The 57,671-nt window shown below is 71.4% G+C and carries 48 protein-coding genes and 2 pseudogenes (2 of these 50 running past the window's edge); 30 read left to right on the forward strand and 20 right to left on the reverse strand.

Annotated elements, in window-relative coordinates; genetic code table 11:
* The 12 genes from tkt to QQG74_RS22715 all read left to right on the forward strand — a co-directional run.
* Positions 1–1,326, forward strand: the 3' portion of a protein-coding gene (tkt, locus tag QQG74_RS22660) for a transketolase (RefSeq protein WP_341716764.1). 813 nt of this gene lie to the left of the window's left edge; 1,326 of the gene's 2,139 nt are visible here — the last part of the coding sequence; its start codon lies off the left edge, out of view; the stop codon is at positions 1,324–1,326.
* Between the two features lie 14 nt (positions 1,327–1,340).
* Positions 1,341–2,519 (forward strand): transaldolase, encoded by a 1,179-nt coding sequence (gene tal, locus QQG74_RS22665; RefSeq protein ID WP_341716765.1) that lies wholly within the window; start codon positions 1,341–1,343, stop codon positions 2,517–2,519.
* Between the two features lie 45 nt (positions 2,520–2,564).
* Positions 2,565–4,208 carry a glucose-6-phosphate isomerase gene (locus QQG74_RS22670; protein ID WP_341716766.1) on the forward strand — a complete coding sequence of 548 codons (1,644 nt, stop codon included), beginning with the start codon at positions 2,565–2,567 and terminating at the stop codon, positions 4,206–4,208.
* Positions 4,209–4,245: 37 nt separating this feature from the next.
* Complete coding sequence (gene zwf, locus QQG74_RS22675) at positions 4,246–5,760, forward strand: glucose-6-phosphate dehydrogenase (protein ID WP_341716767.1); 1,515 nt, start codon at positions 4,246–4,248, stop codon at positions 5,758–5,760.
* A gap of 31 nt (positions 5,761–5,791) precedes the next feature.
* The gene (locus tag QQG74_RS22680) at positions 5,792–6,799 is read left to right on the forward strand and encodes a glucose-6-phosphate dehydrogenase assembly protein OpcA (protein WP_341716768.1); all 1,008 of its coding nucleotides are present in this window, start codon (positions 5,792–5,794) and stop codon (positions 6,797–6,799) included.
* 48 nt (positions 6,800–6,847) lie between these two features.
* A complete protein-coding gene (gene pgl / locus QQG74_RS22685) occupies positions 6,848–7,612 on the forward strand; it encodes a 6-phosphogluconolactonase (RefSeq protein ID WP_341716769.1) in 765 nt (254 codons plus the stop codon).
* Positions 7,613–7,892: 280 nt separating this feature from the next.
* Positions 7,893–9,122 (forward strand): ATP-grasp domain-containing protein, encoded by a 1,230-nt coding sequence (locus QQG74_RS22690; protein WP_341716770.1) that lies wholly within the window; start codon positions 7,893–7,895, stop codon positions 9,120–9,122.
* Positions 9,123–9,194: 72 nt separating this feature from the next.
* The gene (locus QQG74_RS22695) at positions 9,195–10,226 is read left to right on the forward strand and encodes a Gfo/Idh/MocA family oxidoreductase (protein ID WP_341716771.1); all 1,032 of its coding nucleotides are present in this window, start codon (positions 9,195–9,197) and stop codon (positions 10,224–10,226) included.
* Entirely contained in the window at positions 10,214–11,440 is a 1,227-nt protein-coding gene (locus tag QQG74_RS22700) for an ATP-grasp domain-containing protein (protein ID WP_341716772.1), read from the forward strand. The genes QQG74_RS22695 and QQG74_RS22700 overlap by 13 nt, the downstream gene beginning before the upstream one ends.
* 31 nt (positions 11,441–11,471) lie before the next feature.
* A complete protein-coding gene (locus QQG74_RS22705; protein ID WP_341716773.1) occupies positions 11,472–12,731 on the forward strand; it encodes a hypothetical protein in 1,260 nt (419 codons plus the stop codon).
* Complete coding sequence (locus QQG74_RS22710) at positions 12,728–14,071, forward strand: MFS transporter (RefSeq protein WP_341716774.1); 1,344 nt, start codon at positions 12,728–12,730, stop codon at positions 14,069–14,071. The genes QQG74_RS22705 and QQG74_RS22710 overlap by 4 nt, the downstream gene beginning before the upstream one ends.
* Positions 14,072–14,075: 4 nt before the next feature.
* A complete protein-coding gene (locus QQG74_RS22715) occupies positions 14,076–14,699 on the forward strand; it encodes a phosphoribosylanthranilate isomerase (protein WP_341716775.1) in 624 nt (207 codons plus the stop codon).
* On the opposite strand, the gene QQG74_RS22720 is transcribed toward QQG74_RS22715, so the two are convergent.
* Positions 14,623–16,113: a PLP-dependent aminotransferase family protein gene (locus tag QQG74_RS22720; protein ID WP_341721323.1), complete on the reverse strand. Its 1,491-nt coding sequence runs from the start codon at positions 16,111–16,113 to the stop codon at positions 14,623–14,625. The genes QQG74_RS22715 and QQG74_RS22720 overlap by 77 nt on opposite strands.
* Positions 16,114–16,606: 493 nt before the next feature.
* Between QQG74_RS22720 and QQG74_RS22725 the strand changes: the two genes are divergently transcribed.
* From QQG74_RS22725 to QQG74_RS22775, 11 genes are read left to right on the forward strand one after another with little or no spacing between them, the layout of a single operon-like run.
* Positions 16,607–17,962, forward strand: coding sequence for a nucleotide sugar dehydrogenase (locus QQG74_RS22725; protein ID WP_341716776.1), 1,356 nt, complete (start codon positions 16,607–16,609; stop codon positions 17,960–17,962).
* 58 nt (positions 17,963–18,020) lie between these two features.
* Complete coding sequence (locus tag QQG74_RS22730) at positions 18,021–18,815, forward strand: indole-3-glycerol phosphate synthase TrpC (RefSeq protein WP_341716777.1); 795 nt, start codon at positions 18,021–18,023, stop codon at positions 18,813–18,815.
* Positions 18,812–19,996, forward strand: coding sequence for a tryptophan synthase subunit beta (gene trpB, locus QQG74_RS22735; RefSeq protein ID WP_341716778.1), 1,185 nt, complete (start codon positions 18,812–18,814; stop codon positions 19,994–19,996). Before QQG74_RS22730 ends, trpB begins: the two co-directional genes overlap by 4 nt.
* Positions 19,993–20,784, forward strand: coding sequence for a tryptophan synthase subunit alpha (trpA, locus tag QQG74_RS22740; protein ID WP_341716779.1), 792 nt, complete (start codon positions 19,993–19,995; stop codon positions 20,782–20,784). The genes trpB and trpA overlap by 4 nt, the downstream gene beginning before the upstream one ends.
* Entirely contained in the window at positions 20,781–21,938 is a 1,158-nt protein-coding gene (locus tag QQG74_RS22745) for a DegT/DnrJ/EryC1/StrS family aminotransferase (protein WP_341716780.1), read from the forward strand. The genes trpA and QQG74_RS22745 overlap by 4 nt, the downstream gene beginning before the upstream one ends.
* Positions 21,939–21,940: 2 nt before the next feature.
* Entirely contained in the window at positions 21,941–23,059 is a 1,119-nt protein-coding gene (locus tag QQG74_RS22750) for a DegT/DnrJ/EryC1/StrS family aminotransferase (RefSeq protein WP_341721324.1), read from the forward strand.
* Positions 23,056–23,919, forward strand: a complete 864-nt coding sequence (locus QQG74_RS22755; protein ID WP_341716781.1) for a sugar phosphate isomerase/epimerase family protein — start codon at positions 23,056–23,058, stop codon at positions 23,917–23,919. Before QQG74_RS22750 ends, QQG74_RS22755 begins: the two co-directional genes overlap by 4 nt.
* Entirely contained in the window at positions 23,916–25,217 is a 1,302-nt protein-coding gene (locus QQG74_RS22760) for a M20/M25/M40 family metallo-hydrolase (RefSeq protein WP_341716782.1), read from the forward strand. The genes QQG74_RS22755 and QQG74_RS22760 overlap by 4 nt, the downstream gene beginning before the upstream one ends.
* A 5-nt stretch (positions 25,218–25,222) precedes the next feature.
* Positions 25,223–26,329 (forward strand): Ldh family oxidoreductase, encoded by a 1,107-nt coding sequence (locus QQG74_RS22765; protein WP_341716783.1) that lies wholly within the window; start codon positions 25,223–25,225, stop codon positions 26,327–26,329.
* Positions 26,326–27,648 carry a Gfo/Idh/MocA family oxidoreductase gene (locus tag QQG74_RS22770; protein ID WP_341716784.1) on the forward strand — a complete coding sequence of 441 codons (1,323 nt, stop codon included), beginning with the start codon at positions 26,326–26,328 and terminating at the stop codon, positions 27,646–27,648. Before QQG74_RS22765 ends, QQG74_RS22770 begins: the two co-directional genes overlap by 4 nt.
* Positions 27,645–28,319 carry a phenylalanine--tRNA ligase beta subunit-related protein gene (locus QQG74_RS22775; protein ID WP_341716785.1) on the forward strand — a complete coding sequence of 225 codons (675 nt, stop codon included), beginning with the start codon at positions 27,645–27,647 and terminating at the stop codon, positions 28,317–28,319. Before QQG74_RS22770 ends, QQG74_RS22775 begins: the two co-directional genes overlap by 4 nt.
* Positions 28,320–28,392: 73 nt before the next feature.
* On the opposite strand, the gene QQG74_RS22780 is transcribed toward QQG74_RS22775, so the two are convergent.
* The 8 genes from QQG74_RS22780 to rapZ all read right to left on the reverse strand — a co-directional run bounded on the left by QQG74_RS22780 (position 28,393) and on the right by rapZ (position 35,473).
* On the reverse strand, positions 28,393–28,737 hold the full coding sequence (locus QQG74_RS22780) for an RNA polymerase-binding protein RbpA (protein ID WP_341716786.1): 345 nt from the start codon (positions 28,735–28,737) through the stop codon (positions 28,393–28,395).
* Positions 28,738–28,874: 137 nt separating this feature from the next.
* Complete coding sequence (gene secG / locus QQG74_RS22785) at positions 28,875–29,135, reverse strand: preprotein translocase subunit SecG (protein WP_341716787.1); 261 nt, start codon at positions 29,133–29,135, stop codon at positions 28,875–28,877.
* Positions 29,136–29,230: 95 nt separating this feature from the next.
* The gene (tpiA, locus tag QQG74_RS22790) at positions 29,231–30,022 is read right to left on the reverse strand and encodes a triose-phosphate isomerase (protein ID WP_341716788.1); all 792 of its coding nucleotides are present in this window, start codon (positions 30,020–30,022) and stop codon (positions 29,231–29,233) included.
* Positions 30,022–31,281, reverse strand: coding sequence for a phosphoglycerate kinase (locus QQG74_RS22795; protein ID WP_341716789.1), 1,260 nt, complete (start codon positions 31,279–31,281; stop codon positions 30,022–30,024). Before QQG74_RS22795 ends, tpiA begins: the two co-directional genes overlap by 1 nt.
* Positions 31,278–32,282, reverse strand: coding sequence for a type I glyceraldehyde-3-phosphate dehydrogenase (gene gap, locus QQG74_RS22800; protein ID WP_341716790.1), 1,005 nt, complete (start codon positions 32,280–32,282; stop codon positions 31,278–31,280). The genes QQG74_RS22795 and gap overlap by 4 nt, the downstream gene beginning before the upstream one ends.
* A gap of 264 nt (positions 32,283–32,546) precedes the next feature.
* Positions 32,547–33,527 (reverse strand): DNA-binding protein WhiA, encoded by a 981-nt coding sequence (gene whiA, locus QQG74_RS22805; RefSeq protein ID WP_341716791.1) that lies wholly within the window; start codon positions 33,525–33,527, stop codon positions 32,547–32,549.
* A gap of 54 nt (positions 33,528–33,581) precedes the next feature.
* On the reverse strand, positions 33,582–34,559 hold the full coding sequence (gene yvcK / locus QQG74_RS22810) for a uridine diphosphate-N-acetylglucosamine-binding protein YvcK (RefSeq protein ID WP_341716792.1): 978 nt from the start codon (positions 34,557–34,559) through the stop codon (positions 33,582–33,584).
* On the reverse strand, positions 34,556–35,473 hold the full coding sequence (gene rapZ / locus QQG74_RS22815) for an RNase adapter RapZ (protein WP_341716793.1): 918 nt from the start codon (positions 35,471–35,473) through the stop codon (positions 34,556–34,558). Before rapZ ends, yvcK begins: the two co-directional genes overlap by 4 nt.
* A 188-nt stretch (positions 35,474–35,661) precedes the next feature.
* On the opposite strand from rapZ, the gene QQG74_RS22820 reads away from it, so the two are divergent.
* A complete protein-coding gene (locus QQG74_RS22820) occupies positions 35,662–36,312 on the forward strand; it encodes a hypothetical protein (protein ID WP_341716794.1) in 651 nt (216 codons plus the stop codon).
* Between the two features lie 48 nt (positions 36,313–36,360).
* Here the strand turns inward: QQG74_RS22820 and QQG74_RS22825 are convergent.
* The 3 genes and pseudogenes from QQG74_RS22825 to QQG74_RS22835 all read right to left on the reverse strand — a co-directional run.
* Positions 36,361–36,810, reverse strand: a pseudogene (locus tag QQG74_RS22825) (PhzF family phenazine biosynthesis protein); the annotation flags it as partial.
* A 125-nt stretch (positions 36,811–36,935) separates the two neighbouring features.
* Positions 36,936–38,147, reverse strand: coding sequence for a GAF domain-containing SpoIIE family protein phosphatase (locus QQG74_RS22830; RefSeq protein WP_341716795.1), 1,212 nt, complete (start codon positions 38,145–38,147; stop codon positions 36,936–36,938).
* A 59-nt stretch (positions 38,148–38,206) separates the two neighbouring features.
* Entirely contained in the window at positions 38,207–39,085 is an 879-nt protein-coding gene (locus QQG74_RS22835) for an alpha/beta hydrolase (RefSeq protein ID WP_341716796.1), read from the reverse strand.
* Positions 39,086–39,188: 103 nt separating this feature from the next.
* Between QQG74_RS22835 and QQG74_RS22840 the strand changes: the two genes are divergently transcribed.
* Positions 39,189–41,153, forward strand: coding sequence for a BTAD domain-containing putative transcriptional regulator (locus QQG74_RS22840; protein ID WP_341716797.1), 1,965 nt, complete (start codon positions 39,189–39,191; stop codon positions 41,151–41,153).
* 67 nt (positions 41,154–41,220) lie between these two features.
* Here QQG74_RS22840 and QQG74_RS22845 read toward each other — a convergent pair whose 3' ends face one another.
* Positions 41,221–41,757, reverse strand: a complete 537-nt coding sequence (locus tag QQG74_RS22845; protein ID WP_341721325.1) for a TetR/AcrR family transcriptional regulator — start codon at positions 41,755–41,757, stop codon at positions 41,221–41,223.
* A 184-nt stretch (positions 41,758–41,941) separates the two neighbouring features.
* Here QQG74_RS22845 and QQG74_RS22850 point away from each other — a divergent pair, with 184 nt between their 5' ends.
* Positions 41,942–42,835 (forward strand): virginiamycin B lyase, encoded by an 894-nt coding sequence (locus QQG74_RS22850; RefSeq protein ID WP_341716798.1) that lies wholly within the window; start codon positions 41,942–41,944, stop codon positions 42,833–42,835.
* 47 nt (positions 42,836–42,882) lie between these two features.
* On the opposite strand, the gene QQG74_RS22855 is transcribed toward QQG74_RS22850, so the two are convergent.
* Complete coding sequence (locus QQG74_RS22855) at positions 42,883–43,065, reverse strand: DUF397 domain-containing protein (protein WP_341716799.1); 183 nt, start codon at positions 43,063–43,065, stop codon at positions 42,883–42,885.
* A 25-nt stretch (positions 43,066–43,090) separates the two neighbouring features.
* Positions 43,091–43,945, reverse strand: a complete 855-nt coding sequence (locus tag QQG74_RS22860; protein WP_341716800.1) for a helix-turn-helix transcriptional regulator — start codon at positions 43,943–43,945, stop codon at positions 43,091–43,093.
* 145 nt (positions 43,946–44,090) lie between these two features.
* On the opposite strand from QQG74_RS22860, the gene QQG74_RS22865 reads away from it, so the two are divergent.
* On the forward strand, positions 44,091–44,621 hold the full coding sequence (locus tag QQG74_RS22865) for a hypothetical protein (protein WP_341716801.1): 531 nt from the start codon (positions 44,091–44,093) through the stop codon (positions 44,619–44,621).
* A gap of 85 nt (positions 44,622–44,706) precedes the next feature.
* A pseudogene (gene recQ / locus QQG74_RS22870) lies at positions 44,707–46,673 on the forward strand (DNA helicase RecQ).
* A gap of 26 nt (positions 46,674–46,699) precedes the next feature.
* Here recQ and uvrC read toward each other — a convergent pair.
* Both uvrC and QQG74_RS22880 read right to left on the reverse strand, forming a co-directional pair.
* Positions 46,700–48,679, reverse strand: a complete 1,980-nt coding sequence (uvrC, locus tag QQG74_RS22875; RefSeq protein WP_341716802.1) for an excinuclease ABC subunit UvrC — start codon at positions 48,677–48,679, stop codon at positions 46,700–46,702.
* Positions 48,672–48,938 carry a hypothetical protein gene (locus QQG74_RS22880; RefSeq protein ID WP_341716803.1) on the reverse strand — a complete coding sequence of 89 codons (267 nt, stop codon included), beginning with the start codon at positions 48,936–48,938 and terminating at the stop codon, positions 48,672–48,674. The genes uvrC and QQG74_RS22880 overlap by 8 nt, the downstream gene beginning before the upstream one ends.
* Positions 48,939–49,039: 101 nt before the next feature.
* On the opposite strand from QQG74_RS22880, the gene QQG74_RS22885 reads away from it, so the two are divergent.
* A complete protein-coding gene (locus QQG74_RS22885; RefSeq protein ID WP_341716804.1) occupies positions 49,040–52,300 on the forward strand; it encodes a penicillin acylase family protein in 3,261 nt (1,086 codons plus the stop codon).
* A gap of 54 nt (positions 52,301–52,354) precedes the next feature.
* On the opposite strand, the gene QQG74_RS22890 is transcribed toward QQG74_RS22885, so the two are convergent.
* From QQG74_RS22890 to rsgA, 3 genes are all read right to left on the reverse strand, one after another.
* Positions 52,355–52,834, reverse strand: coding sequence for a Rieske (2Fe-2S) protein (locus QQG74_RS22890; RefSeq protein ID WP_341716805.1), 480 nt, complete (start codon positions 52,832–52,834; stop codon positions 52,355–52,357).
* Between the two features lie 117 nt (positions 52,835–52,951).
* The gene (gene uvrA / locus QQG74_RS22895; protein WP_341716806.1) at positions 52,952–55,951 is read right to left on the reverse strand and encodes an excinuclease ABC subunit UvrA; all 3,000 of its coding nucleotides are present in this window, start codon (positions 55,949–55,951) and stop codon (positions 52,952–52,954) included.
* 408 nt (positions 55,952–56,359) lie between these two features.
* Positions 56,360–57,370, reverse strand: a complete 1,011-nt coding sequence (rsgA, locus tag QQG74_RS22900; protein ID WP_341716807.1) for a ribosome small subunit-dependent GTPase A — start codon at positions 57,368–57,370, stop codon at positions 56,360–56,362.
* Positions 57,371–57,539: 169 nt separating this feature from the next.
* Between rsgA and QQG74_RS22905 the strand changes: the two genes are divergently transcribed.
* Positions 57,540–57,671 carry the start of a maleylpyruvate isomerase family mycothiol-dependent enzyme gene (locus QQG74_RS22905; protein WP_341716808.1) on the forward strand. The gene runs 585 nt beyond the window's last position, so 132 of the gene's 717 nt are visible here — the first part of the coding sequence; the start codon lies at positions 57,540–57,542; its stop codon lies off the right edge, out of view.

Consider the following 57,671-nt stretch of genomic DNA (forward strand, 5'->3'; position numbering starts at 1 on the left):
ATCATCGGCTGGCCGGCACCGAACAAGCAGAACACCGGCAAGATCCACGGGTCGGCGCTCGGTGCCGACGAGGTGGCCGCCACCAAGCAGGTTCTCGGCTTCGACACGGCCGAGTCCTTCCAGGTCACCGAGGAGGTGCTCGGCCACACCCGGGAGGCGCTGCGCCGGGGTGAGGCCGCCCGGCAGGAGTGGCAGACCGCCTTCGACGCCTGGTCCGAGGCGAACCCGCAGCGCCGCGCGCTCTACGACCGGCTGGCCAACCGGGTGCTGCCCGACGGCTGGACCGAGGCGCTGCCGGAGTTCCCGGCCGACGCCAAGGGCGTGGCCACCCGGGCCGCCTCCGGCAAGGTGCTGGCCGCGCTCGCCCCGGTGCTGCCCGAGCTCTGGGGCGGCTCGGCGGACCTGGCCGAGAGCAACAACACCACGATGAAGGGCGAGCCCTCCTTCGTGCCCAGCCAGTACGCCACCAAGGAGTTCCCCGGTCACGAGTACGGCCGCACGCTGCACTTCGGCATCCGGGAACACGCCATGGGCGCGATCCTCAACGGCATCGCGCTGCACGGCGGCACCCGCCCCTACGGCGGCACCTTCCTGGTCTTCAGCGACTACATGCGGCCCTCGGTGCGGCTGGCCGCGCTGATGAAGCTGCCGGTGGTCTACGTCTGGACGCACGACTCCATCGGGCTCGGCGAGGACGGCCCGACCCACCAGCCGGTGGAGCAGCTCACCGCGCTGCGGGCCATCCCCGGCCTGGACGTGGTCCGCCCCGCCGACGCCAACGAGACGGCCTGGGCCTGGCGGCAGGCGCTGGAGCACACCGACCGGCCGACCGCGCTGGCGCTGAGCCGGCAGGCGCTGCCCACCCTGGACCGGTCCCAGCTGGCCGGGGCCGACGGGGTCGCCAAGGGCGGCTACGTGCTCGCCGAGGCGTCAAACGGCAAGCCCCAGGTGATCATCGTCGGCACCGGCTCCGAGGTGCAGCTCTGCCTGACCGCCCGGGAGCGGTTGGAGGCCGAGGGCACGCCCACCCGGGTGGTCTCGATGCCGTGCCAGGAGTGGTTCTTCGAGCAGGACGAGGCGTACCGGGAGTCGGTGCTGCCGCGCGGGGTAAAGGCCCGGGTGAGCGTGGAGGCGGGCATCGCGATGTCCTGGCGCGCGATCGTCGGCGACTGCGGCGAGAGCGTCAGCATCGAGCACTACGGCGCGAGTGCCCCGCACTCCGTGCTCTTCGAGCAGTTCGGCTTCACCCCCGACCGGATCGTCGCCGCCGCGCACGCGGCACTGACCCGGGTCGGGGACATCACCGGTTTCACGACCGGCAACTGAGGGGAGCGGCGCACATGACTGACCGGCTGGGCGAGCTGACCGCTGCGGGAGTGGCGGTCTGGCTCGACGATCTGTCCCGGGTACGACTCAGCTCCGGCGGGCTGGACCAGCTGCGCCGGGAGCAGCACGTGGTCGGCGTGACCACCAACCCGACGATCTTCGCGAAGGCGTTGAGCGACGCCGACGAGTACGACTGGCAGCTGCGGGACCTGGCCACCCGGGGCATCGAGGTCGAAGAGGCCGTCCGCATGCTCACCACGTACGACGTGCGGTGGGCCTGTGACGTGATGCGGCCGGCGTACGACGCCAGCGGTGGCATCGACGGCCGGGTCTCCATCGAGGTGGACCCGCGGCTGGCCCACGAGGCACCGCGCACCGTGGCGGAGGCCAAGGCGCTCTGGTGGCTTGTCGACCGACCGAACCTGTTCATCAAGATTCCGGCGACCGAGGCCGGCCTGCCGGCGATCACCGCCGCGCTGGCCGAGGGGATCAGCGTCAACGTGACCCTGATCTTCGGCCTGGACCGCTACTCGCAGGTGATGGAGGCGTTCCTCGCCGGTCTGGAGCAGGCCAAGGCCAACGGCCACGACCTGTCCACCATCGGCTCGGTGGCCTCGTTCTTCGTCTCCCGGGTCGACAGCGAGGTCGACAAGCGGCTGGAGAAGATCGGCTCGGAGCAGGCAAAGGCGCTGCGTGGCAAGGCCGCGGTGGCCAACGCGCGGCTGGCGTTCGAGCGCTACAGCGAGGTCTTCTCCTCGGCGCGGTGGCGGGCGCTTGCCGACGCCGGGGCGCACCCGCAACGGCCGCTCTGGGCGTCCACCTCGACCAAGAACCCGGACTACCGGGACGTCATCTACGTCGAGGAGCTGATCGCCCCCGGCACCGTCAACACCATGCCGGAGTCGGTGATCCACGCGTACGCCGAGCACGGTGAGACCCACCCGGACACCGTCACCGGCGCGTACGACGACGCCCGGCAGGTCTTCGCCGATCTCGAATCGGTGGGCGTGGACCTGGCCGACGTGATCGACACGCTGGAACGTGAGGGCGTGGAGAAGTTCGAGGCGAGCTGGAACGAGTTGCTCGACGGGGTCCGCAAGTCACTGGCCGCCGCCGGGCAGGGCACCGACAGTCCGAGCGACGCCGCCCGTAGCAACGCCGACGCCGCCGCGCGGGCCGGAGGCAATGCGTGACGGTGCGCCCCGGCCTCGCCCACGCCGCCGCTTCCGGGCGGCGGCGTGGGTGAGCTGCTGGACGCACCCGCCGAGGCCGCTGGTGGCCTCGCGGTGTACGGCGCGGGGGCGGTCGACGCCGCCGCGCCGGCCTCCACCCGGCAGGCGCTTGTCGACGGCGGTGTGCCGGGCCGGTTGGCCGCCGGGGACCCGGCGTGCTGGGGTCGGTCGGCGACGGCCGGCCTCGGCTGGCTGGCCGCGCACCGCCACGGTCGCGAACTGCTCCCCCAGCTCGCCGAGCTGACCGCCGAGCTGGCCGATCTGGACCACGTGGTACTGGCCGGCACGGCCGGTGCGTCGCTCGCGGCCGAGGCCGTCGCGCGGACCACCGGCCGGCCGTTGACCGTGCTCGACACGACCGACCCCGGTCGGGTCCGCGCCACGCTCGCCGACCGGCTGACCCGCACCGTGGTGGTGCTGGCCGGCGACGCCGGCGTGGAGATCGACAGTTTCCGGCGCGCCTACTGGCAGGCGTTCCTGGACGCGGGGCTGACCGAGGCCGAGGCGGGCCGGCACTTCGTCGTGGTCACCGAGCCGGGTTCGCCGCTGGCGGCGGTCGCCGCCGAACTGGACGCGATCACCGTGCCGGCCGAGGAGCAGGTGACCGACGGCTACCGCGCGCTTACCGCGTACGGGCTGGTGCCCTGCGCGCTGGCCGGCGCCGCCGTGGCCGACCTGCTCGACCAGGCCGAGGAGTTCGCGGCGTCGCTGGGCCGGTCGGCGGAGAACCCGGCGCTGGCGCTCGGTGCCGCGCTGGCCGCCGCCGCGACGACCGGGCGGGACAAGGTCGCGCTGGTCGCCGACGGCAGCGGGATCGAAGGGCTCGGCGAGTGGGTGGCGCAGTTGCTCGCCGGCACCGCCCGGGACGGGCTCGGCATCCTGCCGGTGGTGGTCGAGTCGCCGACGGCGGCCGGGGTGACCGGCACCGACGTGCTCACCGTCAGCTACGGCGGTGCGCTCACCGCCGGTGCCGTGCCCGCCGCCGGCCGGGCAGCCGACCTCGCGGTCAACGGCCCGCTCGGCGCCCACCTGCTGGCCTGGCAGTACGCCACCGCGGTCGCCGCCACCGTGCTCGGCGTCGACCCGTTCGACCGGCCGGACGCCGGCTCCGGCGAACACGTCCCGGCGGTCCTGACCGACGAGGACATTCCGGCGATGCTGGCCCAGCCGCTGGCACCGTCGACCGTGGCGGCCGCGATCGAGGTGTACGCCCCGCCGGGCGCTCCGGCCGGGCTGGCCGACGCCCTGCGCCACCTGGTGCACGGGATGGATCCGGACGGCTACCTGGCCGTGGTCGCGTACCTGGACGCGTACGCCGACGCCGACGCGGCCCGGCTGCGGCCGTTGCTGGCCGAGGTCACCGGGCGGCCGGTCACCTTCGGTTGGGCGCCACGCCACCCGCACGCCATCGGTCAGTACCACATCCATGGCCCGCAGGTGGGTAGTTTTGTTCACCTGACCGGTACGGTCGACGTTGATCTGCCGGTGCCCGGAAGGCCGTACTCCTTCGGGGAACTACAGGCGGCGCAGGCCGCCAGCGACCGCCGGGCCCTGGCCGGTCGCGGACGCCCGCTACTGCACCTGCACCTGACCGACCGGACGGCGGGCCTGGCCCAGCTGCTCGACACGGTCGGGTCCCTGCGGGCATGAGGATTGACGACGTGGACGAGCGGAGCGAGGAGGCGGCGTGAACCCGCTGCGCGACCCGCAGGACCGGCGGCTGCCGCGGATCCCGGAGCCCTGTGCTCTGGTGATCTTCGGAGTGACCGGTGACCTGGCCCAGAAGAAACTGCTGCCGGCCCTGTACGACCTGGCCAACCGGGGGCTGCTGCCGCCCGGTTTCGTGGTCGTCGGGTTCGCCCGGCGGGACTGGGGCGACGGGGACTTCGCCTCGCTGGCCCGCGAGGCGGCCAAGGCGCACTGCCGGACACCGTGGCGGGACGAGGTCTGGTCCCGGCTGGAACACAACATCAAGTTCGTCGGCGGCTCGTTCGACGACGACGGTGCCTTCGACCGGCTCGCCCAGTGCCTGGACAACCTGCGGGACAGCCACGGCATCCACGGCAACGCCGCCTTCTACTTCTCCATCCCGCCGGCCGCCTTCCCGGTGGTGCTCAAGCAACTGGCCCGCACCGGCATGGCCGACAACGACAAGTGCGGCGGCTGGCGTCGGGTGGTGGTGGAGAAGCCGTTCGGGCACGACCTGCCCTCGGCCAAGGCGCTCAACGACCTGGTCGACGACGTGTTCACCCGGCAGGACGTGTTCCGCATCGACCACTACCTGGGCAAGGAGACCGTCCAGAACATCCTCGCCCTGCGCTTCGCCAACAGCCTCTTCGAGCCACTGTGGAACTCGCAGTACGTCGACTCGGTGCAGATCACCATGGCCGAGGACGTCGGGATCGGCAGCCGGGCCGGCTTCTACGACTCGGTCGGCACCGCCCGCGACGTGTTGCAGAACCACCTGCTGCAACTGCTCGCCCTGGTGGCGATGGAGGAGCCGACCAGCTTCGACGCCGACGAGATCCGGGCCGAGAAGCTCAAGGTGCTCAAGGCCATCACCCTGCCGCAGGACGTCGCGGAGGGCACCGTACGCGGCCAGTACCTGCCCGGCTGGGTCGGTGGCCAGCGGGCCAAGGGCTACCTGGAGGAGGACGGCGTGCCGTCGACCTCGACCACCGAGACGTACGTGGCGGTCCGGCTCGGCATCCAGAACCGCCGCTGGGCCGAGGTGCCGTTCTACATCCGGGCCGGCAAGCGGCTGCCCCGGCGGGTCACCGAGGTCGCGGTGATCTTCAAGAAGGCGCCGCACCTGCCGTTCACCTCGGCCGACATGGAGATGCTCGGCAACAACCAACTGGTCATCCGGGTGCAGCCGGACGAGGGTGTGGTGCTCAAGTTCGGCTCCAAGGTGCCGGGCACCACAATGGAGGTCCGCGACATCGCGATGGACTTCCAGTACGGCGAGGCGTTCACCGAGTCCAGCCCGGAGGCGTACGAGCGGCTGGTGCTGGATGTCCTGATCGGCGACCGGACGCTCTTCCCGGACGCCGCCGAGGTCGAACAGAGCTGGGCCGTGGTGGATCCGCTGGAACACGCCTGGGAAGGCAGTAAGCCGGAGGCGTACCGCGCCGGCGAGTGGGGGCCCCGGGCCGCCGACGAGATGCTGGCCCGCGAGGGCCGGGCCTGGCGGCGGGCGTGACCGGGCAGCACGAGCAGACCAGGAGGCTCCGTTGATCGGATTGTGGGACACCACCGGCAACGAGGTGGTCAAGGCGCTCGCCGCCGAGCGGCGCAGCGCCGGTGGGGTGGCCAGCGGCATGGCGCTGACCCTGATCGTGGTGGTCGACGAGAAGCGGGTCCGCGACGCGGAGGCCGCGGCCACCATCGCCGCCGCCGCACACCCGTGTCGGCTGCTGGTGGTCGTCCGCTCCGACGTGGAGCGGGACCGTAGCCGACTGGATGCGGAGATCGTCGTCGGCGGGCGGCTCGGCCCCTGCGAGGCGGTGGTGATGCGGATGTACGGGCGGCTGGCCCTGCACGCCGAGTCGGTGGTGATGCCGCTGCTGGTGCCGGACGTGCCCGTGGTCACCTGGTGGCACGGTGAGCCGCCGGAGGAGATCGCCACCGACTTCCTCGGCGTGGTCGCCGACCGGCGGATCACCGACAGCGCCCAGGCCGCCGACCCGATCGAGGCGCTGCGGCAGCGGGCCCGCGACTACGCCCCGGGCGACACCGATCTCGCCTGGACCCGGATCACCCCGTGGCGCACCCTGGTCGCCGGGGCGTTCGACACCACCGAGGCGCAGCTCACCGAGGCCGCGGTGGTCGCGCCGCCGACCGACCCGACCGCCGCGCTGATGCGCGGGTGGCTGCGCAGCCGGCTGGGCATCAAGCCGCGGTGGGAGCGGACCAAGGAGTTCCCGCGCATGCGCGAGGTGCAGCTGCGCTGCGACAACGGCGACGAGCTGACCCTGACCCGGGACGACAGCATGGCGGTCTTCCGGCGGACCGGTCAGGAGGACCGGACCCTGCCGCTGGTCCGCCGGCCGCTCGGCGACGAACTGGCTGAGGAGCTGCGCCGGCTCGGCTCCGACCAGGTGTACGCGGAGGCGCTTGGTGCCTTCGCCGGGCTGAACAACCTGGACCGGCGCGACGGCCGGCGGGTGCACGTCTGGAAGGATCCGGCCACCGCCCAGCGGGCCGAGGCCGGCGTCGCCGCGCACAGTAACGGTTCCTGATCCCTCGAACGACGGCACGACCGCCGAGCGGTCGCGGAAGGACCACCTATGAGTGAGACGAGTGTCGCCGTACACGCCGACGCCGATCTGCTGGCGCAGGCCGTCGCGGCCCGGTTGGTGGTGCGGCTGCTCGACGCGCAGGCCGAGCGCGGCGAGGCGTCGGTGGTGCTCACCGGCGGCCGGATCGCCGCGGCGGTGTACCGGGCGGTGACCGCGCTGCCGGCCGCCGATGCCGTCGACTGGTCCCGGGTGGACGTGTGGTGGGGTGACGAACGGTTCCTGCCCGCCGGTGACCCGGACCGCAACGAGACCCAGGCCCGGGCGGCCCTGCTGGACAAGCTGCCGCTCGACCCGGCCCGGATCCATCCGATGCCGCCCGCCGACGCCGGTGCCGAGCCGGAGGAGGCCGCCGCCCGGTACGCGGCCGACCTCGCCCGGGCGGCCCGGCCCGGCACGGCCGTACTCCCCCACTTCGACGTGCTGATGCTCGGGGTCGGCGAGGACGGGCACGTCGCCTCGGTCTTCCCGGAGCATCCGGTGCACTACGAGAGCCGGCCGGTGAGCGCGGTCCGGGGCAGCCCGAAGCCGCCACCGGTACGGATCACCCTGACCCTGCCGGCGATCAACACGGCCGAGGAGGTGTGGCTGGTGGCCGGCGGGGCGGACAAGGCCCACGCGGTCGGCATGGCCCTGGCCGGCGCCGGGCCGGTGCAGATCCCGGCGGCCGGGGTGCAGGGCACCAGCCGTACCCGCTGGCTGCTCGACCGCGCCGCCGCAGCCACCGTTCCGGCCCGGCTGCGCAGCCTGCGCTGAGCCTGCCGCCCTGCCGTCGACGCGGCAGCGGCAGCGGCTGAGGTTGTCCCGGTCCCACCGGATTCGTCGCCGCCGCTTGCCCGGCCACCCGCTCAACTGGCTGGTCAACGAGACATTCGGCGAACTGGTACCAGCGACTGTCACCTAGCTGGTCTGGTTCTCGCCCCATCCTGGCCGAAGACTGTGCTCACCGGCTGACGGAGGGCCTCGCTCCTCCACGCTCGCCGGGATCCATGCCATCGGGATCAGCCGCGGCGGAGCAGGCTCGGGAGGGGCTACGGTGAAGGAACTGTTGCTGATCGGCGCCGGCTACATGGGCACCCCCTACCTTGCGGCCGCCCGCCGCCTCGGGGTACGGGTCACCGTGGTCGAGTCGGCGCTGCATCGCGACCGGCTCGCCGCGCAGGCGGACCGCTTCATCCTCACCGAGGGCACCGCCGAGGAGGACTGGGCGGCAGCGGCCAACGCCGCCGCCTACTCGTGCGAACCCGACGGGGTGCTGGGGTTCGCCGAACCGCAGGTCATCGCCGCCGCCCTGGTGCAGGACGCGCTCGACGTGCCCGGCCCGTCGCTGCACGCCGCCGTCATCTCCCGGAACAAGGCGCTGCAACGTGGTTGTTTCGCGACCGCGGGCCTGTGCCAACCGAAGTACCTGATCGTGCCGGACGTCGACACGGGCGTGCGCTGGGCGCGCAACCGCTATCCGGTCATCGCCAAGCCGCTGCACAGCAGCGGGAGCGCCGGCGTGGTGCAGGTGGTGGACGAGCCCACGCTCGTCGATCTGCTGCGCACCCGGCTGCCCCAGGAAGCGGTGCTGCTGGAGGAGTTCCTCGTCGGCGCGGAGTACAGCTGGGAAGCGTTGGTCCGGGACGGTGAGGTGATCTTCGCGAACGTCACCGCGAAGGAGACCACCGGCCCACCGGACTTCGTCGAGCTGGCGCACGTCGGCGGCGTACGGCTGTCCGGCGCGGACATGTTCACGATCGGCAGCCTGGGCCACGGTGTGGTGGCGGCGATGCGGGTGCAGACCGGGATCGTGCACCTGGAGTTCCGGATGACCGCAGCGGGTCCGGCGATCGTCGAGGTCGCGGTGCGTACGCCTGGCGACTACATCATGGACGTCATCGCGCTCACCCACGGGTTCGACCCGTACGCCGCGCTTGTCGCGATGGCCCTGGACCTGCCGATCGGCCTGCCTTCGGCGGCGACGCCGGGTGCGCACGGTGCCAGTTGGTTCCCGCAGTTCCCGGCTGGTCGGGTCGCCCGGGTCAACGGCGTGGACGCCCTGCGGGCCCAGCCCTGGGTGGCCGATGTGAAGCTGAAGTTGCGGGCCGGCGAGACGATCGCGCCCTACTCGTCGTCGGCCCAGCGGATGGGACATGTGCTGTTCCAGGCTCCCGACCTCACGGAGCTGACCTCGGCCATGGAGCTGGCCCGCCGCACGCTCACCGTGGATCTGGTCGGCGAAGCGCGGCCGATCGCACCGGCCGTCGAGACGCACTCGGCATAGGGCCGGTGCGCGCCGACGCGGGGATTCCCACCCCGTGGCGTGCCCCTTTCGGTGAGGCCTAGGGAGACAACCATGCAAGGCGCTCTTCAGCCGGTCATCGTCGGCTACGGACGAGCCGGCCGCGACCTGCACCATCGCGCGTTGCGTCCACTGCTCGACCCGGGTGACACGGTGCTCGTGGTCGACCCGCGACCGGTGCCGCCGCAGCCGGGAATCCGCTGGGTGGCGACGCTCGCCGAAGCGGCCGACGTGCTGCACACGCTGGCCGTACCGATGCGGCGGGCGGTTTTCCACCTGACCACTCCCCCGGCCGAGCACCTGTCCGGGGTGGAGCAGCTCGTCGCGCTCGGCGCCCGGCAGGTGATCGTCGAGAAGCCGATCGCCACAAGCGTGGCGCAGGCCCGCCGGATCGCCGAACTGTCGGCGGAGATCGACATCATGCCGGTGAGCGTCTGGCTGGAGAGCACCACCACCAGCGTGGTGGAGCAGGCCATCGCCGCCGGTGAGATCGGCCGGGTCAGCACGCTGCACATGGAGCAGAGCAAGCCCCGGTTCCGCCGGAACCTGGCGGCGGACGACGCGCACACCACCGCCTTCGACGTCGAGTTCCCGCATCAGATGCTGCTCGTGCTGCACCTGGCCGGGGTGGACGCCACTGTCGAGTCCGCCGTCCGGTGGCAGATGTCCTCCTGCGACCGGTACGGGCACGTGATGGGCGGTGCCGCGGTCACGCTGACCCATGGCTCGGCGGTGACCAGCACCCTGCTGTCCGACCTCACCGCTCCGATCCGCCGCCGACGGCTGATCGTCAGCGGTACCGGTGGCCAGATCGTGGCCGACTATCCGCTCAGCTCCGACGACGACTACGGGCAGGTGCGCATCCGTGGCCGTGGTGATCGCCAGATCGTCCGAGACCTGCCGCTGTCGCAGTTCCTCAAGGCCGTGTACGACTCGCGGCGCGGTCTCCGCCGCCCGCCCCGCGGCGACCTCGACCTGCACGTACGCAGCATCGAACTGCTGGACCAGGCCCGACGTACCGCGGTGACCATTCCGCCTCAGGTGACTCTTCCTCAGCTAACGGAGATCGCATCATGGCAAGGCTGACCATCATCGAGCCACGATCGTCCGGCTGCCTGCTCATCGACCGCGCGCGGGATCTCGGCCACGATCCGGTGGTGTTGACCGCCGACCGTGGCGAGCGGAGCGTTCCCCGCGAGCGGTTGGCCGCCGCGGCCGAGGTCAGGATCGTCGACACGAATGACGACGCAGCCGTGCTGGAGGTCCTCCAGCAGCTGCACGACGCCGCGCCGCTGTCCGCCGTGCTACCCGGATTCGAGCACTACGTCCCGGTCGCCGCCCGGGCGGCGGCCCACCTGGGCCTGCCCGGAATCGATCCCGACTCGGCGCTGAAGCTGCACTACAAACACCTGATGCGGCAGGCGGTCACCGACGCGGCCATGGATCAGCCCGCCGCCGTACTGGTGAGCGAGCCGGGCGAGGTCGAGGCAGCGGTCACCAAGGTGGGGCTGCCCTGCGTCGTGAAGCCGGTGAACCAGTCCGGCAGCCTGTTCGTCCGCCGGGCGGACACGCTTGACGAGGCAGTGGCCGCGATCGACCGCATCCGCAACCCGGCGGCCACCTATCTCGACCGGCAGACGCTGCCCGTCGCCCTGGTCGAGGAGTACGTACGGGGGCCCGAGTTCAGCGTCGAGGGCTACGTCGAGGACGGCGTGGCGCACGTCCTGTGCGTCACGGAGAAGGTGCTCGGGCCGGAACCCTGGTTCGTGGAGGCCGGACACATCCTCCCGGCGGATCTGCCGGCAGACCGGGAAGCCGAGGTGACCGGGTACGTCCGGCGGGTGGTCGCCGCGCTCGGTGTCGGGCTCGGCCCGTTCCACGCCGAGGTCCGACTGGCCGAGCGGGGACCGCTGTTGATGGAGGTCGCGGCGCGGCTGCCGGGCGACCGCATCCCGTACCTGCTGTCGCTGGCCCGAGACGTCGACCTGTACGCGATCACGCTGCGGGCCCACCTGGGTGAGCCGATCGGTCCGCTGGCGCACGGCACCCGTCGGCAGACCGCCGGCATCCGTTACTTCCAGCGGCCCCGGATCCGCCGCTTCACCACGATGACGGTGGGCGCCGGGGTGGCCGACGATCCTCGGGTCAGGGAGGTTTCCGCACTGCACCGCCCCGGTGCCGATCTGCCGGATCCAGGGAGTTCGTCGGGCCGGCTCGGTTACGTCGTGGCGACCGGCGCGACCTATCGGGAGACGACCGCCCTGCTCGACGCGGTGGACGCGGCGGTCAGCTTCACATGATCTTCCCACCACCACTGCTCAGGAGTTGACCGTGGCCAGTCACATTCTCATTCTGAACCGATGGAGTAACGAGTTCGGCGAGTACCACCGGTACGTCGACCATCGGGCCAACCGGGTGGCGTACCTGGTCACGCCGGCCGGCCGCGAGCCGCTGGACGAGCAGCTCGCCGAGGCGATCGTCACGGTGCCGGATCTCGGCGACACCGCGGCGGTCGCCGCCCACGCCAAGGAGTTGGCGAACCGGTACGGGCGGTTCGACCACATCATCGCGCTCTCCGAGTTCGACCTGGAAACGGCGGCGGAGTTGCGGGCCACGCTCGACGTACCGGGCAAGAACTCCACGGAGGTACGCAAGGTCCGCGACAAGGTCGTCATGAAGCGGCACATCGAGCAGGCCGGGCTGCGGGTGCCGGCGTACGGTCCGGCGGACTCGGCCGAGCAGGTGCGTGACCTCGTCCGGCGGGTGGGCTTGCCGATCGTGCTCAAGCCCCGGGCCGGCGCCGACAGTCAGGGCATCTTCATCTGCCGCACCGATGCCGAGGTGGCCGGGCTGCTTGCCGACGAGGCGCTCGTCGACTACGAAGCCGAACAGTTCATCGAGGGCGGCCTCTACCAGGTGGACGGGGTGGTCCAGGGCGGGCGGCTGCTTGTCGTCCGCAGCTGGCAGTGCCTGGCCGGATGCCTCGACTTCGCCCGGGGTACGCCGTTCGGCTCGGTGGCCAACGACGACGCCGAGTTCGAGCGGCGGGTCGTCTCGTACACCGAGCGGGTGCTGGCCGCGTTGGGGCTGACGGACGACGTCTTCCACCTGGAGTTCTTCCGCACCGGCGGGCCAGCCGGCGACGACGGGCACGGCGACCTGGTCTTCCTTGAGATCGGTGCGCGTGCCGGTGGTGGCCAGGTGCGGTTCGTCTGGCGGGACGTGTACGGCGTCGACCTGATCGACGCATCGGTCAAGTTGCAGATCGGGGCGAAGCTGGAGCTGCCCCCGATGGACCTCGGCACCGTGGCCGGTTATCTGATGATGCCGGAGCCACCGGTGCGGCCGGCGGTCGTGCACGGGGTCAGCTCGCTGCGGGACCGGGTGCCCGACCTGTACGACGAGACGCTGCCGCCGCCGGGCGCGATCCTGAACGGCACGGGCGGTGCTCGCCACACGGCCGGCACGTTCCGGTTCCGCGCTCCCACCGCCCAGCGGGTGAAGCAGGCCATCTCCCGCGCCACCGAACTGTACGAACTTTCCTGGTCAGCGGCGGAGGCCGCGACCGACGCCACCGGAACGCGCGGGTGAGCCGGGACCGCGGAGCCGATTCGCTGCTCTCCGATCCCCCGCCGGCCGACCGATCCCCGGAAGTGGCGCCGTCGCTGTGGCGCCACCCCGACTTCCTTCGGCTCTGGGGTGCGCAGACCATCGCGATGCTCGGGTCCCGGGTGACCGAGTTGGCGCTGCCGCTTACCGCGATCCTGCTGCTGGACGCCGGGCCGACCAGCCTGGGCCTGCTCAACGTCGCCGAGTACCTGCCCTTCACCCTGGTCACGTTGTTCGCCGGGGTGCTCGCCGACCGCTACCGGCGGCGGGGACTGCTCGTCGGTGCCAACATCGGTCGCGCGGTGATCCTGGCGGTGGTGCCGCTGCTCGCGCTGACCGACCAGTTGTCCATGCCGGCGCTCTACCTGGTGGCCTTCCTCATCGGTGTGCTTACCGCGCAGTTCGACGTCGCGTACCAGGCGTACGTGCCGGTGCTGGTGAGCCGGAGCCAGCTCATCGAGGCCAACTCGAAGCTCCAGTCCACCAGGTCCATCGCCGAGACCGGCGGGAAGGGCTTCAGCGGTGTGCTCATCCAGGTGTTCACCGCGCCCGGCGCCATCATCGTCGACTGCCTGACGTATCTGGTCTCCGCCGTTTCCCTGCTCGCCATCAAGACCCGGGAGCCGCGTCGTACGGTCAGCTCCCGAGGACTCCGGGGCATGTGGGGTGAGATCGGCGAGGGGTTGAAGGCGACCCTCGGCCATCGCATTCTGCGCGCGGTTCTCCTCCAGGCCGCGTGGTTCAACCTGTTCCACGATGTCGTTCTCGTCCTGTTTCCGCTGTACGGCCTCAAGGACCTGGAGCTGACGCCGGCCCTGCTCGGGTTCATCATCGCCGCGGCCAGCGTCGGCGCCTTCGGCGGCGCGCTGATCGCCGGCGGGCTGGCGCGTCGCCTCGGCATCGGCCCGGCCATGGTCGCGGGCGTGGCGACCTCGGCGCTCGGCCTGCTGGTGCTGCCGCTGGCCGCCGGCCCACCGATGGTGCAGCAGCTGCTGCTGGGCGCGGGTTACGTGATCAGCGGGGTGGGCATCACGATCTTCAACATCCACTCGGTGGCGTTGCGCCAGGCGATCATTCCCAACCACCTCCTCGGGCGGGTCAGCGGCACCTACCGGTTCGTCGCCTGGGCGGTCATCCCGGTGGGCGGCCTGCTCGCCGGTGTGCTGGCGAATATCCTGACCGCCCGAGGCGCTCTGCTGATCGCCGGCGTCGGCCTGCTCGTCGGGGCGGTGGTTTTCGCCTTCAGCCCGGCCGGCCGGATCGCCGTGGCACCGGAGGGTCCCGAGATCCCGACGCCCACCGGGCCGATCACGAAGGAGTAGCTGCTTGTTCATCAAAGTCTGCGGCCTGCGGACCTCGACCGATGTCGCCGCCGCCGTGCGAGCCGGCGTGGACGCGGTGGGATTCATGCTCACCGAGAGCGTTCGTCGGGTTACGCCTACCGAAGCCGGCCGGCTGGCGGCCGAGGTGCCGCCCCAGGTGCTTACCGTCGGGGTGTTCCGGGGTGAGCCGGTCGACGTCATCCGCGACTGTGTGACCACGGCCGGTCTGCGCGCGGTGCAACTTCACGGCGGCGAGCCGCCAGGTCACTACGAGGCGCTGCGCGACCTCGACGTCACCCTGATCCGGGCGACCTCGGTGGCCAGTGGAGCCGACCTTCGTCCCGGCGCGTACGGCGAGGAGCTGCTCATCATCGACTCCCCGCAGCCCGGTTCGGGGCAGGGGTGGAACTGGTCCGCGCTACAGGCGAAGCCGGTGACCGGCCGTTGGCTGCTGGCCGGTGGCCTCCACCCGGGCAACGTCGCGGCCGCGATCACGGCGCTGGCACCCTGGGGGGTCGACGTGTCAAGCGGTGTGGAGGCCCGCCGGGGCATCAAGGAGCCGCAGCTGATCGCGGAATTCGTAGCGGCTGCCCGATCGAACGGGCCAGGCTCGACCCGGTTCGAGTAGCCCGCCGCCGGCCGCCGGACTGGGCGTAGGCCGCACCGACCCGGGCGAGCGCCTCGTTGATGTCGCTGGGCCGCACCGCCGAGTAGCCGATGACAAGCGCTGGGCGGGTGGCGGCACCGGCGGTGTCGGCGAGCCGGAAGTGCGCGCCGCCGCGGAGCAGGACCGACCGACGCAGGGCCCCGTCGATGATCGCTGCCTCGTCCACGTGGTAGGGCAGTTCCACGTAGACGTGGCGGCCGGCGGACGAGCCGGCGACGCTCGCCCCGGGCAGGTGTCGCCGCACCGCTTGGACCACGGTCTCCAGCCGGGACCGGTACCTCGGACGCAGTCGGCGTAGGTGCCGGTCCAGCAGTCCCGCGCGCAGGAACTCCGACACCGCCAGTTGCGTGATGGTGTCGGAGCCCTGGTCCGAGATGGACCGGATGCGTTCCACCGGGTCGAAGAGCCAGTCCGGCAGGGCGAGCCAACCGACCCGCAGGCCGGGAGCGAGCACCTTGCTCAGGCTGCCGCCGTAGATGACCCGCCCGGGGTCGCTGCCCTGGATCGCCGGGGGTCGCTCCCGCTGGTCGAACCAGAACTCGGTGTCGTAGTCGTCCTCGACGATGATCCCGTTGACGTCGCTGGCCCAGCGCAGCAGCGCGTGCCGGCGTTCGAGCGACATGGTCCCGCCGGTGGGAAACTGGTGCGCCGCAGTGACCAGGACGGCGCGGACACCACTGCGCCGCAGGGCGTTGATGTCGATGCCCTCGGCGTCCAGCGGCAGGGGCACCGGGCACATGCCGCCGTCGCGGATGAACTGGAACTGCTTCCTGCTGCCCGGATCCTCGACACCGAGCCGTTCGATGCCAAGCGTCGGCAGGGTCCGGCAGATCAGCCCCAGGCCGTGGGCGAAGCCCAAGGTGACCATGGTGTGGGCGGGTTCCACCCGCACCCCCCGTACTCTGCCGAGGTAGCTTGCCAGTTCGGTGCGCAGGGCCGCGATGCCGGATATCGGCGGGTAGTTCAAGCCGTCGAGGCCCAGGCTCTGCGTCGCTCGCTGGTAGCAGGACAGCCATTCCTGCAACGGGAAGTTCGTGACGTCCGTCGCGCCGACCCGCAGGTCCCAGCGTACGGTCGGCGCGGGCGGTTGGTGGAGGCTGGCGCTTGCCGCCACGGCGGCGATGGAGCGGGTGGCGACGCGGGTACCCGAGCCCTGGACGGATTCCAGATATCCCTCGGCGGTCATCTGCTCGTACGCCTCGACCACCACGCTGCGCGACACCCCGATGTCGCGGGCCAGCAGGCGGCTCGACGGCAACGGCACACCGGGCAGCAGGACGCCATTTCGGATTTTCTCCTTGATGGCGTTCTGGATTTGTCTGCTAAGCGGCTCATCGACGTTCCTGCGAACGCTAATTGTCAGATGCCACGGCATTCCGAAATTGCCCCCTCCACGGGACAGCGTCGCCCTTGGCGTTTGCTCATCGGAGGCCACGTGCGGAAACCTCAGTTCGGTCGCCAATGACCGGATCCGATGATCACTGCCCCATCACAACGGCACGCAACGTGGATTCTAACCTCGCTCCTTGGGTGACTCCTAATCGAACAGGACCGGTGCCGGTCTCGCGGAAATGGTCCGAGTTTGTGGACCTCCCGAGCCCCCCGTAGGGCACTTATCAGTCAAAACTGCCGGGACCGGACCGCCCCTCGCCGCAGACCAGATGGTGGCCTGAGAATGCCACTCCGGCGAGCGAAGACTGGCCAATACGAGGACGACACCCAGCTCACCTAGACGATTCGAGGCGCACCTGAGCCCTGGTCTGCCATCGCCCCGGTTCAGTGGTCTGGGCCGGGCGGACGGACGGCTGATTGAATCTGCCCGGCCTTCAGTGGCCGAGCATTCACGCCCACCGCTTGGAGCTGTACGAATGGTTAGCATGGTCAGCTCGCCCACCGAAACCAGGGCGCAGGACCCGCAGGCCGGCGCCGTTGTCGCGCTGCCCGATTTCGACCACCTCATCGTGAGCCGGAAGGCAGTCGTCGGCATCGTCGGACTCGGCTACACCGGCTTGCCGCTGGCTACCGGCTTCGCCGCGGCGGGCTTCTCAGTGGTCGGCCTCGATACGGACACCGAAAAAATCGGGGCCATCAACCGCGGCGAGTCCTACCTGCCGGACGTCTCCGACCTGGAATTGGAAGAACTGCAATTGCGGCTGTCGGTAGGCACCTCGCCGGAGGCGATGGCCGTGGCGGACGCGGTGGTGGTCTGTGTCCCAACGCCGACCAGGGCCGGCGTCGCCGACCTCTCCCATGTCGACGACGCCCTCGCCGCCGTGGTGCCGCACCTGCGACCGGGAACGTTGCTGGTGTTGCAGTCCACCATCCCGCCCGGCACCACCTCCGCCGCGGCTCGTCGGCTGGCCAGCGAGGGCGGCCTGCGCATCGGTGCCGACCTCTACCTGGCGATGGCGCCGGAGCGGATCAATCCGGCGAACGCCGACGGCTGGCGGATGACGAACACGCCGAAACTGGTCGGTGGCTTCACCGCCGAGTGCACCCGCCGGGCGACGGTGTTGTTCGAGCAGGTCTGCGAGCGGGTCCACCCGGTCTCCAGCCCGGAGGTCGCCGAGCTGGCGAAGATCTTCGAGAACACCTTCCGGCTCGTCAACATCGCCCTGACCCTCGAACTGTCCGACCTCTGCCGACAACTGCGGATTCCGGTCCGGGAGGTCATCGACGCGGCGGCGACCAAGCCGTACGGCTTCCTGGCGCACTATCCAGGTCCCGGCGTCGGCGGCGAGTGCATTCCGGTGGACCCGCTGTTCCTCCAGCCGTTGGCGCAGCTCGCGGGTACCGACCTCAGCCTGGTCCAAGCCGCGCACCGGCGGATCACCGAGCGCCCCGGCCAGGTCGTCGACCGGGTCGCGGAGCTGCTCCGGGCCCGGGGCCGGATGCCCCAGCGGGCCCGGGTGCTGATCGTCGGCGTCAGCTACAAGGAGGGCGTCGCCGACCTGCGCAACGCGCCGGCCCTGGACATCATCCGCGGGCTGCGCCGGGCCGGCGTGGAGGTCAGCTACTACGACCCGCTGGTGCCGTCGATGACCGTCGACGGTCAGGCGGTGCCCGTGGCGCCCTGGACGCCGACCGAGCTCGCGGCGTCGGACTGCGTCGTGCTGGTGACCCCGCACAACCGCATCGCGGCGGACCCGCACTGGAGCGCCGCACCGCTGGTGCTTGACACCCGCAACGTGCTGCCGCCGGCAGACAACATCGAACCGCTGTGACGCCGAGATCCCGCGATCCGCGACGGCGCGGTCACCACTACCCAGCAAGGAGTTCCGGATGCATCTCGACGAGATAGTCGCGGCGAAGCGATCGGCCTGGTCGGGCACCCGCCCGCCGGCCGGATCGCGGGCCGGTGGGCGCGCCACGCCAGCCCGTCCGGGCGCGTTCGCCGCCGCCCTGGGCGGCAGCGAGGTGGGCATCATCGCCGAGGTCAAGCCGAAGTCGCCGTCCAAGGGAGACCTGCTGCCGCGTACCGAGGCGGTGCCGCTGGCGCGCACGTACGCCGCGGCCGGAGCTGCCGCGGTGTCGGTCCTGGCCGACACCCCCTACTTCGGCGGCTCGCCCGACCTGGTCGCCGAGGTCGCCAACGACCCCGAGGTCACCGTCCCGGTGCTGTTCAAGGACTTCCTGGTCGACGTACGCCAGGTGCAACTCGCGTACGACTGCGGTGCGGACGCCGTGCTGGTCATCGTCCGTGCGGTCGACGACGCCCGGCTCGCGGATCTCCTCGCGGCGGCCGGCGATCTCGGGCTCGACGCGCTTGTCGAGACGTTCACCGAGGAAGAGGTGGAGCGGGCCGTCCGGGCCGGCGCCCAGATCATCGGCGTGAACAACCGCGACCTGCGCACGTTCGAGGTTGACCTGGACAACTCGGTGCGGCTGCACCGGCTGATCCCGCCCGCCGTGCTGACGGTGAGCGAGAGCGGGCTGAACACGGCAGCCGACATCGCCCGCATCGCCGCGCAGGGTTTCTCCGCCGCCTTGATCGGCGAGAGCCTGCTGACCAGCAACGACCCGGCGGAGAAGCTCCGTTCGCTGCGCGGTGTGCCGATTGCGCAGGCCGTGCGATGAGCGGATGGTTCGGCGGGTACGGCGGCCAGTTCGTCGCGGAGACGTTGGTGGCTCCGCTTGAGGAACTGGAGGCGGCGTACCAGAAGGCACAGGCCAGTGAGGAGTTCCTCGGTGAGCTGGACGACCTGTTGGCCAGGTTCGTCGGCCGACCCACGCCGCTGACCAGACTTCGCCGGCTGGGCGGCCAGGTGAACGGCCGCGCGCTCTGGCTCAAGCGGGAGGACCTGACCCACACCGGCGCACACAAGATCAACAATGCGGTCGGGCAGGCCCTGCTGGCCCGGCGCATCGGCAAGCAACGCATCATCGCCGAGACCGGTGCGGGACAGCACGGGGTCGCCGTCGCGGCGGCCTGCGCGCATCTCCAGCTCGACGCGACCATCTACATGGGACGGGTGGACGCCGAGCGGCAGGCACCGAACGTGCAGCGGATGGAGCTGCTCGGGGCCGAGGTACGTCTGGTCGACAACGGCACGGCCACGCTCAAGGACGCCATCAACGAGGCGATCCGCGACTGGATCGCCCACCCCGACTCCACCCACTACCTGCTCGGCTCGGTGGTCGGGCCGCACCCCTTCCCCACGATCGTCCGCGGCTTCCAGTCCGTGATCGGTCGGGAAGCGCGGCAGCAGTTCCAGGACGCCGTGGGCGCCCTGCCCGACGCGGTGGTGGCCTGCGTCGGCGGCGGCAGCAACTCGGTAGGCATGTTCAGCGCGTTCCTCGACGACCCGGTACGCCTGGTCGGCGTACAGGCGGCCGGCGAGGGGTTGGGCCCACACGGTCGGCACGCCGCGCCGCTGCTCTACGGCGAACCCGGCGTCCTGCAAGGTACCCGCACCTACCTCCTCCAGGACGACGACGGGCAGATCCTGCTCACCCACAGCGTGGCGCCGGGCCTGGACTATCCCGGCGTCGGGCCGGAGCACAGCCACTTGCGCGACACCGGGCGGGTCGAGTACCGAACCGCAAGCGACGTGCAGGCACTCGCCGCCTTCGAGCTGCTCAGCCGCGCGGAGGGGATCATCCCGGCGCTGGAGTCCGCACATGCGGTGGCGGGCGCGCTCGAACTGGCCGAGGAGTTGCCGCCGGGCAGCAACATCCTGGTGAACCTCTCCGGACGCGGCGACAAGGACCTGGTCAGCGCGCTGGCCGCGCTACGCGAACAGAAGGCGGACCGATGAAGCGACTCGCCCGCGCGTTCGCCGACAGCCAGCACGAGACCGCGCTGGTGGCCTACCTGACCGCCGGCTACCCGAGCCTGGACGAGACCGTCGACCTCGTCGAAGCAGTCTGCGCGGCCGGCGCGGACATCATCGAGTTGGGCGCACCGTTCTCCGACCCGCTCGGCGACGGTCCGGTCATCCAGGCCACCACCCAGCACGCGCTACGCGGCGGTGCGACGGTGGCGGCCACCCTCGATCTCGTCGCCAAGGTGCGGGCCACCGGCAACGACGTGCCGATCATGCTGATGGGTTACTGCAACCCCTTCCTCCGGTACGGCCTGCCGAAGCTCTTCGCCGACGCCGCGTCGGCCGGTGCCGACGGCTTCATCGTGCCGGACCTGCCCGCCGCCGAGAGCAGCGACTGGCTTGTCGAGGCGGAACGGCAGCACCTGGGCCAGGTCTTCTTCGCCGCCCCGGGCAGCAGTCCCGAGCGGCTGCGCCGCACCGCCGAGGCGTCCCGCGGATTCCTGTACTGCCTGGCCGACAACGGGGTGACCGGTGTCCGGGACCGGCTCGCCGACGGACTCGACGCCTACCTCGCCCGCGTGCGAGCCGTGGCGACCACGCCCGTCGCGGTGGGCTTCGGCATCTCCCGACCGGAGCACGTCGCCGCGCTCCGGGGCAAGGTCGACGGCGTCATCGTCGGCAGTGCGCTGCTCCAGCGGATCGCGGCGGCCGACACCCCACCGCAGCGGATCGCCGCGGCGACGGCCCTGATCAGTGAGTTGAAGGAGGCGTGCCGATGAGTGCTCCGGCGACGACGGCCACGACCGGAGTGCCGTTCTACAGCGGCGCGGCATCGGTCCGGCGGGACTGGGCCGGCCTCGCCGCCCGGCTGCGTACGGTCACCGCCACCGGACGGTTCACCTTCGGGCCGGTGGGCAGCGAACTGGAACGGGCCATCTCGGCACGTACCGGCGCTGCGCACGCGGTCGCGGTGAACAACGGTACGGACGCACTGATCATCATGCTGCGGGCGGCCGGCATCGGGCCGGGTGACGAGGTGATCGTCCCCGCGTACACCTTCTTCGCCAGCGCCTCCTCGGTGCTGCACGTCGGCGCCAAGCCGGTGCTTGTGGACATCCAACCCGGCTCCTACGCGCTGGACCCCGAGCGGGTCCGCGCCGCCGTCACGGACCGCACCCGGGCCATCCTGCCGGTGCACCTGTTCACCCAGATGGCGGACATGGTGGCGCTCGGCGAGATCGCGGACGAGCACAAGCTGCAACTGCTGGAGGACAGCGCCGAGGGCATCGGGATGCACATCGACGGCCGGCACGCCGGCCGCTGGGGCCGGGCCGGCGTGCTCTCGTTCTTCCCCACCAAGACGCTCGGCGCGCTCGGCGACGCCGGGATGCTGCTCACCGATGACGACGAACTCGCCCGGACGGCACGCCGGCTGCGCTGCCACGGCCAGCCGAGCGACGGATCCTACGAGTACCTCGAACTCGGCTACAACAGCCGCTGTGACGAGGTGCAGTCCGCCTTCCTGCTCTGGCGGCTGGAGAGGCTGGACGCGGAGATCGCCCGCCGGGCCGACCTGGCGGCACGCTACGACCAGCGGCTGGGCGACCTCGCGCCGCAGGTCCGTACGCCGTGGCTGGCCCCGGCCCGCCGGCAGAGCAACCTCGTCTACTACGTCTATCTGATCGAGTGCGAGCGGCGTGACGAGCTGGTCGCGTACCTGACCGCGCACGGGGTGGGCACCGAGGTCTACTACCCCCGGCCGCTCACCGAGCAGCCCTGCCTGGCCGCCCGGGCCGGGGTCGACCAGCCGGTACCGGTCGCGAAGGCGGCCAGCCAGCGGGCGGTCGGACTGCCGATGTTCCCCGACCTGACCGACGAGCAGGTCGATCGGGTCTGCGACCTGATCCACGAGTTCTATCAGGAGCGACCGTGACCATGGCAGTCCCCTACTTCGACTTCGCCAACCGCTACGCCGGCTGGACGGAGGACATCCTGGCAGCGGTCCAGGATGTCGCCGAGTCGGACGAGTTCATCCTCAAGTCCCGGGTCGCCGCCTTCGAGGCGGCGGTGGCGCAGCGGACCGGTGCCGCCGAGGCCATCGCCGTGGCCAGCGGCACCGGCGCGTTGACGGTGATCCTGTCGGCGCTGGAGATCGGGCCCGGCGACGACGTGGTGACCCCCGCCTTCTCGTTCATCTCCTCGGCCAGCACGATAGCCCTGCGCGGTGCCCGCCCGGTCTTCGCCGACGTCGACTACGACACGGCGATGCTTACCGTGGCGGCGGTCGAGGCCGTCCGGACCGCCGCGAGCCGAGCGATCGTGCCGGCGTACCTCTTCGCGAGCAGTCCCGACATGCCGGCGCTGCGGGCGCTGGCCGACCGCCATTCGATGCGCCTGATCGAGGACAGCGCCGTCGCGCTCGGTGGTCGGGTCGCGGGCCGGCCCGCCGGCCGCTACGGCGATGCCGGGGTGTACTCGTTCTTCCCCGGCAAGCCGCTGGGCGGGATCGGGGATGCCGGCATGATCGTCACGGATGATCCGGAGCTGGCCGTCACCTGCCGGATGCTGCGCAACCACGGCCAGGATCTGAAGGTCCGCTTCCTGCACCACCTGGTCGGCTTCAACAGCCGGATGGACGAGGTCACGGCGGGGTTCCTGCTCCGCCGGCTGCCGCACCTCGACCAGTTCCTCGCCGACCGCCGCCGGCTGGCCCGGCAGTACGGCGAGTTGCTGCGCGAGGCGGCCCCGGCCGTGCTGACGCCGCCCGGGGACCTCGCCGAGCAGGCGGTCTACACCTACGTCGTACGCGCACCACTTCGGGACGACCTGCGCGCCTACCTGGCCGGGCGGGGTATCGAGACGAAGGTCTACTATCCCCGGCCGCTGCATCTGCAACCCGCGTTCCGCCAGCTCGGCCACGGGCCGGGCGATTTTCCGGTCGCCGAACGGCTGTCCCGCGAGTGCCTGGCGCTCCCGCTTCACCCGGAGCTGCCCGACGGTACCGTCGAGCGGGTCGTCGAGGAGATCGCCCGCTTCTACCGGCAGGGCGCATGACGGCGGTGGGAGTCTGGGCCAGCCGGGTCTGCGGGATCGGTGACGAGGCCGCTCCGGATCTCGTCGGGCAGCTTGAGCTACACCGCGACCTGGGCCTGTCCGGTGTGGAGTTGCGCACCATCGACGGTCGCGGGCTGCACGAACTGCGTACCGGCGAGGTCGACGACCTGTGCCGGCAGGTCGCGGCCTCCGGGCTGCGGGTACCGGTGCTGGACACGCCGATCGGCAACTGGTCCACAAGCGTCGGCACCGATCTCGACACCGAACTGTCGGTGCTCGACCGCACCGCAGCCGTCGCGCACGCATTGAACTGCCGGTGGTTGCGGGTGATGTCGTACCCCACCGACGGCCGGCCGGACGAGGCGTGGGCCGCCGAGTCGCTGCGGCGCATGCGGCTGCTTACCGACGAGGCACGCCGGCTCGACGTCGTGCTGCTGCACGAGAACTGCCAGGGCTGGGCGGGGGCCTCCGCCGCCAACACGCTGCGCCTGCTCGACCATGTCGACAGCCCGCACCTCAGGCTGATCTTCGACGTGGGCAACGGCCTGGCCTACGGCTACCAGGCCGAGGAGTTCCTCGCCGAGGTACTGCCCTTCGTCGAGCACGTACACATCAAGAACGGCCACCGCGACCCGGACGGGCAGGCCCGGTTCACCCTGCCCGACTCCGGCGAACTGGACCTGGCCGCCTGCATCCGCCGGTTGGAGGCGGCGGGTTACCGGGGCTGGTACAGCCTGGAGCCGCACGTGGCGCACATCCCGCACCTTCAGGTGTCGGGTGATGCGGGGCAGTTGGCACAGAGCTACCGCAGCTACGCGACGCGGTTCCGCCCGATCGTCGAAGCGGCGGTACGGCCGTGACCCCCGGCTGGAGCCGGGCCGACCTGGACTGGTTGCTGGAGTTCATGGCGGTGGACTCCGTGTCGCCGTTGGAGGGCGGCCGGATCGCCGCCACCCGGGCGGCGCAGGAGGTGTTCCTCGCGGGTGCCCGGGAGCGCGGCTTCCAGCTGCGCTGTTACGCCGGCCCGACGGCGGCCGAGATGACGGCCGAGGACGTCCCGATGCAGGTACGACGGGCGCTTGCGGCCGACCCGCACGCCTTCCTGGACGCCCAGCCCTCGCTGGTGGTGGCCATGGGCGAGCACGCGCCAGCCCAGCGGCGACTGGTCATCAACTTTCACGTCGACACCGTCGGCCCGCACCTCGAACCGCATCTCGACGGCGACATCCTGCACGGCCGGGGCGCCGTCGATGACAAGGGACCCGGGGTGGCCGCCGCGGTCGGCGTCGCCGCCGCTTTCGCGGAGCACCCCTGGCTGGCCCGACGCATCGAGGTCCTGCTGACCAGCGTGCCGGGTGAGGAAGGCGGCGCGATGGGCGTGTTCGGCACCCGCTGGCTGGTGCGGCAGGGCTACACCGGCCGACTGATGATCTTCGCCGAGCCCACCGGCGGCCGGGTGCTGGACGCCTGCACGGCGGCGATGACCCCCCGACTCCGGGTGGCCGGCGAGGGCAGCACTGACGACCATCCCGGCGACGGGCACAACGCCACCGTGGCGCTGGGTTTCCTCGCGGACCATCTGGTCCGCGCCGTCGGCCCCCGGGCCGCCGCCCTCGGCGCCAAGCTCTGCGTCGCCGGCCTGCACACCGGGACCGCCCACAACCGGGTGTACGGCGAGGGCGAGTTGCTGCTCAACATCGCCTATCGGGACCAGGCCAGTGCCGAGAGGCTTGCCCACGAGGTGCAGCGGGCGGTGGACGAGGCCCGCGACGTCTTCGCCAAGGCGCACCTCGGCAACCCGTTCACCGCCCGGCTGGTCGACGACTGGGACCGGGTGGTGCGGTTGGACTGGCTCAAGCGCGGGCTGCCGGTGCTCGACAACCGCGACCCGGAGCTGGAGGAGGTGCTCGCCGCGGCGGGATTTCCCCGGCACGACGGTCTGGCCGACGGCAGCGCCTTCACCTGTGACGCCATCTGGGCCGGCGGGCCCGGCCGGTACGTCGCGGTGTGCGGACCGGGCCGGCTCGACGAGAACGGCGCGCACACCGCAGCCGAGTGGGTACGGGTCAGCGAGCTGGCGACCTACGCGAGAAAGATCCGCGACCTCGTGGTGCGTTTCGGCGCCCACGTGCCGACAGTAACGGGAGAGACATGGTAAACAGCGTGACGGTCGAGCACAGCCAGCTCGCCGCCTTCGTCCGGACGGTGTTGCTGCGGTGCGGGCTCGACGAGCCGGCGGCGACGACAGCGACCGAGGTGATCTGCTACGCCGACATACACGGTTTCACCACCCACGGCACCAACGCGCTGGCCGGGATCTACGCTCCTCGGCTGCGCGCCGGGAGCATCCGGCCGAACGCGCAACCCAAGGTCGTGGTCGAGACCGCGACCACCGCCGTCATCGACGGTGACAACGGCCTGGGCGCCGTCACCATGGTGGCCGCCGTCGACCTGGCCGCGGTCAAGGCGCGCGAGCTGGGCATCGGCATGGTGACGGTACGCAACAGCAGCCACTTCGGCAGCGCCGGCTACTACGCCAGCCGGGTCGCCGCCAACGGTCTGGTCGGGATCGTCATGTCCAACTGTGGCGCACAGGGTGTCGTGCCACCGTTGGGCGGCGTCAAGCGGCTGCTCGGCACCAACCCGCTGAGCGCGGCGGTGCCGGTGTCGCACGGTGCACCGTTCGTGCTGGACATGAGCGCCACCGCCGTGGCCACCGGCAAGATCCGGGCGGCCCAGCGGGAAGGACGGCCGGTTCCCGAGGGCTGGCTGGTCTGCCCCGACGGTTCGACCACTACCGACCCCGACGCCTACTTCGCCGGGCAGGCCGACGTGGCCTGGCTGGGCGGGGCGGCGCAGACCGGCGGCGCAAAGGGATACGGTCTGGCGTTGCTCGTCGACCTGTTGTGCGGGCCGCTCGCCGGCGCGGCGTACGGACCCCGGCCGCAGGCGTTGACCGAGACCGAACCGGCCGAGGACGTGAACATCGGCCAGTTGGCCCTGGTGATCGATCCCGCCGCGTTCGGCGTCGCGGAAAGCTTCCCGATCGAGACCCGGGCGCTGTTGGACACGGTGTCGGCCTCGCCCGCCGCGGCCGGAGCGCGGGTCACGTATCCGGGTGCCCCCGAGGCCGAGCGCGCCGAGGTGTCCCACGCCGAGGGGATCCGGCTGCCGGACCACGTCGCCGGCCAGTTGGTGAAGCTGGGTGCCGAGCTCGACGTGCCGGTCCCGGCCGCGCTCACCGCGCTCGTCGGGACGGGACAGTCATGAGGATCGGCGTCGTCGGCCTCGGCGTGATCGCCCCGTACTTCCTCCGGGCGATCGAGGACGACGAACAGCTCACCCTGACCGCCGTCGCCGACCGCAACCCGGCGAAGCTCGCGGACTGGACCGACCCGGCCCGTGGCGTGGCGACCTACACCGACCATCGGGAACTGCTCGCCTCGGGCCTGGTCGACGCGGTCGTGCTCACCCTGCCGAACGCGGTGCACGCGCAGGTGGCCGCCGACGCGCTCCGGGCCGGCGTGCACGTGTGCTGCGAGAAGCCGATGACGGTGCACCTGGCCGACGCCCGCAAGCTGGTGGCGTTGGCGCGCACATCCGGCCGTACGCTGTTCACCGCCTTTCATCGGCGCTACAACCGCAACGTGGCCGCGTTGCGGGACAGCGTGGGCGATCCGGCGACCATCGAGCGTCTGGTGTGCCGCTACTCCGAACGCATCGAGGAGCACACCGGTTCGGAGGCGTGGTATCTCGACCAGGATCTGGGCGGCGGTGGCTGCATCATCGACAACGGCCCGAACGCGCTCGACGCGGTGCGGACGATAGTCGGCGATCTGGAACTGCTCGACGCCACCATCGGGGATGTCCGGCGTGGCGTGGAGTTCTGCGCCGAACTCCAGTTGCGTTCCGTGGACGGGGTGCGGGTCACCATCGAACTGGACTGGGCCCTGCCCTCGGGCGAGGTCAAGGACATCACCGTGTACGGAAAGGACGGTTCGGTCCGCTCGGCCGACATGCTTGCCGGATTTCCGGGGTTCAAGAGCTCGCTCGACCACGAGTACGCCGCGATCATGGCCGACTTCCGGCACGCGGTATCGCTCGGGCAGGCGTACACCGATGCCGGCCCGGAGATCGTGGCGCTCGTCGAGCAGGCGTACGCGGTCGCCCGGCGCAAGGAACCCCGGCTGCGCATGCAGTCGAAACAGCCGACCGTGGCCCGGTTCGTGAAGCTGATGTTCCACCGCCGCGACGAACGCGGCATGACCATGTCACCGTGGCTGTCCCGGTGCGTCCGGCAGGGTGAGATCCACGAACTGGTGACCACCACGGACCAGCCGACCCGGCCCGGTGACCGGGTGGACGCCGTCGGCTTCCTCGGGTTCGCCGAGTTCGCCGTGGCCACCGTGGTGCAGCGGGGCGACGTGGTGGTCTGCAACGGCCAGCGGATCGGCACGGTCGCCGGTTTCGACGAATGTCACTGGCCCAACCACTACAACATCCTCATCGACACCGAGCGCATCGTGACCGCCGAGGACCTAAGCTTGCAGGTCGGCGATTCGCTCCAACTGTTGGAGGTGGTGCCATGACCGCGCAAGCACATCTGCCCGTGGCCGAGGTCTCGGTCACCCCGCCGGTCGCGGCGGCTTTTCCCGATGTCCGGGTGCTCTGTGTCGAGGCCGACGTGGGCGGCGGTGCGGCCATCGCAGAGGTGGTCCAGGAGCACTGGGCGCAGCAGCACGGCAGGTGGCACGGGGTGGGCAAGGCGGAGATCCGGTCGCATCCCGCGATCGACGCCTATCGCCGCTTCTCCCGGCAGATCGGCGTGGATCCGGACCGGCAACCGCCGTCGATCCAGGCACTCATCGAGCGCGGGCTGCGGACGAAACCACTCGGCAACTGGCCGAAGATCAACCCGACCGTGGACGCGGTGAACGTGACCGCGGTGGCGACGATGGTCGCGCTCGGGGTGTTCGACGCGGATCGGCTCAGCGGTCCGGTCAAGCTGGCCCTGAGCCAGGGTGGCGAGCGCTTGCAGCCGATCGGCGCCCAAGAGGAACTGGAACTGGAGCCGGAGCGATTGATCCTGGCTGACGACGCCCGGGTGCTCTCGCTCTTCGCCCACCGCGACGGCGTGCACCAGGCCGTCCGGTCGGACACCCGCCGGGTGCTCCTGCTCGCCTGCGTCGTGGACGGCATCGCCCCCGACCACGCGGTGGAGGCGCTGCGGCACTGCGCCGACCTGCTGAACCTGCGCTGACCGAGGGGGTGCCGGCAGTTCGTCACCGGCACCCCCTCGGCTACCGATCGATAGGCGTGCCGCGGCGGCCGGCTCAGCAGGTGCCGCGCCGGTGCCGCAGGGCGGCCAGAGCCTCCGCGAGGATCGCCTCCCCCTCGGCGTCGGTACGCCGCTCCTTCACGTACGCGAGATGCGTCTTGTACGGCTCGGCCCGGGTCCGGCCCGGCGGATCCTGCGCGTCCGGCCCGGCCGGTTGGCCGCAGCGGGGGCAGTCCCAGACCGACGGGGCCACCACGTCGGCGAGCAGCCGGATGTCGGTGCGGTGCCCGTTGCGGCACCAGTAGCTGACCGACCGGCACGGGACCGGCTGGTGACGTTCGGGGTGGCGTGGGGGCGCGGACCCGACGCGGGCGCCCCGGATGACATGACCGTTCGACACGGCGCTGACTCCTGTCGTGGGAGGGGGCCGCCGTCGAGGGGATGGACGGCGGGCGACGCGGTGCAGCGGCTGAAACGAACTGCGCGCGGCCCGTCGAGTGACGAACCGCGCGCAGATTGTACGACCAGAGGGGCTGCTCAGACTCCCGTGCCCACTTCGAGGCGGAGCCAGAGGCCGAGCCCGATAATACAGGCGAACCAGACAATGCCCACCAGAACGGTGTAGCGGTCCAGGTTCTTCTCGGCGACCGACGAGCCAGCCAGGCTGGAACTCACGCCACCGCCGAACATGCTGGACATCCCACCACCCTTGCCGCGGTGCAGCAGGATCAGCAGGGTGAGCAGGACGCTCGTGGTGACCAGCAACACGATCAACGTGTAGGCGAACCAGATCGGCATGGCGGGGGTCAGTCCTCTCGTTACGATCCTCGCCCGGTCAGTTCGGGCACGGCGGCACCGACCGACGGACGGGCGGAGTCAAGGATAGCGAGCGATCAGCCGGAGATGTGCTCCGGGAACCGGCAGATCTTCGCGAACTCCTCGGCGTCCAGGCTGGCGCCGCCCACCAGGGCGCCGTCCACGTCCGGCTGACTCATGATCGCGGCAACGTTCGACGACTTCACCGAGCCGCCGTAGAGGATCCGGACCTGGTCGGCCGTGGCCTGGTCGAAGGTCTCGACCAGCCGGTTGCGCAGCGCGCCGCAGACCTCCTGGGCGTCGTCCGGGGTGGCCGTCTTGCCGGTGCCGATCGCCCAGACCGGCTCGTACGCGACGACGACCTTGGTGACCTGCTCGGCGGTCAGCCCCTTGAGCGCCGCGTCGAGCTGGTTGGCGCAGTGCGCCACGTGCCCGCCCTGCTCCCGGACGTCCAGCCCCTCGCCCACGCAGAGGATCGGGGTCAGCCCGTTCGCCAGCGCGGCCTGCACCTTGGCACCCACAAGCGCGTCGTCCTCGCGGTGGTACTCCCGCCGCTCGGAGTGCCCGACCACCACATACGTGCAGCCCAGCTTCGCCAGCATCGCCCCGGAGATCTCCCCGGTGTACGCGCCCGACGCGTGCGGCGAGAGGTCCTGCCCGCCGTAGCCGATCAGCAGCTTGTCGCCCTCGACCACGGTCTGCACCGTACGCAGGTCGGTGAAGGGCGGCAGGACCACCGTCTCCACCGCGGTCAGCTGCTGCTCGGTGAGGCTGGCCGCCAGCTTCTGCACCAGCAGGTTCGCCTCGAGGTGGTTGAGGTTCATCTTCCAGTTGCCGGCCATCAGCGGCCGGCGGGGAGCGCTCGCCATCAGTTCTCCAGGGCCGCGATGCCGGGGAGGGTCTTGCCCTCCAGATATTCCAGGGAGGCGCCACCGCCGGTGGAGATGTGGCCGAACGACTTCTCGTCCAGCCCCAACGCCCGCACCGCGGCGGCCGAGTCGCCACCACCGACGACGCTGAACGCCTCGGACCCGGCGATCGCCTCGGCGACGCCCCGGGTGCCGTTGGCGAACGCCGCCATCTCGAACACGCCCATCGGGCCGTTCCAGAAGATGGTCCGGGTACCGGTCCGCAGCGCGGCGGCGAAACCGGCCACCGTCTCCGGCCCGATGTCGAGCCCGACCCGGTGACTGGGGATGCCGTCGGCGGGCACCACGTCGTGCGCGGCGTCCGGCGCGAAGGCGTCCGCGGCCACCACGTCGACCGGGAGCATGATCTTGCCCTCGGACCGCTCCAACAGGTTGCGGCAGGTCTCGACCATGTCCTTCTCGAGCAGCGAGGTGCCCACCTCGTGGCCCTGCGCCTTGAGGAAGGTGAAGCACATGCCGCCGCCGATGAGCAGCCGGTCGACGGTCGGCAGCAGCGCCTCGATCACGGCGAGCTTGTCGGAGACCTTGGAACCGCCGAGCACCACCACGTACGGCCGCTCGGGGTTGCCGGTGAGCGTGGAGAGCACCTCCACCTCGCGCAGCACCAGGCGACCGGCCACGTGCGGCAGCCGCGCCGGCACGTCGTACACGCTTGCGTGCTTGCGATGCACGGCGCCGAACGCGTCGTCGACGTACGCGTCGCCGAACGCCGCGAGCTGGTCGGCGAAGGCACCCCGCTCGGCGTCGTCCTTGCTGGTCTCCCCCTTGTTGAAGCGGAGGTTCTCCAGCAGCGCGACCTCGCCGTCGGCGAGCCCCGCCACGGTGGACCGGGCCGACTCGCCGACGGTGTCGGTGGCGAAGTGCACCGGCGCGCCGAGCAGTTCACCGAGCCGTCCGGCGACCGGGGCGAGGCTGAACTGCGGATCCGGCGCACCCTTCGGCCGGCCCAGGTGCGAGCAGACGACCACCTTGGCGCCGGCCTCGGTCAGCGCACCCAGGGTCGGCAGCACCGCCCGGATCCGGCCGTCATCCGCGATCCTCACTCCGTCCGGAGCGCCGCCTTGCGGCGCGGAGGCTGAGTTATGATCGTCGATGTCTCCGGTCTGCTTGTCGAGCGGGACGTTCAGGTCGGCGCGCACCAGCACGCGCCGACCCGACACCCCCTCGGCGAGCAGGTCGTCGAGGGTACGGATGCTCACAGCGAGCTACCCACCAGCTTGACGAGGTCGACGAGGCGGTTGGAGTAACCCCACTCGTTGTCGTACCAACCGACCACCTTGACCTGGTTGCCGATCACCTTGGTCAGCGGCGCGTCGAAGATGCACGACGCCGGGTCGGTGACGATGTCGGCGGAGACGATCGGGTCCTCGTTGTAGGTGAGGATGCCGCGCAGCGGGCCGTCCGCAGCGGCCTTCAGCGCCGCGTTGACCTCGTCCACCGTGGTCTCCCGACCGACGGTGACGGTGAGGTCGGTGGCCGAGCCGGTGGGGATCGGCACCCGCAGCGCGTACCCGTCGAGCTTGCCCTTGAGCTCCGGCAGCACCAGGCCGATGGCCTTCGCGGCACCGGTCGAGGTCGGCACGATGTTCAGCGCGGCGGCGCGGGCCCGGCGCAGGTCCTTGTGCGGCGCGTCCTGGAGGTTCTGGTCCTGGGTGTACGCGTGGATGGTGGTCATCAGGCCACGCTCGATGCCGAACGTGTCGTGCAGCACCTTCGCCATCGGCGCCAGGCAGTTGGTGGTGCAGGAGGCGTTCGAGATGATGTTGTGCTTGGCCGGGTCGTAGCTGCCCTCGTTGACGCCCATCACGACGGTGACGTCCTCGTTCTTGGCCGGCGCCGAGATGATGACCTTCTTGGCCCCGCCGTCGAGGTGCGCCTTGGCCTTGGTGCCGTCGGTGAAGAAACCGGTCGACTCGATGACCACGTCCGCGCCGACGTCGCCCCAGGGCAGCGCCGCCGGGTCCTTCTCGGCGAACGCCTTGATGCTCTTGCCGCCCACGGTGATCTCGTCAGCGGTGGCCTTGACCTCCTGACCGAGGCGGCCCAGGATGCTGTCGTACTTGACAAGGTGGGCGAGCGTGCCGTTGTCGGTGAGATCGTTGACCGCCACGACCTCGACGTCAGCGCCGGACGCCAGCACTGCCCGGAAGAAGTTACGGCCGATTCGGCCGAAGCCGTTGATGCCAACCCGGATGGTCACAGGTCCCATCTCCTCGCGTTCTGGTCCGCCGGCGTGGAGACCCTCGGCCGGCGAAGTGGTGTGCGCCGACCGTTTGAGCCGGCCGTTGACGGTTCATCTCGGCCACCCCGCCGACGGTCCGTGGGACCAGACCGCCGTGAGGCGGTGGGTACGGCGGAGATGCCGCTGCCGGCCCCCTTGCCGTACGCAGCGACCATATCCGAGCGCGCCGAACCGCGCTGCGCCGGGTGGTTCCCCGCTGCGTGCTGACGACCCACCGTCCTATCAGACCACGAGCATGTCGGGCGTGACGGCCGCTTCCGTATCCGGGATGCCCAGGTCCCTCGCCCGCTTGTCGGCAAGCGCCAGCAGCCGGCGGATCCGCCCCGCGATGGCGTCCTTGGTCAGCGGCGGGTCGGCAAGCGCGCCCAACTCCTCCAGGGACGCCTGCCGGTGCTCCAGGCGCAGCCGGCCGGCCGAGGTCAGGTGCTGCGGCGCGTCGTCGGCGAGGATCTCCAGCGCCCGGGTGACCCGGGCGGCGGCGGCCACCGCGGCCCGCGCCGACCGGCGCAGGTTCGCGTCGTCGAAGTTCGCCAGCCGGTTGGCCGTGGCCCGCACCTCGCGGCGTACCCGACGCTCCTCCCAGGCCAGCACGCTGGCGTGCGCGCCGATCCGGGTGAGCAGCGCGGCGATGGCGTCGCCGTCCTTGACCACCACCCGGTCCACCCCGCGCACCTCCCGGTTCTTCGCGGTGATGCCGATCCGGCGCGCCGCGCCGACAAGCGCGAGGGCCGACTCCGGGCCGGGGCAGGTGATCTCCAGGGCGCTGGACCGGCCCGGTTCGGTGAGCGAACCGTGCGCCATGAACGCGCCCCGCCAGGCGGAGACCGCGCAGCAGACGTTTGCGGCGACCACGTGCGGTGGCAGGCCACGCACCGGTCGGCCCCGCACGTCCAGCAGCCCGGTCTGCCGGGCCAGGGCCTCACCGTCCTTGACCACCCGGACGATGAAGTGGCTGCCCTTGCGCAGTCCGCCGGAGGCGAGCACGTGGATCTCGCTCGGGTAGCCGTACACCTCGGCGATCTCCCGGCGTAGCCGGCGGGCCACCGCGCCGGTGTCCAGCTCCGCCTCGACCACCACCCGGCCGGAGACGATGTGCAGCCCACCGGCGAACCGCAGCAGCGCCGCCATCTCCGCCCGCCGACAGCAGGGCTTGGGCACGTCGACCCGACTCAGCTCGTCCTTGACCGCAGCCGTCATCGCCATTGTGCGTCCCCTCACGGACCGGTTCCGGCGTGTCGCCGGAGATTACGTACGTGTCTAACGATCGGCACCCAGGACGGGCACCAGGGCGGCGCCCAGGGCAGCCGGATCATGACGGGGAGTGCCGTCGTGGACCGCTACGGGAGCGAGTACCAGTCGCGCTCCAAGCGATTCTGCCGCACGGCCCACCGGTTCGGGGTCACCGACCGCCTTGGCGTCGGCAAGCACGAAGTCGACCGCCAGCTCCGGCAGGTACCAGCGCAGCGCCGCCAGGTGGTCGGCGACGGAGAGACCGAGGGTCTCCTTCTCGGCGGCCAGGTTGAGGGTGACCAGCCGGCGGGCCGGGCTGGCCAGGATCGCCGCGGCCAGCTGCGGCACCAGCAGGTGCGGCAGCACGCTTGTGTACCAGCTGCCCGGTCCGAAGATCAGCCAGTCGGCCGCGCCGATCGCGGTGACCGCCTCCGCGCAGGCCGCCGGTGCCTGCGGGGTCAGCCGCAGCGACTCGACCCGGCCGGTGGTGACCGCCACCTGGTGCTGGCCGCGTACGGTGCAGACCTCGTCGGGGCGGCCCGGGTCCGCCCCGCGTACCCGGGCCTCGATGCCGACCGGCTGGCGCGACATCGGCAGCACCCGCCCGACCGCGCCGAGCATCGCCCCGGCGTGTTCCAGGGCGGCCACCGGGTCGCCGAGCAGCTCCATCAGCCCGCAGAGCACCAGGTTGCCGACCGCGTGCCCGGCCAGCCCGTCGCCCCGGGTGCCGGTGGCGTTCGTCGCCTCGGCGAAGCGGTGCTGGAACAGCCCGGCGCTGCGCCGGGTGGCGGGATGATCCCCGGCGAGCGCGACCAACGCCTGGCGCAGGTCGCCGGGCGGCAGTCCGCCGCGCTCGGCGCGCAGCCGCCCGCTGGAACCACCGTCGTCGCCGACCGTCACCACCGCGGTGATGTCCAGGTCCAGCTCGGGTGCGCAGCGCCGCAGCGCCCGCAGCGAGGCGGAAAGGCCGTGGCCGCCACCGAAGGCCACCACCCGGATCGTCATTCCCGCCCCAGGTCGCGGTGCTGGGCGTTGGCGGCCAGGCCGGTCCGCCGCAGTCGGGCGGCCAGTTCCTCGGCGATCGCCACGCTGCGGTGCTTGCCGCCGGTGCAGCCGACCGCCACCGTCAGGTACCGCTTGCCCTCCCGCTCGAAGCCGGCGGTGGTGGCGTTGACCAGGTCCGCGTACGACTCCAGGAAGGCGTCCGCACCCTCCTGGCCCAGCACGTACGCGCTTACCGCCTCTTCCCGCCCGGTGTGCTCGCGCAACTCCGGCACCCAGTACGGGTTGGGCAGGAACCGGGCGTCGAGCACGAAGTCGGCGTCCGGCGGCAGGCCGTACTTGAAGCCGAAGGAGATCACGGTCAGCCGCAGCCGGCGGGTGTCCTCCGCGCCGAACAGCTCCTCGATACGCCGACGCAACTGGTTGACGTTGAGGTGGCTGGTGTCGATGATCACGTCCGCCTGGTCGCGGGCCTCCTCCAGCAGGCCGCGTTCGACCGCGATGCCGTCGGCGAGCCGTCCGTCGCCCTGCAACGGATGCGAGCGTCGGACGCTCTCGAAGCGGCGGATCAGCACCTCGTCGTCGGCGTCGACGAAGACCACCCGGGGCGCGTAGCCGCGCTCCTTCAGCTCCCGGATCGCCTCCGCCAGGTCGGTGGAGAAGGCCCGGGAGCGGACGTCAAGCACCATCGCGGTACGCCGGGCCGCCCCACCGGCCTTCACCGCCAGCTCGGCCATGTCCAGCAGCAGAGCCTGCGGCAGGTTGTCCACCACGTAGAAGCCGACGTTCTCCAGGGCCCGGGCCACGGTGCTGCGGCCACCGCCCGACAGGCCGGTGACCACGACAAGCGTGGTGTCCGTCTCGGCCGCCGTGCCGGAAACACCTGCGTGGTGACCGGTCGTGTGCGCCTCGCCCACCCCATCAACCCCCAAGCCGTGGCGCCGCGGTCGGGACCGACCGGGCATGGTCAAACAGCGACTCTAGTGCGGTGTGCAGGACCGTTGCCAGTGCCGCCACGAGCGGCCCGGCCAGCCCTGTCGTGCCTGGACATCCGCCTGTCGTCTGGTTGACGGCGGGCGGTGCCGCCAGGCGCTATTCTCCGGCAATGGGCAGACACGGGGCGCGACTGCGCTGGGTGGTGGCCCTCGTCTCGGCCACCGTCGCTGTGCTCGCCACCATCGACCACGCCCGGCAGCGTGAACGCGAGCACGCCGCCAGCCCCGACGCGGTCACGGTCACCGTCGAGGCCATGCTGCCGGCAGCCGACCAGGTGGCCGACCTGACCGCCGCGTACGGCTGGCGAAACGGCTCCGCGATCACCGGCGACCCCGACAACCAGTCGGTGCTGCTGCGGCTGAACTGGACCGGGCCGAGCCAGCCGGGCACCTACCAGGTGATCCTGCTGGACAACCGGCTGACCCCGGCCCGGGTGCTGCCGCCGGTCGGTGGCCGGGACACCGACGGCAGCGTCGGGGCCAACTGGGCCGACTCCTACGAGAAACTCGCCGAGCGGTACGACTGGCTGGCCGGCCTCGTCACCCGCCCGGAGTCGAGCGACTCGCTGCGTACCCCGGACAACCTCGGCGCGGTGGGCACCTCGGCGACGGCCGGCGGCAGCCTGGTGGCGCTGTTCCGGATGGGCCCCGGCGCCGCCCCGCTCACCGACCCGTCGGACCTGCTTGTCGCCTTCTGCCACGTCGACTTCTCCGGCACCCCCCGCTGGGCCAAACCGGTCCCCGTGCCGGCACCCTCCTGACCGCTCGCCGCCGCCCCTGGTCGGTGTCGGTGCCAGCGGTCCGCGCGGTCAGGCCCCGGGCAGTTCCGCGAGGGCGACGGCGGTGCCGGTCACCGCGATCCCGGTTCCGGGTTGGGCGGGGATGTCCACAGTGAGCAGGCTCGGTCGGCCCATGTCCTCGCCCTGCTGCACGGTGACCGTTGCGGGCGGCGTCACCAGACGCATCTCGCGCAGATAGCCACCGAAGGCGGCGGCTGCCGCGCCGGTCGCGGCGTCCTCGACGACCCCGCCGGGCGGGAACGGGTTACGCGCGTGGAACACCAGCGCCGACTCGCGGTAGACCAGGTCGATTGTGGTCCAGCCACGGGCGGCCATCAGGCTGCGCAGCGCCGGCACGTCGTAGTCCAGGTCGGCCAGGCGCTGGCGGCTCGCGGCGGCCACGATGGGATGCCATGCCCCGGCGTACGCGACCCGCGGCGGCAGCGTCGCGTCGAGGTCGTCACGCCGCCAGCGTCCAGCACGACACCGGCCGGGTTGCCGCCGGCTGGATCGGCAGTGAACGCGGCGTATCGGAGGATCTCCATGATCGGAAACCTAGGCAGCGCACTCGGTACGCCAGGCGCGGGGCGGTCGCGCGCAGCGGCTCAATCGGCGCGGCGGATGGCCAGCAGGGCGACGTCGTCGGTCGGCCGCTCGTCGGCCGCGGCGGCCATGATGTGGTCGCACAACGCCTCGGTCGGCCCCGACTGGATGGCGTTGGCGAGCCGCTCGATGCCGGTGTCGATCAGTTCGCCACGGCGTTCGACAAGTCCGTCGGTGTAGAACACGAGCGTCGCGCCCGGCGGCAGGTCCAGCACCGTGGTGTGGCGGTCGGCGGGGGGCCGGCCCACGCCGAACGGCCGGTCCACGACGAGATCCACCAGACGGGCGGGTTGGCCGGGAACGGCCAGCAGCGGCCGTAGGTGGCCCGCGCAGGAGAGGTGCACAGTCGTACGGTCGGGAGCGATGAGGGCGTAGAGAGCGGTGGTGAGGGTGCCGGCCTCGAAATGATGGATCTTGCGATCGAGGGAGGTGAGCACCTCCGCCGGATCGTGACAGTCGAGTGCGTAGGCGCGTAGCGCACTGCGGATGCGCCCCATGACGACGGCGGAGGGCAAACCGTGACCGGAGACGTCGCCGATGACGGCACCCAGCCAGCCCGACGGCAGGGTGAACACGTCGTACCAGTCACCGCCGATGCCCAGGTCGTGACCGGGCACGTACCGGGCGGCCAGTTCCAGTCCGAGGATGTCGGGTAGCCGGCTGGGCAGCAGGCTGCGTTGCAGGGCCAGCGCCGCCTGCCGGGCGAGGACCTGCGCCCGGACCTGGCCTGCGGAGCTGGCGCGATCGGCGACGAGCTGCAACAGCTGCACATCGTCGGCACCGAAGTGCCGCAGGCTCAGGGAGCCGACGTGCAGCACGCCGACCAGATTGCCGTTGGCCAGCATGGGCACACCCAGCAGGGCACGTACCCCCGCGTCGAGCAGGATCGGATTCACCACGTCGGCAGGGGTGACGTCGTAGATCACCACGGGCGCGGCGGTGGCCGCCACGCGGCCGGCGAAGCCCACTCCGACCCGAATCCGGAATCCGCGCCGCACCTCCTCCTCCAGGCCCTTGGCGGCCGTCGCGACGAGTTCACCGGTGTGGCCGTCCAGCAGCAGGATGGTGGCGGTATCGACCTTGAGCAGGTCCCGAACCCGGTCAAGCAGCTCCTCGAACAGGTCGGCGACGTTCAGGTTGGACAAGATCGGGTCGGTGATCGCCTCGAATCGGCGCAACCGCTCCTCGTTTGTCACCAGCTCGGCGTCAGCCACGCAGGCAGCCTAGCGGCCAACCCCCCGCCAGCAGCATCGCGGCGGCCCGGATGGTGCAGCTACCGCACCATCAGGGTGCGCAGCACCGTGCTGATCTCGTCCGGCGCTTCCTCGGCCATGAAGTGCCCGGCCGACGTGGTGCGGTGCTCCAGATCCGCGGCCCAGTTGTGCCACAGCGCGGTCGCGTCGTAGCCAAGCGCGGCACCCCAGTCCTGCTGGACGACGGTGACCGGCATCGACAGCTGGCGTCCGGCGGCCCGGTCGGCCCGATCGTGGTCGATGTCGATGCCGGCCGAGGCGCGGTAGTCGGCGACGATCGAGGGGACCGCCGCGCGGGAGGCGCGCAGGTACTCCGCCCGCACCTGCGCCGGAATGGCCTGCGGATGCTGGGCCCAGACGTCGAGGAAGTAGCCGAAGAAGGCGTCCGCGCTGGCGCTGATCATCTGCTCGGGCAGGCCGGGCGGCTGGGCCATCAGGTACAGGTGGAAGGCGACCGCGGCGGAGGACCCGTGCAGAATGTCCCACATGTCCAACGTCGGCAGCACGTCGAGGATGGCGAGGTGGGTGATCGCCTCCGGATGGTCGAGGCCGGCCCGGATGGCGACGAGGGCGCCGCGGTCATGTCCGGCCAGGGCGAAGCGCTCGTGGCCGAGCTTGCTGGCGAGGGTGACGACATCGGCGGCCATGGTCCGCTTGGCGTAGGTGTCGGCGTCGCGGGCGACGGGCTTGTCGCTGGCACCGTAGCCGCGCAGGTCGGGACAGAGCACGGTGTGGTCGGTGGCCAGGTCGGTGGCGACGTGCCGCCACATGACGTTGGTCTGCGGGAAGCCGTGCAACAGCACGATCGGGCTGCCCGTACCCCCCACCGCCACGTTCAGGGTCACGTCCCCGTCGACGGCGACGCGCTGGTAGTCGAAACCGGGAATGCCAATAGTCATTGTTGTCCTTTTCTCGTCGGGTGGACGATCCCAGCTTGCCGAGCGCGGATGAGCAGACGATGAGCGCGATACGTTGTGCCCAGACGGAAGGGCGGTTCGATCAGTGCAGGTCAGCTTCGGTGTGCTCGGGCCGGTCGTCGCCTGGGACAGCGCCGGCGCGCCGCTCGACCTGAAGGGGCCGAAGCACCGGGCGGTACTGGCGCGACTGCTCGTCGCACGCGGTCGGGTCGTACCTGTCGACCGCCTCGTCGACGACCTGTGGCAGGAGCCCGCACCGGGCGCGGTGGCAAGCGTCCGCACGTTCGTGGCGGCGTTGCGGCGCGCCCTGGAACCACAGCGCCCACCGCGCGAGGCGGCTCGGTTACTGGTCACCGAGGGCCCGGGCTATGCGCTCCGGGCGGCGTCCGACGCGGTCGACGCCTGGCGGTTCGCGGACGAGGTAAGCGCCGCGTCCACCGCGCCGCCGCACGCGGCGGTCGAACGACTCGACCGCGCCCTGGGCTGGTGGCGCGGGCCCGCGTACGCCGGCCTCGACGACGAGCCGTGGGCGCTGGTCGAGCGTTCCCGCCTCGAACAGCTCCGGCTGAACGCGATCGAGCAGCGTGCCGAGGCGCGACTGACCGTCGGGCGCGCCTCGGACGTGGTACCGGATCTCGACGCCCACGTGGCCGAACATCCGTGGCGGGAGGAGGCGTGGCGGCTGCTGGCGCTGGCCCTGTACCGCGCGGGCCGCCAGGGTGATGCGCTCGCGGTGTTGCGCCGGGCCCGCAGTCTGCTGCGGGAACAGCTGGGCATCGATCCGGGCCCGCGGCTGCGTGGCCTGGAGACCGACATCCTGCGGCAAGCCGATCGGGTCGACGACACTGACGCGGTGAGGGGACCGGAACGGGTCTGGGCGGAGACCGCAGCGGCGTACGACCGCACGGTCGCCGCCGGCTCCGGGTCCCGGCTGGAGTCGACGGTCGGCCTGCTGCGAAGTCTCGCCGTGACCGGGCCGAGCGGACTTGAGGCGGCGCGGCAGCAGCGGATCGCGGCCATCACCGCCGCCGAGCAGCTTGGTGATCCCGAGCTCACCGCCCGGGTGATCGGCGGCTACGACGTACCCGCGATCTGGACTCGCTCGGATGATCCGGCCCAGGCAGCGCAGATCGTGGCGGCGGCCGAGCGGGCCCTGGCCGCCGCACATCCCGGCTCGTCCGAGGCCACCCGAGCCCGACTGCTGGCCACCATCGCGGTGGAGTCACGCGGTACGCGCGCGGCGCGCGGAGCCGAGGCGGCCCGGGAGGCGGAGCGGATCGCGCGTCGTCTGGGTGACCCGGCCCTGCTTGCCTTCGCACTGAACGGCGTGTTCATGCAGACCTTTCACCGCGCGGGCCTGGCACCCGAGCGGGACCGCATCGGCGCCGAACTGGTCACCCTCTCCGCCCAGCACGGCCTGGGAACGTTCGAGATCCTCGGCCATCTCGTCCGGTTGCAGGCCCGCAGCGCGCTCGCCGACTTCGCCACCGCCGACCAACACGCCAGCGCGGCGGACCGGCTCGCCGAACGGCACGACCGCCCGCTGGTCGGCGTGTTCACCACGTGGTACCGCGCGCTGCGACTGGCCGCGACCGAGCCGTCGCCGCAAGCCGCCGAAGCGGCCTACCGCGACGCGGCGAACCGGCTCGCCACCGCCGGCATGCCCGGCGTCGACCGGGGCCTGCTGCCGCTTGCCCTGCTGTGCCTGCGGGTGTCTGCTGGCGAACCGGTACGCCTCGACGACGAACCCGATTTCGGCCCCTACCTGCCCTGGGTGCGCCCACTGGTCCTACTGGGCCGGGACCGCCCGGCCGAGGCCGCCGCAGCGCTGCGTCAGGCCCCGGATCCGCCGCGCGACCTGCTCTTCGAGGCCATCTGGTGCCTTCGGGCACAAGCGGCAATCGCCCTGGACGACCGGACAGCGATGAAGCGCGCCCGGCTCGAACTCACGCCGGCCGCCGACGAACTGGCCGGGGCCGGCAGCGGCATGCTCACCGCCGGCCCCGTCGCACGCCACCTCGCCGACCTCGACGCGGCCCTGAGCAGATGAGCGGGCTCATTGTCACCGGCCCGTGTGCCCGATCGGCAGCCGCAGGAGCTTCAGCCGTACGGAAGTTCTATCGGTCGGTGAAGGCGCCGGCGCGGGCGGCGGTGGCCGCGCTGCGGGCGACGCGTTCGGCACCGCGCGCGTCGCCCGCCTCCCGCATGAGTACCAGCTCGTGATACAGCGGGGCGGTTGCGGCGATCAGCAGCCGGCGGGCGTCGGTGCCGGCCGGTATCTCGCGGCGTTCGACGGCGCGTCGCACGATCTCGGCGCAGCGGTCGTACCGGCCGGCCCAGAACGAGCGCAGGGCGTCGGCGGCCTGCGCGGACCGGAACGACGCGGCGATCAGCGCGACGGTCACCGGGTCGGCGGTCAGTGCGGCATGCACCTCGTGGTTGATCGCGATCAGGTCACCCTCAAGCGAACCCGTGTCGGGCGGGCGCCACGCATCGACGCTCGCCTCGGCCAGGACGTCGGCCAGCAGGCCACCGACATCCCGCCAGCGCCGGTACACCGTCGTGCGGTGTACGCCCGAACGCTCGGCCACCACGTCGATGCTCAGTGAGTCGTAGCCGTGCTGCACCAGCTGGGCGAGCGCGGCGTCGAGCACGCGGCGCCGGACGGCTGCGCTGCGCCCGCCGGGCCGGCGCATCCGGCCGGTCACGGACTCGTCGGAAAGATCGCTTGTCGATCGGGGCGACGCCATGCCACGATGTTATCGCTACATGCGTAGCTTTAATGAGCGAGGACCTCATCGAACGCATCGCCATCGAGAACGGACTGGAGCGAATCTCGTGACATCGGCGCTCATCCAGGAACACCCGGTGACCGACGCCAGCCACGGTCTGTACGCCGTCACCACCGGTCCCGACGGCGCGCTGTGGTTCACGCTCGCCCACTGCGGCCAGATCGGACGCATGGTCCCGGGCCAGGAGCCCACCACGTACCAACTGGACCCGGCCGGGCAGCCCACGATCATCGTCACCGGCCCAGACGGCGCGCTGTGGTTCAGCGAGTCTCGGGCCCACCACATCGGCAGAATCACCACCGACGGCGAGACCACCCGATTCCCCGTACCCAGCCGCGACGGTGGGCCCTACGGCATCGCCACCGGGCCCGACGGCGCGCTGTGGTTCACCGAGATGAACGCCGATCGCATCGGCCGGATCACCACCGGCGGCGAGACCATCGACTTCCCGCTCCCGGTCACCGGCGCCTTCCCGTCGGCCATCACCGCCGGTGCCGACGGCGGCATGTGGTTCACGATGAACCAGGCGAACGCGATCGGCCGGATCGACCCGGACGGCACCATCACCACGCACCCGCTGCCGACCGAAGCCGCCGCCCCCGTAGGGATCGCCGCCGGCCCCGACGACGCCATCTGGTTCGTCGAGATCGCCGCCGGTCAGATCGGGCGGATCACCCCCGACGGCACGATCCACGAGTTTCCGCTACCGGACCGAACCGGCCGGCCGCACGCCATCACCAGCGACGACAACGGAGCCCTCTGGTTCACCGAGTGGGCCGGCAACCGCGTCGGCTCCATCACCACGGACGGCACAATCGAAGTCCATGACCTGCCCACGCCGCGCTCCGAGCCACACGGCATCACCCTCGGGCCCGACGGCGCTCTGTGGACGGCATTGGAGAACGGCGCCCTGGCCCGCATCACCACCCCCGGTCGCTGACGGCGGCGTGCCGGCGTACTGGCCGGACCAACGCGGCACCGCCGAGATCAGCCGGGCAACCTGGCCACGAACGCCGACCAGGCAGCCCGCTCGAAGCGCAGCACCGGCCCCGCCGGATCCTTGGAGTCCCGCACCGCCAACCCGTCAGTCACCTCGGCGACCTCGACACAGTCCGAGCCACTCGCGCTGCTTCGGCTGCTCTTGCGCCACGTCAACTGGTAAGCGGTCATCGGTCGGCCCCTTATGGATAGGAGGTCAATCCGGATAGTCGTCAGCCACCCGACGCAGGAAGGCGACTGACTCGTCGGGGTCGAGCGCCTTGGCCATGAGGTGGTCGAACACGAGTCTATATCGGGCTACGTGTCCTTCCTCTTCGAGCAACAGCGTGCTGGCGTCGTTGTCGAGGTAGACGACCGTCGGGTCCACCGACGGATCGGCGTAGTCGAGCAGGGTGAAGGGGCCGCCCATCGCCGCATGGGCACCGGCAGCGAAGGGCAGGATCTGCACCTCGACGCTCGGCAGTTCACACGCCTCGATCAGCCGCGCGACCTGCACCCGCATCACCTTCGGCCCGCCGACCATCCGACGGACCACAGCCTCGTCGATGATGATCCACACTCGTGGCGGGTGATCTCTGGAGAGCAACGCCTTACGGCCCAGGCGCGCTGCCACGCGCCTATCGATCTCATCCTGATCGGCAGTGCTGCGGCCGGCCCGGACAATGGCGCGGACGTACTCCTCGGTCTGCAACAGGCCCGGCACATAGAGGCTCTGAAACGTGCTGATGGATGTTGCCTCGGCCTCGAAGCCGACATAGTCGTCCGGCAGCACGTCGCCGTACGCACTCCACCAGCCCTTCTGTCGGGCTTGCCGGTGCAACGCGGTCAGCGCCTCTCGCTCCTCCTCGGTGGCGCCGTACAGGTCGAGCAAGGTCTGCACGTCCTTGGCCATGACCCGGGAGTGCCCGACCTCGAATCGAATGACCTTCGTCCGGTGCCAGCCAAGCTCCTTGGCCACCTCCTCGGCGGTGCGACCCGTCCGGTCACGCAGCCGGCGCAGTTCCCGTCGCAGCCGACGGGCTCTGATCGTCGGGCTCGGCACGTGCGTCATCCTCACCACCTCCACGTACAGCGACCGATCTTCTACGGGAAGTGAGATCAAATCAAGTCATCGCCGAAAGAAGTATGACGTTGCATTTCTAGTCGCAATGGTCCAGGATCGGTAACCACTTCACTACTCAGCGATAGGGGTGGCCATGACGGACAACCGGTCGTCGCGGTGGGGGCGGTTCGAGCGGGTCGCTGGGTTCGCGGAGGAGTTGTCCGCCGTACTGGATGGGGCTGACGTGTCCGAGCGGCAGCGGGCCGCGATCGCTCACGCGCTGACCAGGCCGAGCGCCCTCACGGCGTACGTCGATGCGCTTGTGGACCGCTACACGACGGAGCGCGAGCGGCACTCGGGCGGCCAGCCGCCCACCAACGCGGGCCGGTTTCCCCGCCGCTGGACGCTGCACCTGACCTATCTCGCCGCCGACATCCAGGAGGCCCGGGATCAGGCGGTCCTCTACACGGAGGGGCTCACCATTCTCCGGCCCGAGTTGCCGGCCGGTGCGGCGCTGCTGTCCCGGGCCGACGCCTGGAACCATGTCGAGCCGCTGTTCTGCGGTCGGATCGGCCCGGACAACGAGATCTGCATGGACGTCACCGGGCATCCCGGCTTCCACAGCGCGACCGGCGCCACCGGCCTGAGCTGGGGCGACGGCGACGACCCGCAGACCGCCAGGTGAAACAGCGGGTTCGCACCTCGACAGTTCCGCCGCAGATTGCGGGCGGCACGCGAGCCGTAGGACGCGGCGCTCATAGAATCCTCGGATGGTCTCCCCCGCCGACCCGAGCAGCGCCGGTCCGAGCAGCACCGCCGTGAGCAGCACCGACGTGAGCGTCACCGACCTGGTCGCCGCCGACGCGCCCACCGGGGAGAAGGTGACGGCGGCGCTCGACGTACTGCGACGGGTCTTCGGGTACGACGCCTTCCGTGGCTTCCAGCGGGAGGTGATCGACCACGTGGTGGCCGGCGGCGACGCGCTTGTGTTGATGCCGACCGGCGGCGGCAAGTCGCTGTGCTACCAGATCCCGGCGCTGGTGCGCGACGGCGTCGCGGTGGTCATCTCGCCGCTGATCGCGCTGATGCAGGACCAGGTGGACGCGCTGACCGCGGTCGGGGTCAAGGCCGGCTTCCTCAACTCGACGCTCGACCTGGACACCCGCCGGCTGGTCGAGGCGGAATTCGTGGCCGGCGAGATCGACCTGCTGTACCTCGCGCCGGAGGCACTGGCCAGCCGGGCCACGCTGAGCCTGCTGGACCGGGGCCGGATCAGCCTGTTCGCGATCGACGAGGCGCACTGCGTGTCGCAGTGGGGGCACGACTTCCGCCCGGACTACCTGAACCTGTCGATGCTGCACGAGCGCTGGCCGGGCGTACCACGGATCGCGCTGACCGCCACCGCGACCAGCGCCACCCGGTCCGAGATCGCCGCCCGGCTCAACCTGACCGAGGCCCGGCAGTTCGTGGCCAGCTTCGACCGGCCCAACATCCAGTACCGGATCGTGCCCAAGCGGGAGCCGCGCAAGCAGCTGCTCGCCCTGCTGCGCGACGAGCATCCCGGCGACGCCGGCATCGTCTACTGCCTGTCCCGGGCGTCGGTGGAGAAGACGGCGGAGTTCCTGCTCGCCAACGGCATCGACGCGCTGCCGTACCACGCCGGTCTGGACGCGGCGACCAGGGCGGCGAACCAGCAGCGGTTCCTGCGCGCCGACGGCGTGGTGATGGTGGCGACGATCGCCTTCGGGATGGGCATCGACAAGCCCGACGTACGCTTCGTCGCCCATCTTGACCTGCCGAAATCAGTCGAGGGCTACTACCAGGAGACCGGCCGCGCCGGCCGGGACGGGTTGCCGTCGACCGCCTGGCTGGCGTACGGGCTCCAGGACGTGGTGCAGCAGCGCAAAATGATCGACACGTCCGAGGGCGACCTGGCCCACCGACGTAACCTCGCCGCCCACCTCGACGCGATGCTGGCGCTCTGCGAGACGGTCCGCTGCCGCCGGGCGCAGTTGCTGGAATACTTCGGCGAACCGGCCACCGGCGGCTGCGGCAACTGCGACACCTGCCTGGAGCCGCCCGAGTCGTGGGACGGCACGGTGGCGGCCCAGAAGCTGCTCTCCACGGTCTACCGGCTGGACCGGGAACGCCACCAGCGCTTCGGTGCCGGACACTGCATCGACATCCTGCTCGGCCGCAGCACCGACAAGATCGTCCAGCATCGGCACGACGGGCTTACCGTCTTCGGCATCGGCGACGAGCTGAGCGAGGCGGAGTGGCGGGGCGTGGTGCGGCAACTGCTCGCCGAGGGGCTACTCGCGGTCGAGGGCGACTACGGCACGTTGGCGCTCACCGACGCCAGCGCCGAGGTGCTCGGCAAGCGGCGTACCGTGATGCTGCGCCGCGAGCCGGCCCGCCTGCCGCGCGCCGCCGCGCGTACCGCCAAGCCCGGGGCGCGGCCACGGTGGTCGCCGAGCTGCCGGCGGAGGCGGCCGGCACGTTCGAGCGGCTGCGCGCCTGGCGCGCGGCGACCGCCAAGGAACAGGGCGTGCCGGCGTACGTCATCTTCCACGACGCCACGCTGCGCCAGATCGCCGCCACCTCCCCCACCACCCTGGCCGAGCTGTCCCAGATCAACGGCGTCGGCGAAACCAAGCTCGCCAAATACGGCACCCAACTCCTCACCACCCTCACCCCCCTCAACGAGGTTGATCATGAGGTTGGCGGCAATAGTTGATCTTCAAAGTGCCGCTAACCTCATGATCAACCGGGCGGTGTGGGGGTGGGGTGGGAGGGGTGGGAGGGTGGGAGGGGTGGGAGGGGTGGGTGGGGGTTTAGGGCGGTCAGGATGGTTTGGGCGGTGCGGGGGCCGATGCCGGGGACTTCGGTGATCTCGTCGACGGTGGCGGAGGCCAGGCGCTTGAGGGAGCCGAAGTGGCGCAGCAGGGCCTTGCGGCGGGTGTCGCCCAGGCCGGGGACGTTGTCCAACGCCGAGGCGGTCATCCGCTTCGAGCGGCGCTGGCGGTGGAAGGTGATGGCGAAGCGGTGCGCCTCGTCGCGTACCCGTTGCAGCAGGTAGAGCCCCTCCGAGGTGCGCGGCAGGATGACCGGGAAGTCGTCGTCGGGCAGCCAGACCTCCTCCAGCCGCTTGGCCAGCCCGCACAGCGCGACGTCGTCGATGCCCAGCTCGGCGAGGGCCTGCGCGGCGGCGGCCACCTGCGGCGCGCCGCCGTCGACCACCACCAGCTGCGGGGGGTACGCGAACTTGCGCGGGCGCCCGGTGGTCGGGTCCACCCCGGGCCGGTCCGGATCCGACGCGGTCTCCTCGCCGATCTCACCGGTCTCGGCGCGGGCGTCGAGATAGCGGGCGAAGCGGCGGCGCAGCACCTCGGACATCGCGGAGAGGTCGTCGGTGGCCCCCCGGACGATGAACCGGCGGTATTCGCTCTTGCGGGGCAGCCCGTCCTCGAAGACGACCATGCTCGCCACCACGTCGGTGCCCTGGATCTGCGAGACGTCGAAACACTCGATGCGCAGCGGCGCCGTACGCATGCCGAGCGCCTCGCTGATCTCGTCGAGGGCCTTGCTGCGGGTGGTCAGGTCGCCGGCCCGCTTGAGCTTGTGCCGGGCCAGGGCGTCCTTCGCGTTGCGCTCGACGGTCTCCAGCAGGGCGCGCTTGTCGCCGCGCTGCGGCACCCGCAGGCTCACCCGGCTGCCCCGGTGGGCGGAGAGCCAGTCGGCCAGCGCGTCGGCGTCGGCGGGTAGCTCCGGCACCAGCAACTCGCGCGGCACGTCGGTCTCGCCCTGCTCGCCGCCGTAGACCTGGGTGCAGAAGTGGTGCACCAGGTCGCCAAGGGTGAGGTCCTCGGTCTTCTCCACCACCCAGCCGCGCTGGCCGCGCACCCGGCCGCCCCGGACGTGGAAGACCTGCACCGCGGCTTCGAGCGGGTCGTCGGCGAAGGCGACCACGTCGGCGTCGGTGCCGTCGCCGAGCACCACCGTCTGCTTCTCCATCGCCCGCCGCAGCGCCGCGACGTCGTCGCGCAACCGGGCCGCCCGCTCGAACTCCAACGCCGCGCTGGCCTCGGCCATCTCGCGTTCCAGCTTGCGCACCATGCTGTCGGTGCGTCCGGCCATGAAGTCGCAGAAACCGTCGACGATCTCGCGGTGCCGCTGCGCGGTGACGCTGCCGACGCAGGGTGCCGAGCACTTGCCGATGTAGCCGAGCAGGCAGGGCCGGCCGACCTGGCCGGCGCGCTTGAACACCCCGGCGGAGCAGGTCCGCGCGGGGAAGACCCGCAGCAGCAGGTCGAGCGTCTCGCGGATCGCCCAGGCGTGCGAGTACGGCCCGAAGTAGCGCACCCCCTTGCGCTTGGCCCCCCGCATCACCTGCAATCGCGGGTATTCCTCGTCCAGCGTTACCGCGAGGTAGGGGTAGGACTTGTCGTCGCGGTAACGGACGTTGAACCTCGGGTCGTACTGCTTGATCCAGGTGTATTCGAGCTGGAGCGCCTCGACTTCGGTGCCCACGGTGACCCAGTCGACCGCCTCGGCCGTGGTGACCATCTGCCGGGTCCGCTCGTGCAGACCCAGCAGATCGGCGAAGTACGAGTTGAGCCGGCTGCGCAGGTTGCGGGCCTTGCCGACGTAGATCACCCGACCGGTGCCGTCGTAGAAACGGTAGACCCCCGGTGACTCGGGGATGGTGCCGGCGGCAGGCCGGTAGGTCGACGGATCAGCCACACTCCGAGACTAGTCGCCGCCCCCGACAGCCCAGATCACCCCCGAGCTGGTCGATCTCGGCACCGCTGCGGCCGAGTTGGTCGATCTCGGCACCGCTGCGCCCGAGTTGGTCGATCTCGGCACCGCTGCGCCCGAGTTGGTCGATCTCGGCGCCGCTGCGGCCGAAGAAGCCGGCGAGGTCCCCGCCGGGCGGCGCGGTGGAGGTCACCCCCACCGAGGTCGGGCTGCCGGCGGCCGGCGCACCGACGGGGCAGGCCAATTGACGTCTTCCAATACCGGGCGGGGCAGCTTACCATCCAGTAACTGAATGTTCTTCATGTAACGATCCGCCCGTTGATCCCCCGTCCACAGAGGATCGCCATGCCTGGTCATACCGCCCGCCGGCTGCTCGCCGGGGCGACCGGTGCCATCGCCGTCGCCGCCCTGCTCGTCGCTGTCCCCACCACCGCCACCGCCACCCCGACCGCCGCCACCCCGACCAACCGCACCCTCGCCAGCAACGTCGCAAACGCCTTCGCCGGCAACGACTACTGCCTCGGGGAATGCGCGGAGATCCTGCCGCCCGGCCAGAACGGCAACGCCACCCTGGTCGAGGTCCTGGGCAACCAGGCACTCGGCACGCTGCCCCGGCACTCCGCCGACCAGCTCGACAAGTACGCAAACCTCGTCTACGGCTACGCCGGCCTGCGCGCGGAGCAGATCGACACCTTCTTCCTCGACGCCTCCTTCGGCGTCGCCCCCAACCAGGTCGAACGCGACTACTCCCCGCGCTCCGACGTGCGGATCGTGCGGGACCGGGTCGCCGGCATCCCGCACATCACCGGCACCACCCGGGGCGGCACCATGTACGGTGCCGGCTACGCCGGGGCCGAGGACCGCCTCTTCACCATGGACCTGCTGCGTCACGTGGGCCGGGGCACGCTTACCTCCTTCGCCGGTGGCGCGCCCGGCAACCGCGCCCTGGAGCAGAGCGTCTGGCGTACCTCGCCGTACACCGAGGCGGACCTGGCGGCCCAGGTCGAGGCGCTGCGGCGCAAGGGTGGGGCACGCGGCGAGCAGCTCTACGCCGACGTGCAGGAGTACATCGCCGGAATCAACGCCTACATCCGCACCTGCATGGCCAACCGCAACTGCCCCGGCGAGTACGTGCTGACCGGTCACCTCGACGCGATCACCAACGCCGGCGGCCCGAAGCCGTTCACCATGACCGACCTGATCGCGATCGCCGGTGTGGTCGGCGGCCTGTTCGGCGGCGGAGGCGGCAACGAGATGCAGTCCGCGCTGGTCCGCATCGCCGCCCGGGCCAAGTACGGTCCGGTCGAGGGCGACCGGGTGTGGAACGGCTTCCGGGGTCAGAACGACCCGGAGACCGTGCTGACCCTGCACGACGGGCAGAGCTTCCCCTACGGTGACGCCGCCCCGGACGCCCCAAGCGTGGTGCTGCCGGACGCCGGGTCGGCCCGGGTCGAGCCGATCGTCACCGACGCGACCGGCTCCGCCACCGCCACCTCGACCTCGAACCACGCCTCGGAGTTGGCCGCCGCGCTCTCCGGGCTGACCATCGACCCCGCGCACCGGGGCATGTCCAACGCGGCGGTGATCTCCGCCGAGCATTCGGCGACCGGCCACCCGATCGCGGTGTTCGGGCCGCAGACCGGCTACTTCTCCCCGCAGCTGCTGATGGTGCAGGAGTTGCAGGGTCCCGGGATCAGCGCCCGGGGCGCCGCGTTCGCCGGGCTCAACCTGTACGTCCTGCTCGGCCGGGGCCAGGACTACGCGTGGAGCGCCACCTCGTCCATCCACGACATCACCGACACGTACGCGGTGCCGCTCTGCGTACCCGGTGGCGGGACGCCGACGCTGGCCAGCAACCACTACCTGTTCCGCGGTCAGTGTCTGGCGATGGAGGAGCTGTCCCGGGTCAACCGGTGGTCACCGACCGTCGCCGACAGCACCCCGGCCGGGTCGTACAAGCTGGTCGCCTGGCGGACCAAGCTGGGCCTGGTGGCCTGGCGCGGCACCATCGACGGCCGACCGCACGCCTTCACCCAGCTGCGCTCCACCTACGGGCGGGAGGCCGACTCGGCGATCGGCTTCCAGATGTTCAACGACCCGACCCAGATGGGCACCGCCGAGGCGTTCCTCACCTCGGCCCACCAGGTGGAGTACGCCTTCAACTGGTTCTACGTCAACTCCACCCAGTCGGCGTACTTCAACTCCGGGCTCAACCCGGTGCGCGCCGCCGGCAGCAACCCGAACCTGCCGATGAAGGCCGAGCGGGCCTACGAGTGGCAGGACTTCGACCCGGACGCCCGCACCGCCCGGTACGCCCCACCTTCCGCCCACCCCCAGTCGATCGACCAGGACTACTACATCAGCTGGAACAACAAGCAGGCCAAGGACTTCGGTGCGGCCGACGGCAACTTCAGCTTCGGCGCGGTGCACCGGGGTGACCTGCTGGACAAGCCGGTGAAGGCGGCCATCGCGGCGGGCCGCAAACTCGACCGAGGCTCGCTCACCGAGTTGGTGCAGCGGGCCGGACTGACCGACCTGCGCGGTGCGGAGGTGCTCGGCGAGCTGATCCGGGTGCTGGAGAGCCAGCCGGTCACCGACACCGCGCTGACCGCCGAGATCAACCGGCTGAAGGCCTGGCGGCAGGCCGGCGCGCTGCGGGTGGAAACCAGCAAGGGCAGCAAGGTGTACCAGCACGCCGAGGCGATCCGTACCTTCGACGCCTGGTGGCCGCTGCTGGTCCGGGGCATGTTCCGCGACCCGCTCGGTCCGGACCTCTACCAGTCCCTGATCAACACCCTCCAGGTCAACGAGTCGCCCTCCGGGCTCCAGCAGGGCGACGTGTCGAACCTGCCCTCCTCGGCGAACGGCGCGCAGACCCACAAGGGTTCGGCGTTCCAGTACGGCTGGTGGGGCTACGTCGACAAGGATCTGCGGTCGGTGCTGGGTGACCCGGTCGCCGGTGGTCTCGGCCGCACCTTCTGCGGCGGCGGCAACCTGGGCTCCTGCCGGCAGATCCTGCTCGACACCCTGCGCACGGCGGCGACCACGCCGGCCGCCACCACCTACCCGGGCGACGACAGCTGCGCCGCCGGTGACCAGTGGTGCGCCGACGCGATCATCCAGTCCCCGCTGGGCGGCATCAAGCACGCCACCATCGCCTGGCAGAACCGCCCCACCTACCAGCAGGTGGTCTCGTTCCCGGCCCGGCGCGGTGCCGACCTGACGAACCTGGCCGCCGGGCGGCCGGTGACGGCCTCCAGCAACCAGCTGCTCTACCCGGCCGCCCGGGCCGTCGACGGTGACCTGGGCACCCGGTGGGCCAGTTCCTGGTCCGACAACCAGTGGATCAGGGTGGATCTGGGCAGCGTACGGCCGGTCGGCCGGGTGGTCCTGGCCTGGGAGGCGGCGTACGCCCGGTCGTACCGGATCGAGGTCTCCACCGACGGGACGACCTGGCGGCAGGTCTGGTCGACCACGGCGGGTGACGGCGGCACCGATGTGCTCGCCTTCCCGACGCAGCAGGCCCGCTACGTCCGGATGACCGGACTGACCCGGGCCACCTCATACGGCTTCTCGCTCTGGGAGCTGTCCGTCTACGCCCACTGACGGCGACCGGTGGTGGCCGGGCGCCGTTGGCCCCGGCCACCATCGGCAGGCAGCTCAGGCGAGCGATATCTGGTCGCCTTCGACCTTTACCTCTTTTGCCGCGAGCGGCGCGGGTGACGGTCCCGACTGGACCGAGCCGTCCGTGATCGAGAACCTGCTGTTGTGGCAGACACAGTTGATCGTGCCGCCCTCGACGTTCGACACGTTGCATCCCTGGTGTGGGCACTTCGGGTCGAAGCCCCGGAACTCCCCCGCCGAGGGCTGGGTGACCACGATCCCCTGGGCGGCGAGCACCGCACCCCCACCGACCGGGATGTCGGTGGTCCGGGCCAGGGACTGGCTGCCCTGCCGGTCGCCGCCGCCCGCGTCGCCGGTAGCCGTCACGGCCGGGCCCGGGCTGGCCGGTGCCGCACCGTCGTCGTCCCCGCCGCCACAGGCGGCCAGCACCGCCGCCGCGCCGACCGCACCCGCGCCGGCCAGCAGCGCACGCCGGCTGCGGCCCTCGCCTTCGATCACCACCTGGTCGTCAGTCATCCGCCCACCCTCCTCGACTACCACCCGTGCCCGCCCCCGTGGTTACTGTTCTCAACGGACCACTCTGCCCGGCGGTCACCCGATCGACCACCCCAGGCCGGTGCCGCCGACGTGCCCTCAGCGGGCGGCGGCGGCCTTGCGGCCACCGCGCGCCTTGCTGCCGTTGGCCCCGGTGCCGTTCGCCCTACCGCCGCTGGCCTTGTCGCCGTTGGCCTTGGTGCCGTTCGCCTTGGTCGCCCGGGCGGTCGCCGCCGCCGCGCCCTTCGCCGCGCCGTCGAGCTTGAGCACGGTACGCAGGAACTGCCCGGTGTGACTCTCGGTGACCTCGGCAACCTCCTCGGGGGTGCCGGCGGCGAGCACCGTGCCGCCCCGGTGCCCGCCCTCGGGGCCCATGTCGATCAGCCAGTCGGCGCTCTTGATCACGTCGAGGTTGTGCTCGATCGTGATCACCGTGTTGCCCTTGTCGACCAGCCCCTCCAGCACCAGCAGCAGCTTGCGGATGTCCTCGAAGTGCAGGCCGGTGGTGGGCTCGTCGAGCACATAGACCGTTCGCCCGGTGGACCGCTTCTGCAACTCGGAGGCGAGCTTGACCCGCTGCGCCTCCCCGCCGGAGAGGGTGGGCGCGGGCTGGCCCAGGCGTACGTAGCCGAGACCCACGTCGACAAGCGTCTTGAGGTGCCGGTGGATGGCCGGGATGGCGGAGAAGAACTCGGCCGCCTCGTCGATCGGCATGTCCAGCACGTCGGCGACGGTCTTGCCCTTGTAGTGCACCTCCAGGGTCTCCCGGTTGTACCGGGCGCCCTTGCAGACCTCGCACGGGACGTACACGTCGGGCAGGAAGTTCATCTCGATCTTGATGGTGCCGTCGCCGGAACACGCCTCGCAGCGACCGCCCTTGACGTTGAACGAGAACCGGCCCGGGCCGTACCCCCGGACCTTGGCCTCGGTGGTCTCGGCGAACAGCTTGCGGACGTGGTCCCAGACGCCGGTGTAGGTGGCCGGGTTGGAGCGCGGCGTACGGCCGATCGGCGACTGGTCGACGCCGACGACCTTGTCGACGTGCTCCAGCCCGGAGACCCGGGTGTGCCGGCCGGGTACCAGCCGGGCACCGTTGATCTGGTTGGCCAGCACCGCGTAGAGGATGTCGTTGACCAGGGTCGACTTGCCCGAGCCGCTGACCCCGGTGACCGCGATCAACTGGCCCAGCGGGAAGCTCACGGTCAGGTTGCGCAGGTTGTGCTCGCGCGCCCCGTGTACCACCAACTCCCGCCCCGGCGTCTGCGGCCGGCGGCCCGGCGGCGTCGGGATCTCCCGGCGACCGGCCAGGTACGCCCCGGTCAGCGACTCCGGGTTCGACAGCAGCGCCGGCACCGAACCGCTGTGCACGATCCGGCCACCGTGCTCACCGGCGCCCGGGCCGATGTCGACGATCCAGTCGGCGGTGCGGATGGTGTCCTCGTCGTGCTCCACCACGATCAGCGTGTTGCCCAGCCCACGCAGCCGGACCAGCGTCTCGATCAACCGGTGGTTGTCGCGCTGGTGCAGGCCGATGGAGGGCTCGTCCAGCACGTAGAGCACACCGACCAGGCCGGAGCCGATCTGGGTGGCCAGCCGGATGCGCTGCGCCTCACCGCCGGAGAGGGTGCCGGCCGGCCGGTCCAGGGAGAGGTAGTCCAGGCCGACGTCGAGCAGGAACCGCAGCCGCGCGTTGATCTCCTTGAGCACCCGCTCGGCGATCAGCTTCTGCCGGTCGGTCAGCTCGATGCCGGCCAGCAGGTCCGCGCACTCCCCGACCGACAGGTTGCAGACCTCGGCGATGCTGCGCCCGGCCAGCGTGACCGCGAGCACCTCGGGCTTGAGCCGGGCACCGCCACACGCTGCGCAGGGCACGTCGCGCATGTAGCCCTCGTACTTCTCCCGGGACCACTCACTCTCGGTGTCGGAGTGCCGGCGCTCGATCCACTGCATCACGCCCTCGAAGCCGGTGTAGTACGAGCGCTCCCGGCCGTACTTGTTGCGGTAGCGCACGTGCACCTGGTCGCCGGAACCGTGCAGGATGGTCTTCTGCGCCCGGGACGGCAGCGCCCGCCAGGGCGTGTCGATGTCGAAGTGCTCCGCCTCGCCGAGGGCCTCCAGCAGGCGCAGGAAGTATTCCAGGTTGTGCCCCGTCGACCAGGGCTGGATCGCGCCCTCGCGCAGGGTGCGCTCCGGGTCGGGGATCACCAGCTCCGGGTCGACCTCCTTCTTGGTGCCCAGACCGGTGCACTCCGGGCAGGCGCCGTAGGGCGCGTTGAAGGAGAAGACCCGCGGTTCCAGATCCTCGATCGCCAGCGGGTGGTCGTTGGGGCAGGCCAGGTGCTCGGAGTAGCGGCGCTCCCGGGCCGGATCGTCCTCGGGCAGGTCGACGAAGTCGAGCAGGACCAGGCCGCCGGAGAGCCCGAGCGCCGCCTCCACCGAGTCGGTGAGCCGCTGCTTGGCGCTCGGCTTGACGCTCAGCCGGTCGATCACCACCTCGATTGTGTGCTTCTCCTGCTTCTTGAGCTTCGGCGGGTCGGTGAGCTGGTGCACCACGCCGTCCACCCGGGCCCGCGCGTACCCCTTGGCCTGGAGTTCGGCGAAGAGGTCGACATACTCGCCCTTGCGACCCCGCACCACCGGGGCCAGCACCATGAACCGGGTCCCCTCGGCCATCGCCAGCACCCGGTCGACGATCTGCTGCGGGCTCTGCTTGGAGATCCGCTCGCCACAGACCGGGCAATGCGGCTCACCCACCCGGGCGAAGAGCAGCCGCAGGTAGTCGTAGACCTCGGTGATGGTGCCGACGGTGGAGCGCGGGTTGCGCGAGGTCGACTTCTGGTCGATCGACACCGCCGGGCTCAGGCCCTCGATGAAGTCGACGTCCGGCTTGTCCATCTGGCCGAGGAACTGCCGGGCGTACGACGACAGCGACTCCACGTAGCGACGCTGCCCCTCGGCGAAGATCGTGTCGAAGGCCAGGCTCGACTTGCCCGACCCGGACAGCCCGGTGAACACGATCAGGGCGTCCCGGGGCAGGTCGAGGCTGACGTCACGCAGGTTGTGCTCGCGTGCGCCACGGATGATCAGACGGTCGGCCACGGTCCGTGTACTCCCGGGTGAGGTGAGAAGGAAGATCTGTCCGCTTTTCGGATGACCTGAGCGGCCGTCCCAGCGGTTGTGCCAGCGCGGAGAGTGCGCCCCGGCAACTGTAAACCCGCCCCCCGACAACTTCCCCTCCCACAACCCCCACCCCCTCCCTCCTCCCACCCTCCCACCCCCACCCCCACCCCCACCCCCACCCCCACCCCCACCCCCACCCCCACCGCGCCGATCTTGCACTTTCCGTCGCCGATACACCCGCTTCGCGGCTTATGCGGGGACAGAAACCGCAAGATCGGCGCAGCGAGCGGGCGGGGACGGAAACCGTGAGATCGGCGCGGCGAGAGGGGTGGGGTGAGGTGAGGTGAGGTGGGGTGAGGTGGGGTGGGGTGAGAGGGGTGGGTGGGGTTAGCGGCGGGGGTGGGGGGTGCGGCGGCGGCCGGTTTCGTGGGCTATCTCGCGGTGCAGCCGACGCCAGCTCTCCCAGCGGCGCGCCGCAAGGGTGCCGGATTCGAGCGCCGCCCGTACGGCGCAGCCCGGCTCGGCCTCGTGGCCGCAGTCGCCGTACCGGCAGTCGGCGGCGAGATCGGCGATGTCCACGAAGGCCCGGTCCAGGCCCGCCGCGCCGTCGAGCAGACCGACCGCCCGTACGCCAGGCGTGTCGAGTACCGCACCGCCACCCGGCAGCGGCACCAGCGCCCGCCAGGTGGTGGTGTGCCGGCCCTTGCCGTCGACCCGGCGGATCGACTGGGTGGGCATCACCGGCATCCCGGCGAGCGCGTTGACCAGGCTCGACTTGCCCGCGCCGGACGGTCCGAGCAGACCGAGGGTTCGGCCCGGGCCCACCTCGGCGCGCAGCGGATCCAGCCCGGTGCCGCGTTCGGCACTGACCGGCAGCACCGGCACCCCCGGCGCGACGCTCCCGAGCTGGCGGGCCACCGCCGCCGGGTCGGCCGCCAGGTCGGTCTTGGTCAGCACGACCAGCGGCCGGGCACCCGACTCGTGGACCAGCGAGAGCAGCCGCTCGATGCGGCCCACGTCCGGCGCGGGGTGCACCGGCTCCACCACCGCGGCGGCGTCCAGGTTGGCGGCCAGCAGTTGGCCGCTGGCGTCCTTGCCGGCGGTCCGCCGGATCAGGGCGGTACGCCGGGGCAGCACCGCCTCCACCGTCACCCGCGCGTCGGGCCAGGTGCCGAGCAGCACCCAGTCGCCGACGCCGGGCAGCCGGCTGGCATCGCCGGCCGCGGCGACCAGCACCGCCCCGCCCGAGGAGGCGCGGACCGGCCCGTGCTCGGTGAGCACGGTGCAGACGCCACGGTCGACCCGGGCAACCCGGCCCGGACGGTGGTCGGTACGGGTACGACGCAGGTACGCCGCCCGGTCGGTGTCCCAACCCAGGGCGGTCAGGTTGATTGCCATTGCTCCTCGTTCAGGGTCGGTGCGGGTATGACATGCGTGCGGTGACCGGCATGACCACCACCTCCCCCGCTCCGGCGCCGCGAACCAACCCGACGGTAGGCCGCGCCGGTGCCCGGCCGGAAGCGAATTCCCCGGCGACGCGACCCGACCGGGAGGATAGGGTCGAAACGTGACCAGCGACCCCCTCCTGTTGACCGGTGACGTGGACGACGCCACCGCTCGGCTGCTGCGTACGGCGGCTCGCTTCGACACCGCCGACCTGGCGGCGCCGTCGCTGCTGCCCGGCTGGACCCGCGGTCAC

This window comes from Micromonospora sp. FIMYZ51, from assembly GCF_038246755.1.
Taxonomy (GTDB): domain Bacteria; phylum Actinomycetota; class Actinomycetes; order Mycobacteriales; family Micromonosporaceae; genus Micromonospora.

What these genes read in the sequence shown, in the direction of transcription:
- QQG74_RS22750 (WP_341721324.1), top strand. Translation starts at nt 21,941, where the DNA reads ATGGCAGTCCCCTACTTCGACTTCGCCAACCGCTACGCCGGCTGGACG.
- whiA (WP_341716791.1), bottom strand. Translation starts at nt 33,527, where the DNA reads ATGGCGATGACGGCTGCGGTCAAGGACGAGCTGAGTCGGGTCGACGTG.
- QQG74_RS22745 (WP_341716780.1), top strand. Translation starts at nt 20,781, where the DNA reads ATGAGTGCTCCGGCGACGACGGCCACGACCGGAGTGCCGTTCTACAGC.
- secG (WP_341716787.1), bottom strand. Translation starts at nt 29,135, where the DNA reads ATGCCGATCTGGTTCGCCTACACGTTGATCGTGTTGCTGGTCACCACG.
- QQG74_RS22755 (WP_341716781.1), top strand. Translation starts at nt 23,056, where the DNA reads ATGACGGCGGTGGGAGTCTGGGCCAGCCGGGTCTGCGGGATCGGTGAC.
- pgl (WP_341716769.1), top strand. Translation starts at nt 6,848, where the DNA reads ATGAGTGAGACGAGTGTCGCCGTACACGCCGACGCCGATCTGCTGGCG.
- QQG74_RS22770 (WP_341716784.1), top strand. Translation starts at nt 26,326, where the DNA reads ATGAGGATCGGCGTCGTCGGCCTCGGCGTGATCGCCCCGTACTTCCTC.
- tal (WP_341716765.1), top strand. Translation starts at nt 1,341, where the DNA reads ATGACTGACCGGCTGGGCGAGCTGACCGCTGCGGGAGTGGCGGTCTGG.
- yvcK (WP_341716792.1), bottom strand. Translation starts at nt 34,559, where the DNA reads ATGACGATCCGGGTGGTGGCCTTCGGTGGCGGCCACGGCCTTTCCGCC.
- trpA (WP_341716779.1), top strand. Translation starts at nt 19,993, where the DNA reads ATGAAGCGACTCGCCCGCGCGTTCGCCGACAGCCAGCACGAGACCGCG.
- QQG74_RS22885 (WP_341716804.1), top strand. Translation starts at nt 49,040, where the DNA reads ATGCCTGGTCATACCGCCCGCCGGCTGCTCGCCGGGGCGACCGGTGCC.
- QQG74_RS22890 (WP_341716805.1), bottom strand. Translation starts at nt 52,834, where the DNA reads ATGACTGACGACCAGGTGGTGATCGAAGGCGAGGGCCGCAGCCGGCGT.
- QQG74_RS22700 (WP_341716772.1), top strand. Translation starts at nt 10,214, where the DNA reads ATGGCAAGGCTGACCATCATCGAGCCACGATCGTCCGGCTGCCTGCTC.
- QQG74_RS22860 (WP_341716800.1), bottom strand. Translation starts at nt 43,945, where the DNA reads ATGACGCACGTGCCGAGCCCGACGATCAGAGCCCGTCGGCTGCGACGG.
- QQG74_RS22855 (WP_341716799.1), bottom strand. Translation starts at nt 43,065, where the DNA reads ATGACCGCTTACCAGTTGACGTGGCGCAAGAGCAGCCGAAGCAGCGCG.
- trpB (WP_341716778.1), top strand. Translation starts at nt 18,812, where the DNA reads ATGAGCGGATGGTTCGGCGGGTACGGCGGCCAGTTCGTCGCGGAGACG.
- QQG74_RS22865 (WP_341716801.1), top strand. Translation starts at nt 44,091, where the DNA reads ATGACGGACAACCGGTCGTCGCGGTGGGGGCGGTTCGAGCGGGTCGCT.
- QQG74_RS22725 (WP_341716776.1), top strand. Translation starts at nt 16,607, where the DNA reads ATGGTTAGCATGGTCAGCTCGCCCACCGAAACCAGGGCGCAGGACCCG.
- QQG74_RS22730 (WP_341716777.1), top strand. Translation starts at nt 18,021, where the DNA reads ATGCATCTCGACGAGATAGTCGCGGCGAAGCGATCGGCCTGGTCGGGC.
- rsgA (WP_341716807.1), bottom strand. Translation starts at nt 57,370, where the DNA reads ATGGCAATCAACCTGACCGCCCTGGGTTGGGACACCGACCGGGCGGCG.
- QQG74_RS22775 (WP_341716785.1), top strand. Translation starts at nt 27,645, where the DNA reads ATGACCGCGCAAGCACATCTGCCCGTGGCCGAGGTCTCGGTCACCCCG.
- QQG74_RS22820 (WP_341716794.1), top strand. Translation starts at nt 35,662, where the DNA reads ATGGGCAGACACGGGGCGCGACTGCGCTGGGTGGTGGCCCTCGTCTCG.
- QQG74_RS22835 (WP_341716796.1), bottom strand. Translation starts at nt 39,085, where the DNA reads ATGACTATTGGCATTCCCGGTTTCGACTACCAGCGCGTCGCCGTCGAC.
- QQG74_RS22720 (WP_341721323.1), bottom strand. Translation starts at nt 16,113, where the DNA reads ATGCCGTGGCATCTGACAATTAGCGTTCGCAGGAACGTCGATGAGCCG.
- tpiA (WP_341716788.1), bottom strand. Translation starts at nt 30,022, where the DNA reads ATGGCGAGCGCTCCCCGCCGGCCGCTGATGGCCGGCAACTGGAAGATG.
- QQG74_RS22695 (WP_341716771.1), top strand. Translation starts at nt 9,195, where the DNA reads ATGCAAGGCGCTCTTCAGCCGGTCATCGTCGGCTACGGACGAGCCGGC.